45 protein-coding genes (2 of these 45 only partly in view) are annotated in these 57,671 nt (G+C 70.0%); 15 read left to right on the forward strand and 30 right to left on the reverse strand.

The window, feature by feature from the left end:
- A protein-coding gene (locus K8940_RS15920) for a TonB-dependent receptor plug domain-containing protein (RefSeq protein WP_223391024.1) crosses the window boundary here: on the reverse strand, nt 1–1,224 show its 5' end (the start). The gene continues 1,386 nt to the left of window position 1, outside the view; 1,224 of the gene's 2,610 nt are visible here — the first part of the coding sequence; the start codon lies at nt 1,222–1,224; the stop codon falls past the left edge of the window.
- Between the two features lie 193 nt (nt 1,225–1,417).
- Between K8940_RS15920 and K8940_RS15925 the strand changes: the two genes are divergently transcribed.
- Nucleotides 1,418–2,107, forward strand: coding sequence for a TetR/AcrR family transcriptional regulator (locus K8940_RS15925; protein WP_223391026.1), 690 nt, complete (start codon nt 1,418–1,420; stop codon nt 2,105–2,107).
- Here K8940_RS15925 and K8940_RS15930 read toward each other — a convergent pair.
- The 3 genes from K8940_RS15930 to K8940_RS15940 form a co-directional block, all read right to left on the reverse strand.
- A complete protein-coding gene (locus tag K8940_RS15930) occupies nt 2,104–3,039 on the reverse strand; it encodes an AMP-binding protein (RefSeq protein ID WP_223391027.1) in 936 nt (311 codons plus the stop codon). The genes K8940_RS15925 and K8940_RS15930 overlap by 4 nt on opposite strands.
- Nucleotides 3,036–3,569 (reverse strand): AMP-binding protein, encoded by a 534-nt coding sequence (locus K8940_RS15935; protein ID WP_223391028.1) that lies wholly within the window; start codon nt 3,567–3,569, stop codon nt 3,036–3,038. Before K8940_RS15935 ends, K8940_RS15930 begins: the two co-directional genes overlap by 4 nt.
- Nucleotides 3,570–3,708: 139 nt before the next feature.
- Nucleotides 3,709–4,617, reverse strand: a complete 909-nt coding sequence (locus K8940_RS15940; protein ID WP_223391030.1) for a YybH family protein — start codon at nt 4,615–4,617, stop codon at nt 3,709–3,711.
- 135 nt (nt 4,618–4,752) lie between these two features.
- Here K8940_RS15940 and K8940_RS15945 point away from each other — a divergent pair, with 135 nt between their 5' ends.
- From K8940_RS15945 to K8940_RS15955, 3 genes are all read left to right on the forward strand, one after another.
- Entirely contained in the window at nt 4,753–5,856 is a 1,104-nt protein-coding gene (locus K8940_RS15945; protein WP_223391031.1) for a sensor histidine kinase, read from the forward strand.
- Nucleotides 5,844–6,548, forward strand: a complete 705-nt coding sequence (locus K8940_RS15950) for a LytR/AlgR family response regulator transcription factor (RefSeq protein ID WP_223391032.1) — start codon at nt 5,844–5,846, stop codon at nt 6,546–6,548. Before K8940_RS15945 ends, K8940_RS15950 begins: the two co-directional genes overlap by 13 nt.
- 72 nt (nt 6,549–6,620) lie before the next feature.
- The gene (locus tag K8940_RS15955) at nt 6,621–7,160 is read left to right on the forward strand and encodes a DUF6265 family protein (protein ID WP_223391033.1); all 540 of its coding nucleotides are present in this window, start codon (nt 6,621–6,623) and stop codon (nt 7,158–7,160) included.
- Here K8940_RS15955 and K8940_RS15960 read toward each other — a convergent pair whose 3' ends face one another.
- The 14 genes from K8940_RS15960 to K8940_RS16025 form a co-directional block, all read right to left on the reverse strand.
- The gene (locus K8940_RS15960) at nt 7,161–7,874 is read right to left on the reverse strand and encodes a TetR/AcrR family transcriptional regulator (protein ID WP_223391035.1); all 714 of its coding nucleotides are present in this window, start codon (nt 7,872–7,874) and stop codon (nt 7,161–7,163) included. It abuts the gene before it with no gap.
- Nucleotides 7,871–9,565 carry a carboxylesterase/lipase family protein gene (locus tag K8940_RS15965; protein ID WP_223391036.1) on the reverse strand — a complete coding sequence of 565 codons (1,695 nt, stop codon included), beginning with the start codon at nt 9,563–9,565 and terminating at the stop codon, nt 7,871–7,873. Before K8940_RS15965 ends, K8940_RS15960 begins: the two co-directional genes overlap by 4 nt.
- A complete protein-coding gene (locus tag K8940_RS15970; protein ID WP_223391037.1) occupies nt 9,562–11,802 on the reverse strand; it encodes a TonB-dependent receptor in 2,241 nt (746 codons plus the stop codon). Before K8940_RS15970 ends, K8940_RS15965 begins: the two co-directional genes overlap by 4 nt.
- Before the next feature lie 217 nt (nt 11,803–12,019).
- A complete protein-coding gene (locus tag K8940_RS15975; RefSeq protein ID WP_223391039.1) occupies nt 12,020–14,776 on the reverse strand; it encodes a TonB-dependent receptor plug domain-containing protein in 2,757 nt (918 codons plus the stop codon).
- Between the two features lie 261 nt (nt 14,777–15,037).
- Entirely contained in the window at nt 15,038–17,026 is a 1,989-nt protein-coding gene (locus K8940_RS15980) for a D-(-)-3-hydroxybutyrate oligomer hydrolase (protein ID WP_223391041.1), read from the reverse strand.
- Complete coding sequence (locus K8940_RS15985; RefSeq protein WP_223391043.1) at nt 17,023–17,337, reverse strand: hypothetical protein; 315 nt, start codon at nt 17,335–17,337, stop codon at nt 17,023–17,025. The genes K8940_RS15980 and K8940_RS15985 overlap by 4 nt, the downstream gene beginning before the upstream one ends.
- Nucleotides 17,334–18,692, reverse strand: coding sequence for an acyclic terpene utilization AtuA family protein (locus K8940_RS15990; RefSeq protein WP_223391045.1), 1,359 nt, complete (start codon nt 18,690–18,692; stop codon nt 17,334–17,336). The genes K8940_RS15985 and K8940_RS15990 overlap by 4 nt, the downstream gene beginning before the upstream one ends.
- Nucleotides 18,689–19,990, reverse strand: a complete 1,302-nt coding sequence (locus K8940_RS15995; RefSeq protein ID WP_223391047.1) for a CitMHS family transporter — start codon at nt 19,988–19,990, stop codon at nt 18,689–18,691. Before K8940_RS15995 ends, K8940_RS15990 begins: the two co-directional genes overlap by 4 nt.
- Nucleotides 19,991–20,090: 100 nt before the next feature.
- Nucleotides 20,091–21,002: a LysR family transcriptional regulator gene (locus tag K8940_RS16000; protein ID WP_223391048.1), complete on the reverse strand. Its 912-nt coding sequence runs from the start codon at nt 21,000–21,002 to the stop codon at nt 20,091–20,093.
- A 73-nt stretch (nt 21,003–21,075) separates the two neighbouring features.
- A complete protein-coding gene (locus K8940_RS16005) occupies nt 21,076–22,638 on the reverse strand; it encodes a tannase/feruloyl esterase family alpha/beta hydrolase (RefSeq protein WP_223391049.1) in 1,563 nt (520 codons plus the stop codon).
- Nucleotides 22,639–22,661: 23 nt separating this feature from the next.
- On the reverse strand, nt 22,662–24,239 hold the full coding sequence (locus tag K8940_RS16010) for a carboxylesterase/lipase family protein (protein ID WP_223391050.1): 1,578 nt from the start codon (nt 24,237–24,239) through the stop codon (nt 22,662–22,664).
- A gap of 10 nt (nt 24,240–24,249) precedes the next feature.
- Nucleotides 24,250–25,449, reverse strand: coding sequence for an alpha/beta hydrolase (locus K8940_RS16015; protein ID WP_223391051.1), 1,200 nt, complete (start codon nt 25,447–25,449; stop codon nt 24,250–24,252).
- 106 nt (nt 25,450–25,555) lie between these two features.
- The gene (locus K8940_RS16020) at nt 25,556–27,820 is read right to left on the reverse strand and encodes a beta-glucosidase (protein ID WP_223391052.1); all 2,265 of its coding nucleotides are present in this window, start codon (nt 27,818–27,820) and stop codon (nt 25,556–25,558) included.
- 31 nt (nt 27,821–27,851) lie between these two features.
- Complete coding sequence (locus tag K8940_RS16025; RefSeq protein WP_223391053.1) at nt 27,852–29,456, reverse strand: carboxylesterase/lipase family protein; 1,605 nt, start codon at nt 29,454–29,456, stop codon at nt 27,852–27,854.
- 232 nt (nt 29,457–29,688) lie between these two features.
- Here K8940_RS16025 and K8940_RS16030 point away from each other — a divergent pair, with 232 nt between their 5' ends.
- Complete coding sequence (locus K8940_RS16030; protein WP_223391054.1) at nt 29,689–30,702, forward strand: LacI family DNA-binding transcriptional regulator; 1,014 nt, start codon at nt 29,689–29,691, stop codon at nt 30,700–30,702.
- Here K8940_RS16030 and K8940_RS16035 read toward each other — a convergent pair.
- Together K8940_RS16035 and K8940_RS16040 are read right to left on the reverse strand one after the other, a co-directional pair.
- Nucleotides 30,699–31,715, reverse strand: coding sequence for a LacI family DNA-binding transcriptional regulator (locus tag K8940_RS16035; protein ID WP_223391055.1), 1,017 nt, complete (start codon nt 31,713–31,715; stop codon nt 30,699–30,701). The genes K8940_RS16030 and K8940_RS16035 overlap by 4 nt on opposite strands.
- Nucleotides 31,716–31,823: 108 nt before the next feature.
- On the reverse strand, nt 31,824–34,706 hold the full coding sequence (locus tag K8940_RS16040; protein ID WP_223391056.1) for a TonB-dependent receptor plug domain-containing protein: 2,883 nt from the start codon (nt 34,704–34,706) through the stop codon (nt 31,824–31,826).
- A 426-nt stretch (nt 34,707–35,132) separates the two neighbouring features.
- On the opposite strand from K8940_RS16040, the gene K8940_RS16045 reads away from it, so the two are divergent.
- Complete coding sequence (locus K8940_RS16045; RefSeq protein WP_223391057.1) at nt 35,133–36,695, forward strand: tannase/feruloyl esterase family alpha/beta hydrolase; 1,563 nt, start codon at nt 35,133–35,135, stop codon at nt 36,693–36,695.
- A 15-nt stretch (nt 36,696–36,710) separates the two neighbouring features.
- Here K8940_RS16045 and K8940_RS16050 read toward each other — a convergent pair whose 3' ends face one another.
- The 4 genes from K8940_RS16050 to K8940_RS16065 are packed head-to-tail and all read right to left on the reverse strand — an operon-like array spanning nt 36,711 to nt 41,010.
- Entirely contained in the window at nt 36,711–38,201 is a 1,491-nt protein-coding gene (locus tag K8940_RS16050) for an AMP-binding protein (RefSeq protein ID WP_223391059.1), read from the reverse strand.
- Between the two features lie 43 nt (nt 38,202–38,244).
- A complete protein-coding gene (locus K8940_RS16055; RefSeq protein WP_223391060.1) occupies nt 38,245–39,075 on the reverse strand; it encodes a p-hydroxycinnamoyl CoA hydratase/lyase in 831 nt (276 codons plus the stop codon).
- A 45-nt stretch (nt 39,076–39,120) separates the two neighbouring features.
- The gene (locus K8940_RS16060; RefSeq protein WP_223391061.1) at nt 39,121–40,524 is read right to left on the reverse strand and encodes an aldehyde dehydrogenase; all 1,404 of its coding nucleotides are present in this window, start codon (nt 40,522–40,524) and stop codon (nt 39,121–39,123) included.
- Nucleotides 40,525–40,542: 18 nt separating this feature from the next.
- A complete protein-coding gene (locus tag K8940_RS16065; protein WP_223391062.1) occupies nt 40,543–41,010 on the reverse strand; it encodes a MarR family winged helix-turn-helix transcriptional regulator in 468 nt (155 codons plus the stop codon).
- Nucleotides 41,011–41,142: 132 nt separating this feature from the next.
- On the opposite strand from K8940_RS16065, the gene mhpT reads away from it, so the two are divergent.
- Both mhpT and K8940_RS16075 read left to right on the forward strand, forming a co-directional pair.
- A complete protein-coding gene (gene mhpT / locus K8940_RS16070) occupies nt 41,143–42,408 on the forward strand; it encodes a 3-(3-hydroxy-phenyl)propionate transporter MhpT (protein ID WP_223391063.1) in 1,266 nt (421 codons plus the stop codon).
- 16 nt (nt 42,409–42,424) lie between these two features.
- On the forward strand, nt 42,425–43,474 hold the full coding sequence (locus K8940_RS16075; protein WP_223391064.1) for an aromatic ring-hydroxylating oxygenase subunit alpha: 1,050 nt from the start codon (nt 42,425–42,427) through the stop codon (nt 43,472–43,474).
- On the opposite strand, the gene K8940_RS16080 is transcribed toward K8940_RS16075, so the two are convergent.
- Nucleotides 43,471–44,307, reverse strand: a complete 837-nt coding sequence (locus K8940_RS16080) for a helix-turn-helix domain-containing protein (RefSeq protein ID WP_223391065.1) — start codon at nt 44,305–44,307, stop codon at nt 43,471–43,473. The two genes, K8940_RS16075 and K8940_RS16080, sit on opposite strands and share 4 nt — an antisense overlap.
- 188 nt (nt 44,308–44,495) lie before the next feature.
- Between K8940_RS16080 and pobA the strand changes: the two genes are divergently transcribed.
- The 7 genes from pobA to pcaD are packed head-to-tail and all read left to right on the forward strand — an operon-like array spanning nt 44,496 to nt 50,820.
- On the forward strand, nt 44,496–45,671 hold the full coding sequence (gene pobA, locus K8940_RS16085; RefSeq protein WP_223391067.1) for a 4-hydroxybenzoate 3-monooxygenase: 1,176 nt from the start codon (nt 44,496–44,498) through the stop codon (nt 45,669–45,671).
- A 6-nt stretch (nt 45,672–45,677) separates the two neighbouring features.
- A complete protein-coding gene (locus K8940_RS16090) occupies nt 45,678–46,403 on the forward strand; it encodes a CoA transferase subunit A (protein ID WP_223395878.1) in 726 nt (241 codons plus the stop codon).
- A complete protein-coding gene (locus K8940_RS16095; RefSeq protein WP_223391068.1) occupies nt 46,403–47,053 on the forward strand; it encodes a CoA transferase subunit B in 651 nt (216 codons plus the stop codon). The genes K8940_RS16090 and K8940_RS16095 overlap by 1 nt, the downstream gene beginning before the upstream one ends.
- A complete protein-coding gene (gene pcaH, locus K8940_RS16100) occupies nt 47,050–47,763 on the forward strand; it encodes a protocatechuate 3,4-dioxygenase subunit beta (protein ID WP_411675560.1) in 714 nt (237 codons plus the stop codon). The genes K8940_RS16095 and pcaH overlap by 4 nt, the downstream gene beginning before the upstream one ends.
- Nucleotides 47,753–48,439 (forward strand): protocatechuate 3,4-dioxygenase subunit alpha, encoded by a 687-nt coding sequence (pcaG, locus tag K8940_RS16105; protein WP_223391070.1) that lies wholly within the window; start codon nt 47,753–47,755, stop codon nt 48,437–48,439. Before pcaH ends, pcaG begins: the two co-directional genes overlap by 11 nt.
- A gap of 21 nt (nt 48,440–48,460) precedes the next feature.
- Complete coding sequence (gene pcaB / locus K8940_RS16110; RefSeq protein WP_223391072.1) at nt 48,461–49,624, forward strand: 3-carboxy-cis,cis-muconate cycloisomerase; 1,164 nt, start codon at nt 48,461–48,463, stop codon at nt 49,622–49,624.
- The gene (gene pcaD / locus K8940_RS16115) at nt 49,624–50,820 is read left to right on the forward strand and encodes a 3-oxoadipate enol-lactonase (protein ID WP_223391073.1); all 1,197 of its coding nucleotides are present in this window, start codon (nt 49,624–49,626) and stop codon (nt 50,818–50,820) included. The genes pcaB and pcaD overlap by 1 nt, the downstream gene beginning before the upstream one ends.
- A 27-nt stretch (nt 50,821–50,847) precedes the next feature.
- Here the strand turns inward: pcaD and K8940_RS16120 are convergent, their stop codons facing one another.
- The 5 genes from K8940_RS16120 to bcsA all read right to left on the reverse strand — a co-directional run.
- Nucleotides 50,848–51,210: a hypothetical protein gene (locus tag K8940_RS16120; protein WP_223391075.1), complete on the reverse strand. Its 363-nt coding sequence runs from the start codon at nt 51,208–51,210 to the stop codon at nt 50,848–50,850.
- Nucleotides 51,211–51,516: 306 nt separating this feature from the next.
- Nucleotides 51,517–52,569, reverse strand: a complete 1,053-nt coding sequence (locus K8940_RS16125; protein ID WP_223391077.1) for a glycosyl hydrolase family 8 — start codon at nt 52,567–52,569, stop codon at nt 51,517–51,519.
- Nucleotides 52,559–53,062 (reverse strand): cellulose biosynthesis protein BcsD, encoded by a 504-nt coding sequence (bcsD, locus tag K8940_RS16130; RefSeq protein ID WP_223391079.1) that lies wholly within the window; start codon nt 53,060–53,062, stop codon nt 52,559–52,561. Before bcsD ends, K8940_RS16125 begins: the two co-directional genes overlap by 11 nt.
- Before the next feature lie 9 nt (nt 53,063–53,071).
- Nucleotides 53,072–56,893 (reverse strand): cellulose synthase subunit BcsC-related outer membrane protein, encoded by a 3,822-nt coding sequence (locus tag K8940_RS16135; RefSeq protein ID WP_223391081.1) that lies wholly within the window; start codon nt 56,891–56,893, stop codon nt 53,072–53,074.
- A protein-coding gene (gene bcsA / locus K8940_RS16140) for a UDP-forming cellulose synthase catalytic subunit (RefSeq protein WP_223391084.1) crosses the window boundary here: on the reverse strand, nt 56,890–57,671 show its final stretch. The gene runs 3,652 nt beyond the window's last position; the window shows 782 of its 4,434 coding nt (coding positions 3,653–4,434); its start codon lies beyond the right edge, outside the window; it ends in the stop codon at nt 56,890–56,892. Before bcsA ends, K8940_RS16135 begins: the two co-directional genes overlap by 4 nt.

Consider the following 57,671-nt stretch of genomic DNA (forward strand, 5'->3'; position numbering starts at 1 on the left):
CAGGGCCACGGGGTTGATCATCGGCTGGAAGGCGACGTGCTCGGCCCAGTCATAGGTGCCGTAGGCGCTGAGGTTGAAGTCGCGCGGCAGCCGCACGTCGACGCCGGCGGACGCGTTGCCGGCCTTCACGCGGTAGGTCTGCTCGAAGTGGTCGGCGCCGACCAGGTTGTCGGGGCGGAAGTAGACGACCGCGGCCGTCGCGGCGGTCCCGGGCGGCGCCTTGAAGAACGGATTGGCGGCGGTCAGCACCACGGTCTGGGCCGGGATCGCCGCCTGGACCGTGTCCTTGCGGTCCGAGTACAGCAGGTCGCCCCACAGGGTGACGCGCTCGCCGACCTCCTGCCGGCCGGTCACGAAGGCGCTGTGCAGGCGCGAGGCCGGGACCAGGTCCACCGGGCCGCCGGTGTCGCAGTAGTTGGTGCTGTTCGGCGCCAGGCCCGGCGCGCCATAGACCGTGGTCCCGACGACCACGTTCGGGGCGGGACAGCTGGTCCCCCGCGCGTCGACACCGCCATAGGACCGGAAGTCCACGACGCGATAGTCGCGATCGGCGCCCGTGACGTTGCCGTTCTCCGCGTACTGGTAGGCGGCTAGGATCGAGCCCGTCCCCCACTCGCGGCCGGCCAGGCCGCTGACGCTGAACGTGTGATAGTCGTCGGCCACGCCGTAGCGCGTCGACAGCTCGACGCCGGAATAGCGCTTGCGGGTGATGAAGTTGACGACCCCGGCGATGGCGTCCGAGCCGTAGATCGACGAGGCGCCGTCCGCGACGATCTCCACCCGCTCGATCGCCAGGTCCGGCAGGAAGGGGAAATCCGGATTGGTCTCGTTGGCGCCGCCCGCGACCACGCGGTGGCCGTTCAGCAGCGGCAGGGTCGCCGTCGCCGGCAGGCTGCGCATGCCCGGCGCGAACGAACCGGCCCCGGCGTTATTGGCCCTCGGCGCGGTGTTGAAGCTGTTCAGTTGCGGCACGCTGGCCAGCAGGTCGGGCGTGGTGGTCGCGCCGATGACCTTGATGTCGTCGCGCGAGACGCTGATCAGGTTCGAGCCGATCGGCGGGACGCCCCGGATGCTGGAGCCGGTCACGACGATGGCTTCCAGCGTGTTTTCTTCGCTCGCCGGCGGCGGGCTGGCCGTCTGCGCCGAGACCTGCCCGGCGAGCAGGATAGCCAGCAGCGACGTGCCCGACAGCGCGATCTGGCGCGCGGTTTTCCAGGTTTGCATTCAACCCTCCCCTTTATTTTTTAGCTTGCCCAAGGCGTAGCCCAAGGCGGGGAGGTTCGTCAATTTCATTTATTTAGCACTAAATGAAATTTCTACAGACCCTTGCTTGACCCTTCGGGGCCGCCGCCTCATCGTCGTTTTTGAATCGGTTGGAGAGCGTCTTCACCGGACGGATCCAAGAAGGCCGGGACTCATGGCAGCAGCGCCGAAAGCCGAAGGACGTCGCACGCGCGCCGAGCAGCGGGCCTCGACCGTGAAGACGATCCTGGACACCGCCGAGGACCTGTTCGCCCAGCTCGGCTACTTCGGGGTGACCATCAAGGACGTGGCCGACCGGATGGGCATCCACCCGGCGCTGATCCACTACTATTTCGATGGCAAGAAGGCGCTGTTCGACGCCGTCTTCGAGCGCCGCGTGGAATACGCCGTGACGACGCGCACGGCCGGCCTGGACGCCTACGAGGCGCAGGTCGGCGACCACCCCACCGTCGAGGGCGCGCTGCGCGCCTATTACGACCAGGCGTTCGACGTCTACATCAACGGCGACGAGGGCTGGCGCAACTTCGGCCGCATCTTCGCCCAGGTGAACAACGCCCCCGGCTACGGCGCCGAGAAGATGGACACCTATTTCGACCCGATGGTGCTGCGCCTGATCGGCCTGCTGCAGAAGGCCCTGCCCGACGCCGCGCCCGAGGACCTGTTCTGGAGCTTCCAGTTCACCTCGGGGGCCTATTCGCTGATCTTGTCGCGGACCGGCCGCATCGACCGCCTGTCGGGCGACCTGTGCAAGTCCGACGACTTCGAGGCCGTCCGCGAGCGCTTCGTGACCTTCATGGCCGGCGGCTTCGACGCGCTCCACCGCCGCCACGAGGCCAAAGCCTAGGCGACCTTCGCCGCAGCCATCAGCCGCGCCTCGCGCAGCGCCGCCCGTCGCACCTTGCCGGCCTCGTCGCGCAGGGGCTCGGCCGTGAATTCGATGCTTCTGGGCAGCTTGTAGCGGGTCAAGCGGTCGGCGGCGAAGTCGAGCAGTTCGCCTGCCTCCAGCCCGCTGTCCTCGACCGCCTGGACGATGGCGTGGACGCGCGCGCCCCAGTCCTCGTCCGGCAGCCCGATCACCGCGCTGCCGCGCACCGCCGGGTGGGCGTCGAGCACGGCCTCGACCTCGGCCGGATAGATGTTGGCGCCGCCTGAGATGATCAGGTCGTTGCGACGGTCTGACAGGTAGAGATAGCCGTCGGCGTCGACGGACCCCAGGTCGCCGGGCGCTTCCCACTCGCCACGGCGACGGGCCTCGCTGCCCAGGTAGTGATAGGTCGAGCCCGCCCCGCCCTGAGGTCGGAAGAACACCTCGCCGACCTCGCCGACCGGCAGCTCGCGCCCCTCCGCGTCGAGGATCTTCAACGCGTAGCCCTCGCGAACCCGCCCGACCGAGCCGCGATGGGTCAGCCAGTCGGTCCCGGAGATCATCGTCGAGCCGGTCCCCTCGGTGGTGCCGTAATATTCCCAGACCCGCTCGCTCCCGAGCCAGTCGATCCAGGCCTCCTTGAGCCACGGCGCGCACGGCGCGGCCATGTGCAGCATCATCCGCAGGCTGGGCAGGGAGAAGCCCGACAGAACGTCGGGGCCCAGGCGCCAGATGCGGTTCATCATGGTCGGCACCATGGTCACCCAGTTGACGCCATGCGCCTGGATCAGCCGCAGCGCGCGCAGCGGATCGAACTTGCCCATCTCGACGATCGTCGCGCCGACGAACAGGCCCATGTGGATGCAGTGGAACGGGGCGTTGTGATAGAGCGGCCCCGGGTTGAGGATCACGTCGCCGGGCCGCTGGCCCAGGAACCCTCCTCCGGATTCCAGGCGGCCGGCATGGCGTCTACGATCACCTTGGGGCGGCCGGTGGAGCCGCCGCTGGTCATCGCCTTCCAGTGAGGCGAGACCACCTCGGGCAGAGCTTCGGCCGAATAGCCCTCGGGCGATGCGCCCTCCCCTAGCGCCGGAACGCCGGGTCCGGGCGGGACGCCGACGAACAGCCTGGGACGGACGATGTCGAGGATCGCCTCCATCTCGGGGCGCGCCAGCTTGGCGGCGACGATGTTGGGGATCGCGCCCAGCTTCCAGATCGCGAAGACGGTCTCGTAGAACGCCTGGCCATTGGGCAGCGCCACCGTGACGAAGTCACCCTGGGCGACGCCATGCGCCGCAAGCATGCGCGCCCGCCGGTTCGTGCTTACGTCCAGCGCCTCGTACGAGACCGGCCGCTCGTCCACGATCAGCGCGGCCCTGCCCGGCGACCGGCGCGCATGGTGAGTCAGTATGGTGCTGAGCGCGACGCGACCGATCGACATAAAGACCTCCCTGGCGGCCCTCCCCCACGGCGTCGTCTTCGGGACGCTTCGAACGGGTGGCGGTTGAATACCAATTTCATTAATTTAGTAGTGAATAAATTAAAAGCGGATTTTCGACCACGTTCGCCGGACCGCCCGATCAGGCGCGGTAGTCGTGCGCGCCGCCTTCCAGCCGCATGCGCAGCGCGCCGTCCGCCTCGCGCCGCCACAGCCGCAGGCCGCCGCCGCTGACGACGCCGCCGTCCTGGCCGGCGCGCCAGTCGACCCGGAATCGCGAATATTCCAGGACATGGCCGGGCAGGACCTCGAAGCCGTCGTTGTAGACCTTGACCTGGAACGTCGCGCCCGAGCCGTTGGCGACATAGGCCCGCAGATAGGGCGCGATCCGCGCCATGGTGCTCAAGGGGCGCTCGGCGAAGGGCATGATCACCGCGTCGTCTGCATAGACCGACAGGCGCGCCTCGGCGTCGTGCGTCGCCACGCCCCTGGCGATGCGGGCGTTCAGCGCCGCCAGCTCGGCGGCGACGGTGGGATCGCCGCCAGGCGGCGACACGCCCGCGTCCTCGGCCACGAGTTCGGCGACGTGATCCTGGTCCGGCCGGGCGCGACGCGCGGCGTAGCCCATCACGTCGGCCAGCAGGCGCGGCTTTCCCGCCCCTCGCCAGACGTGGATGTAGTTGCCTTCGATCCGCTCGGCCGCGCCGTCCGCCCAGAGCCGCTGCTCCACCCAGGTTCCGTACGTCACCGAGGTCTCGCCCAGATCCACGCGGCCCATCGGCGAAAAGACCAGATCCCGCGCTCGCCGGCTTTGCAGCATCCGCTGGCGATAGGCCAGGATCGCCGCGCGGCCGCGCAGCGCGGGCTGGGCGTCCACACAGCTGCGCGCGGCCGGCAGATAGAACCCGGCGATTGCGGCCGCGTCGCCGGTCACGAAGGCGGCGGCCAGGGCGGTCTCCGCGGTGGCGACCGGATCGGCGGCGTCGCCCAGGCCCCGCATCGGCAAGGCGGCCGCCAGCAGCAGGGCCTGGCGTCGGGACAGGTCGGACATGGCGGCGCTCCTCGATCCGTCCGGGTGGCCGCCCGAATGGCGCCGGCGAAACCGCGATGATCCAAGTCCGGCCCGTCGAACGGGACCGCCGGATCGGCGAACGGGCCCGCGACGTCGCGACGCCGTGCTAGACTGGTGGCCCGGACGATCGGAACGGCGACGGAGGGCTCGCTGAAGACCATGCTGGCGCGCCGCCTGCTGACCTTTGTCGCCTCGGCCTGGACGCTGGTGGCGCTGTTCAACGCCACGCAATGGCGGCTAATCGACCTGTCGTACGGCAAGGACCAGCCCTGGACGCAGTACCTGGCGCCGGCTTTCATGGCCAACGCCCTGTGGGCCCTGCTGACCCTGGCGATCATCGGCCTGGCGCTGAAGCTGCCGCCGAAGGGGCCGCATCGGGCGCGGAACCTGGCCCTGCACGCGCTGCTGGGCTCGACGGTGGCGGTGACCCACTCCCTGATCTACGTGGCGCTGCTGAGCCTGACGAGCGGCAAGTCGCTGGAGGACGCCACCGCCCTGCTGGCCCAGAAGCTGGCGACCACCTTCCAGATCAACCTGCTGATCTATGTGGTCGTGGCCGGCGGGGTGTTCGGCTATCAGGCGCTGAGCGACCTGCGCCGCCGCGAGCTTGAGCAGGCCCGCCTCGAGACCCAGCTGGCCCAAACCTCCGCCGCGGCGCTGAAGGCCCAGTTGCAGCCGCACTTCCTGTTCAACGCCCTTAACGCGATCTCGGCCCTGATCCGCTCCAATCCCCTGGAGGCCGAGCGCATGCTGGCCCGGCTGGGCGACCTTCTGCGCCTGTCGCTGGACGGCGCCGCCCCCCAGGAGCGCTCCCTGGCCGAGGAGCTGGCGTTCGTCGACGCGTACCTGGCCGTCGAGCAGTACCGCCTGGGGTCGCGCCTGACCGTCCGCACCGATCTGGCCGCCGGCGTCGAGGCCGCGCGGCTGCCGACCCTGATCCTGCAGCCGCTGGTCGAGAACGCCGTCCGCCACGGCGTCGCGCCCTCGCGGCGAGCCTGCACGCTGCAGATCCGCGCCGCCCTGGCCGACCAGCACCTGGACCTCTCGGTCGAGGACGACGGCGTCGGCGCGGCGACCGTCGTCGAGGGCGTCGGTCTGGGCAACGCGCGCCAGAGGCTATCGCACCTCTATGGCGACCAGGCCTGCCTGACCGTCACTTCCAGGCCCGGCCAGGGCTTCACCGTCCGACTGACGGCGCCGCAGCCATGCGCATCCTGATCGCCGACGACGAGCCGCTGTCGCGGCTGCGGATCCGGGCGCTGCTGGAGACCGCCCCCGACGTGCTCGTCGCCGGCGAGGCGCAGGATGGGATCGCGGCCGAGGCGCTGATCCGCGACCTGCGCCCCGACGCCGTCTTCCTGGATATCCAGATGCCCGGCGCCAGCGGACTGGACGTCATCGACGGCCTGGCGCCGGCCGAGCGACCGCTGACGGTCTTCCTGACCGCCTTCGACCAGTTCGCGGTGCGGGCCTTCGAGGCCGAGGCGGTCGACTATCTGCTGAAGCCCTTCGACGATGTGCGCTTCGCCGGCATGCTGGAGCGTCTGCGCAAGCGCCTGGCCGCGCGCCCTGGCGCGCAGCTGTCGGCCCGCTCGCGCGGCCGGCTGACCCGCATCGACCTGGCGGCGATCGACTGGCTGGCCGCCGCCGGCGACTATGTCGAGGTTCATGCCGAGGGACGAACCCACCTGCTGGACGAGACCCTGGCGGGCCTGTCGACCAGGCTGCCGGCCGGTGCCTTCGCCCGGATCCACCGTTCGACCCTGGTCCGGCTGGACAGGGTCCGGGCCCTTGAATCGGCGGGCCATGGCGACGGCGTCGTGGTGTTGTCCTCCGGCGAGCGACTGCGCCTGAGCCGTCGCTATCGCGCGGCGTTCCTGGCCGCTCTGTCCAGCTCGACGTCCGCCTGATCCCGCCCGCCGGCCGGCGATTGACGCCCCCGGCCCCGTCGGCGAGCGGTTTGATCCTCGAAGGAGGATCGCATGCTGACCCGACGCGCCTGCATCGCCGCCACGGGGCTTGGGCTTGGCCTGGCGCCCGGCGTCGCGCCGGCCGCCCCGGCTCCGCGCGCCATGATCCGCCTGCTGACGCCGGGCGCCCGCCCCGCCCCCTGCCCGCTGGACGCCCTGGCCTGGATGGAAGGATCGTGGCTGGGCCGCATGCCCTTTGGTCCCGTCGAGATCGCCCACCTGCCGATCGCCTTCGGCCACATGCCCGGCTTCGTGCGCGCGACCAACGCCGACGGCGTCGTCTTCTACGAGATCCTGACCTACGTGCAGGCGGGCGACAGCGTCACCCTGCGGGTCAAGCACTTCACCTCGCAACTGCACGGCTGGGAAGACCGCGACGCCTTCGTGGCCCGCGCCCTGGTCGAGCGCGCCGGCGACACCTTCTTCTTCGACGGCACGACCATCCGTCGCACCGGCCCCGACAGCTACACGACGTTCCACCTCAACCGCGACGGCGACAAGGAGCTGGAGACCCTGAGCGTTCCCTTCACCCGGATCGGGCCAGGACGGTAGTCAGGCCCCGCCGTCTCGCCGAGGCGCCTGCTGGCAGATAGCGTGGAAGCCTGCGGCCATGAACGTCGCCATGTGCCGGCGGATCGACTCGAAGTCGTTGGACGAGCACAGGCCGTGGGACAGTTCGTCCAGCCGCCCGGTGCGCGCCATGTTGTGGGTCATGGCCCCCGAGACGAAGTGGTAGCCCCAGAAGATCGTCGCCTCGTCGCAGTCGGGCATCGCCTTCTTCAGCAGGTCGATCAGAGCCAGGACGACCGGGTTGAAATACTTGGTCATCTTCTCGGCGCCCCAGCCGGCGGCGCTGTTGGCCTGGGCGCTGATCTTGCCGAAGGCCAGCCACTGGTCGGTGTCGTGGAGCTGGACGTTCAGGTCGGTGTCTATCCAGGCGTGCAGCGCGCCCTCGACCGTGACCTTGTCGCCGACCGCCTCGGCGTAGCGGCGCATCGCCTCCAGGCGATTGCGGGCCGAGATCGGCGCCTTCCGGGCCCAGACCGCCTCGTAGAGGCTCTCCTTGCCGGCGAAGTGGTAGTGGATCAGCGTCGAGCTGACCCCGATGCGGGCGGCGACGTCCTTCAGCGTGACGCCGTGATAGCCGAACTCGGCGAACAGCTGCTCGGCGGCGTCCAGGATCCGCTCGACCGTCTGCTCGCGCACCCGCGCCTTGTGGTTGCCCGCGCGGGGGGTCTTCGGTTCTCGGATCTGATCGGTGCTCATGGACCCTCTGGTTGCCGCTTCGCGTCCTGGGCGTCAACGCGGCCGTCCGCTGGCGGAGCCGGGAACGCCGAGAAGCCGATGTCGAGGCGCCAGGCGCGGCCCCGCGCCCGCCGCTCGGCGACCAGGGCGTCGGCCCAGTCGAAAGCGGCGGGATGCAAGTCGCGCGCGGCCAGCGGCCGGCGGTCGATGTCGAGGTAGCCGCGCTCCCGGGCTGTGAAGCGCGGCCACGCCGTCTCGCCCGGCGCGGTGGGCGCGCCAGTTCGAACGAACGAGACCCAGTAAGCCATCATGGCGTCCGACAGCGCCGTCTCCTCGGCGATCAGCGGCGGGCGCGGCCAGTTCGGCCCCAGCTGCGCGCCCTCCCCGACCTGGCCGAAGACATAGGGCAGTTCGCTGGCGTGGAAGGCCGTCAGGTCGCGCGCCGCTTGGGCCGGCGTGCCGTGGCGGAAGTAGTAGAGATAGGCCGGCTGCCCGGCGCCCGCCTGCTGGCGAACCAGGTACTGGGCCGCGAAGCCGTAGACGCCGTCGCGGATCGAAGCCATGACGTCGGCCTTAGGCTCCGCGCCCGGATAGACGGTGAGATAGGCTTCCGCCTTGTCGCCGAACCGGCGCTTCACGTCGGCGACATAGGCGGCGGAGGTCGCCGGCGCGGGCGGCATCAGGAACGGCAGCGAGCGGATCTCGCCCTCGTTGACGCCGGCTAGGATCGGCGCCTTTGCCTGCTCGCCGCGCGCGAACGCATCCACGAGTTGGCGCGGCAACACGACGCCGTCGATCACCGGCTCGGGCTGCCAGCCCGTCGCCACGCCGGCCATGAACAGGGCCACGAGGTTGGCCGCCCGCAGCTGTTCGGCGGTGTTGGCGCCCGCCGCCGCGCCCAGCGCCGCGCCGCCGGCCTCGGCCGAGGACAGGCCCAGAGTCTCGTTATGCAGGGCGCGATAGGCTGGCATGTAGCCGCTCTGGACGATGGCCTTCTGGAACAGACCCTTCGCCTGGGGGCTGGCCAGCAGGGCGATGACGCTGAGGCCGCCGGCGGACTCGCCGGCGATCGTCACCTGCCCCGGATCGCCGCCGAACGCTCCGATGTTGTCGCGCACCCACCGCAGCGCCTCGATCTGGTCCAACAGGCCGTAATTACCCGACAGGTGTTGCGGCGACTCCGCGCTGAGCGCCGGGTGGGCGAAGTAGCCCAGGAGACCCAGGCGGTAGTTGATCGAGACCAGCACGATCCCCTGGCTCGCCAGCTTCGCCCCGTCGTAGAGCGGCTCTGAACCGCTGCCGCCCACCAGCGCCCCGCCATGGATCCAGACCATGACCGGCAGCTTTCCGCCGCGCCCTTGAGCGCGAGCCGGGGTCCAGACGTTCAGGCTCAGGCAGTCCTCGCTCATCGGGGCCATGCCGCCGGAATAGAGGCCGGTCGGCGACTGCGGGGGCTGCAGGCAGGCATTTCCGAACGCCGAGGCGTCGCGATCGCCCGTCCAGGCCGCCGCCCGGACGGGCGACCGCCAGCGCAGCGGCCCCACCGGCGGCCGAGCGTAGGGAATGCCCTTGTACGCCGCCACGCCCTGCGCCTGGACGCCTTGCAGGACGCCCTGGCGGATCGTGACCCGGGGCCGCGCCTCGTCGGCCCGGACCGGCGCGGACGCCAGCAGCGCGGCGATCAGGCTGAGGCAGGCCCAAAGCCGCCTCACAGGTTGTAGCCCAGGCGGATGCCGAAGGTGCGCGGCCGCAGGATGGCGTAGCGGCTGGAGACGAAGGCCTCGGGGTGGATGTAGACCGTCGCCCCGCTGTTGCCGAGGTTCTCGCCGTAGAGGGTGGCGGTGACCCGTCCGAACCGCGCGCCCGTCTGCAGGTTCACATAGGTGTAGCGGTCGGTGTAGCCGTAGAGCGGGCTCACCACCCCCGCCTTGCCCGGCGTGTTCGGGAAGCCGTTCGGGAACGACCCGACGTGCTGGATCTGGAAGCTGGTGAAGCCCTGGGTTTGGCCGTTCAGCGCGTAGCTGAACGTCCCGAAGAACGAGCCCTGCACGTGAGGCGAAGCCAGCCGCGCGCCGTCCACCGCCCCGGAGATGGTGGCCTCCTGGGTGGTCAGCTCGGTGACCTTGGCCTGGTTCAGCGAGCCGTTGACGCCCAGCAGTACGCCCTTGGCCGGAGTGAAGGTGACCTCGGCCTCCAGCCCCTTGCTGGCGGCGCGGCCGACATTGGTGGCGAACTGGATCGAGTCCGACTGGCGGTTGGCCTGCACCTGGATGTTCTTCCAGTCGATGTAGTAGGCCGCCAGGGCCGCGCTCATCCGGCCGTCCAGGAAGCGGCCCTTCACGCCGACCTCGTAGTTGGTCAGGTTGTCGGAGCCCGCGCCCGCCGGGATGACCAGGTCGCTGGGATTGACGGTGCTGACGCTGCCGGCGCGGGCGTTGTAGACGGGCGTGCGATAGCCGGTGGAGACCGTGGCGTAGGTCGTCAGGTCGCGTGAGGGCTTGTAGGTCAGGCTGGCCTTCCACGAGGCCTTCTTGGCCGATGGGTACTTGGTCGTCGCCGCCCCGTTCGGAACCAGGGCCAAGGGCCCCGAGAGGCCCAGCAAGGCATAGGTGAAATAGGCCGAGTTGAAGCCGGGGTGGGTGTCGACCGTGCCGCCGTACTTGCCGTAGCGGACCCCGCCGGTGGCCGAGAGCTTGTCGGTCAGGCGGTAGGTCAACTCGCCGAAACCGGCCAGCTCGTAGGTGCGCGTGTTGCTGCCGAACTTGGCGAAGACCGCGCCCGGCAGGCCGGTGATGTGGCGGGCCGCCAGGAAGGCTGGGGTCGTGCGGTCCTCACCGTCCAGGTCCAGCTCGCGGTGCAGATAGAAGCCGCCCGCCACCCAGTCGAACCGACCGCCCGGATCGGAGGCCAGGCGCGTCTCCTGGACGAAGGTCTTCGTGGTCGCGGTGTCGAACAGATAGAACGGCACCGTCAGGTTGAAGGTCCCGCCCAGGTCGACGTTGAACAGCGCGTCGGCGTTCGAGAAGGTCGACGAACTGGTCAGTCGCGCCCCGTCGAACTGGTACTCCAGCGTGCCGTTCAGGATGGTGGTCTGGGTCGTGTACTGGTCGGGGACGGTGCTGTAGCGCTTGCGCTCGCCCAGCGACGGCGTGGTCAGCGACGAGTCCTTGGGATCGCTGTCCTCGTAGGAGGCCAGCAGGCGAACGCTGAGCCGCTCGTTCGGCCGCATCAGCAGGATGGCCCGGCCGCCGAAGTCCTTCAGCTTGTTGGCGTTCTTCACCCCGGTGCCGAGGTTGTCGACGTAGCCGTCCTCGTCCCGGTAGAAGCCGACCAGGCGCAGGGCCATGGCGTCCTTGACCAGCGGGATGTTGACCATGCCGTTGTAGCGCTGGCGCACGCCCTTGCCGTCGGGCGTGTAGCCCAGGTCGACCAGGGCCGAGGAGTCGTAGCCGGTCAGGTCCGGGCTCTTGGTCAGCACCCGCAGGGCGCCCGACAGCGAGCCGGAGCCGAACAGCGTGCCCTGCGGCCCGCGCAGGAACTCCACCCGCTCGACGTCGTAGAGGTTGGGATCCAGCGTCACGGTGTTGCCGATCGTGGTCAGCGGCAGCTCGTCGACATAGATGGTCGTGGTCGTCTGCAGGCCCGCGCCCCAGCCGTTGGTCGAGATGCCCCGCACCGTGAAGCGGACGTTGTTGTCGCTGGCCTTATTCAGCACCACGCCGGGCGTCTCGCGGGCGATGCCGTCGTAGTTGACGATGCCCTTCTTGGTCAGCTCCGCCTGCGAGAAGGCGGTGACGCTGAGCGGCACGTCCTGCAGGCGCTCGCTGCGGCGGGTGGCGGTGACGACCACCTCCTCGACCTGTTCGGCCGGTTTGGAAGCGGTCTGCGCGATGGCGGGCGCGGCGATCGTCAGCGCCAGCGCCGACGCCGTATAGGCGATGCGTTTCATGGTTCCCTCCCTGTCGCCGGCCACGCCTTTCTCGGCGTTGTTCCGCGAACAGCGTTCATCCTGACGCCACGCTGATGCGCCTGTCAATATTGACTTACTCGTCAGTCAATATTGGAGGTCGCCGCGCGCTTGTCCGGACAACGAAAAAACCCCCGGCCACGAGAGCCGGGGGAGGCGCAGGAGCGGGAACCCCGCCGAGGATCGGGGCTGTGAGCCCCTAGAACCGGGCGTCGAGGCGGATGTAGGACTGCCGGCCGAACGGGTCGGCGACCGAGCTGAGATAGCCGGTGTACTTGGCGCTGGGCGCGGCGCGGTCGAAGACGTTGATGGCGCCGACGGTCACCCGATAGCGCTCGTCCTGGCCGAAGGCGTAGGCGTACTGCAGGTCCAGCACCGTCCAGGACTTCACCCGCGCCGCCGTCGTGGCGGTGATGGCGATGGCGTAGTCATCCATCACGCCCGAGACGTAGCGAACGGTGGCGCTGGCGAAGTGCGGCCCCATCGACCAGTCGACCGAGGACAGGTTCCGGTACTTGGGCGCGGCCGCCGCGGTCGAGGGCGAGGTGGTGGTGTTGTTGCGCCGACCGACCCCGTCATAGACCAGCGAGCCGGTGTCGATGTCGTACTTCAGGAGATAGCTGAGGTTGTCGCGCAGGGTGAAGATGCTGTCGCCCACGTCGAACGACCAGCTGGCCGCGATGTCCAGGCCCGAGGTCTGGGTGCCGCTCTTGGCGTTGTAGCTGGTGACGTAGATCGTCTGGGCTACGCCGCTCTGGTCGCGCACCACCTGCGGCCCGTTGGGCGCGGCGTTGATCACGGCCTGACCGTTCTGCACGGCGATCTGGTTGTCGTACTTGAAGGTCCACCAGTCCAGCGACAGCGAGGCGCGGCGCACCGGCAGCCAGGTGACGCCCAGATTATGCACCTTGGAGGTCTGAGGCTTGAGGTCGGCGTTGCCGATCGTCGTCACCGTCCGGAAATTGGTGGTGCCCAGCACCGGGTCGGTGATGTTGACGACGTTGTTGCTGATCGGACCGTTGGTCGCGTTCTCCAGGCCTGGGGCCTGGAAGGCCGTGCTGGCCGAGGCCCGCAGCGACAGGCTGTCGTTCGGCCGCCAGATCAGCGAGGCCTTGGGGTTGGTGGTCTTGAACCCGCCGTAGTCCTCGTGGCGCACGGCCAGGTCCAGGTTCATGCCGTCGACAATCGGCAGGTTCCACTCGGTGAAGACGCTCTTGATCGTCCGGTCGGCGTCGCGGTCCACCGACGGCCCGCCGAACGCGGCGTAGCCGCTGCGCAGCAGGTCCGAATAGTGGATCGACTCCCCTTCCCGCCGCCATTGCAGGCCGACGGCGCCGGAGATGTCGCCGGCCGGCAGGCGCAGCTTGCCGAGAGTCCCGTCGATCACCAGGTCGGCGATCTCCATGTCGCGGACCGTGCGGGTGAACACCTCGGACTGGATGTTGAACAGCACCGCCGGGTTGTTGGTCGTGTTGTCCTTGGCGAAGGGGCTCAGATAGTAGCAGTTGCCCTGGCCGGCGACCGCGCCGACGCCCGCGCCGTTCCAGCGGTAGTTGCAGTTCTGGCCGCCGTAGCCGTTCAGTGCGGCCTGGAACAGGTTCATGTCGGTGTCGTGGTCGCGGAAGACGTTGCTGGACCATGACGAGGTCAGGGTGGCCGCGTAGTTCCAGTCGCCGAACACCGGGCCCTTGGCGCCCACCACGTTGTGGAACTGGTTAGCCTCGTTGCGCTGGACGTTGTAGTTCAGCCCCGCCAGCCCCTGCGAGCCGATGGGCCGTCCCACGTAGTACACGGCCACGCCGAACGGGTTGTACGGGTTCGAGGCCGGCACGATCGGCGGCGTCGCGCCGTTGTGGTTCTGGGCGTAGGACGGCACGCCGTAGCGCTGCGAGTCCTGGTGGTAGATCGCCGACTCCAGGAACAGGGTGTGCTGGTCGGTGAGGTCGTATTCGCCCTCGACGTGGATCAGGCCGCTCTGGCTGGCGCCGCGGATCGGGTTCTGGGCCTGGAAGCTGAAGGCGCACGAGCCGATCGCGTAGCCGGGGCCGCTGGCCGACGGCGTGAAGATGCTCTTGGTCTCGGCCGAGCCGCAGTTGGGATCGACCACCGCCAGCGTGCCGGCCGCATTCTTGTAGGTGTCATATAGGGTCGAATAGTTGACCCCGTTGATGACCACGTCGCCGCCGCCGGCCGTGCGCGGACGAGCCGTCAGGGTGAAGGCGCCCGGATTGGCCCCCGCCCCCGACGAGGCGTTGAAGATGTTGGTCACCGCCCGGTCGGAATTCTGCAGCCGCTCGATGTCGGTGTAAGAGGCCGAGGCCACCAGCCGTGAGCGGTCGCCCTTGGCGCCCCACATCGCCTGGACCTGCCAGGCCGGCGAGTCCTCGATGTAGGTGTACTGGGCGCTGGTCTTGAAGCCCTCGAAACGGCCGTCGGTGATGATGTTGAACACACCGGCCACGGCGTCCGCGCCATAGGTGGCCGAGGCGCCGTCCAGCACCGTCTCGACGCGGGCGACGGCGATCGGCGGGGTCAGGCTGTTGAGATTGACGTAGCCGTCCGACTTCACGACCCGGCGGCCGTTCATCAGCACCAGGGTCGCGCCCGAACCCAGGCCGCGCAGGTTGGCCGAGCGGGTGTCCTTGCTGTCCTGGCCGCCCTTGGCCAGGTCCTGGACGCCGCCCATGCTGCCGATGTTCTGCGGGACGTAGCGCAGCAGGTCGCCGATCGAGACGACGCCGGTCTTGGTCAGGGCCTTCTGATCGACCGACACCACGGGCGAGGCGACGTCCTCCTGCTTGATGTTGCGCAGGAAGCTGCCGGTGACGACGACGGCGTCGACCTGGGTGGTCTCTGCCGCCTGGTCCTGAGCGCAGGCGCCGCCCGCCAGCAGGGCGGCGGCCGACACGCCGCCGAGGCCGGCCAGCAAGCCGCGACGCCGATTGGAACTACGCATGATGTTTCCCTCCCCTTTTTTGTTTTTGGCGCAGAGCGCCGATCGGTCGCGCGTGGGGACGCGACCGGTTGGTCTAGAAGCGGTTTTCGGGCTTGAGCGGCGAAGCGGCCGCTAGGTCAGAATGTGATCCACTCTGATGTTTCCTCCTGTCGCCGGTCGCGCGCGCCAGCGTATGGAACCGTTGTTACGCGATAAGCCGGACCCTTGGGAAATGGCATTTCCTGATCGATTGATCAGTCGTCGTTATCAATATTCGCGGGCTCAATCCGGCAGCGCGACGACGCCCAGCTGGACCCGAATCCGGTCGGCGGCGCGCGGGACGATCGCGATCGGCGGGATGTTGTCGGGGGTCAGGGCCGGCGCAGCACCGGGGGCGCCGCCGCGCGGGCGCGTGCGGACGATCTGGCTGTCCGGCATCGGCGCGCCGGTGGTCAGCACATCCCAGACCAGGTCCATGGCCCGCAGATTGTAATAGGCCAGCGGCACGAAGCGCGTGTCGAAGCCGGGCATGGCGAAGCCGAAGTGCTCGGCGTTCTCCACCTCCATGTAGCGCAGCCTGCTGGCCCCGCCCTCCCTCAGGCTGTTGGCCGCCAGATAGGGCCGCGAGCTGAAGGCCGGCGGCACGCGATTGTCGGCCCGGCCGTGGACGATGATCGCCGGCTTGCCGTGCAGGTTCCCGTCGGCCAGGAACGCGGCGATCCCGGCCTGGACCCGGCGGGCGTCGGCCGAGGCGCCGACCGCCAGCTCACGCAGGCAGCGCGCGCCGTCCAGATTATAGTCCGTCCGGCCCGTACTGGGCGAGATCGACAGGTCGTTGCGGCGTGGGCCGCGCGGGTCGTTGTCGTTGATCAGGTCGATGCTGCCGGTGGGCGCGCCGCCGGAAGCCTTGGCGAAAATCTCGGCCAGTTCGGCGGGCGGAACCGCGCGGGGCCTGCCCTCCCCGTCGACCGAGGCGTAGCTGTAGCCGCAGATGCGCCGCTCGACGCCGAAACGGCCGTGGTCGCTGGCGTACTTGGCGGCCGTGGCGTCGGGGCCGATCAGATAGCCGGCCGCGTTCAGCACCGCCGTCTCGGGATCGAAACCGTAGGCCAGCAGCCTGTCCTGCGCCTCGCGCGCCTGGCCGGCCAGGTCGCCGGCGCCCAGCAGCCCGGCCTGTTTCAGCGAGGCGCAGCGGTCGGCCGCGCGGATGACGCGCTCGGCCCACGGCGCGTCGGGCATGGCCAGCACCGCGCACGGCTCGTAGAGGTTGGCGAAGGTGAAGTAGTCCAGCAGGGTTCGCGCGCCGTTGGCCCGGACCTTGTCGCCGCGCAGCACCCGGACCCCGGGATCGCCGCGCACCTGGACCTGGGGCTCGCCAGCCACCAGGCCGTCGATCAGGCCTTCGTGGTCCTTCTCGCCGGCGTAGAGCGTGGCCCCGCCGCCGTTGGAATTGCCCGAGACGATCACCAGGGTGTTGTCGGACGTCCAGCCGCCGCCGTCGCGGGCGTTCAGTTGCCAGAAGGCGTAGCGGATCGCGCGCAGCACGTCCTCGCCCCATTGGCTTTCCGGATTGAGCCGCGAATGCGCGGCCTTGAAGGCGATGCGGTGCGGCCAGCGGGCCAGGAAGGCGGCGCGGGCCTTGGGCGGCAGCGGCGCGGTGAAGTGCGACAGCGCTCCGGCCTCGCTGGCCTTGGCGGTCGTGCCGTCGATCAGGGTGACGGTGTCGCTCTCCAGGTCGTGCGCGCCCGTGCCGTGACCCTTGTCGCTGTAGACCACCGCGCAGCCATGCTGCAGGCCCCAGAAGCCGGTCGTGGAGATGTCGTGATAGAGGCCGAACGACCCCGCCTGCGGCACGGCCAGGATGCACCGTCGGGCGCGCGACAGCTTGGCGGGGACCTGTAGCAGGACGGCGCTCTTCGCCCCCTCCGGACCGTGCGTATAGGCCAGGTACTCCTCGCCGGCCACGCGGCCGCCGTCTGGATAGGGCTGCCCCGTCGCCACGTCGATCGTGGGGCCAAACAGGCGTCCCCAGCCCGAGGCCGGGTCGGGCCGGATCGCCATGGTGGCGCGACGCAGCTCGGCGGCGGTCGGATGCTGCGGATCGGCGTAGGGAGCGGGCTTGGCGGCCAGGCCAACCAGATCGTCGGTGACGCCGTCGAAGGTCAGGTGACGCAGCACCGTGACGCCCTTGGGGGTCTTGGCCGCGACCGCCGGAGCGGCCAGGGTCGTCGCCAGGGCCGCGCCCAGGCAAAGCGCCTCGCGGAGGGTCATGCCGGCGTCTCCTCGAGATCCAGCTCCAGAAGCAGGCCGCTGAGGCACTTGCCGTGGGCGTCCAGCGCCAGGGATCGCGTCACCCCGCCGCCCAGGGCGCCGTTCAGCACGAAGTTCAGCGCCATCAGGTCCGGCAGGTCGTAGCGGCGCACCTCGCCGCGCACGATGTCGCGCAGGTGCGCCTTGACCCGCTCGGGCGTCAGGGCGCGCCGCACCCGGTCATAGGCGTCGGGGCCGTAGGCGATGACCGAGATGTTGGAGACATCGCCCTTGTCGCCGCTGCGGGCGTGCGCCAGGTCGCGCAGTTTCATAGGGCCACCTCGAAGATCACGCTGGGCTGGACCAGTTCGCGCTCGATCAGGGTCGAGACCACGCCGATGACCGGGGTCACCAGCCGCGTCGCGCCGCCGCCGCCCGCCGGGCCGTTGGTGTAGAGGGCCTCGACCTCGCGGCCGACGCGTTCGGCTTCACTCCGGGTTCGGGTGCGGGCCACGACCCGGGCGCGGACTTCCATCGGCGCGAAGGCCGACACCAGGCTCTCGGGGGCCACGGCGTCGACGCCGATCAGCTCGAACCGCGTCTCCTCGGGCGACAGGCCGGTCAGGCGGAAGCGTTCGGCGATGATGTCCAGGGCCAGGCGTCCGCGCGCCACCGCGCTGGAGCCGGCGTACGAAATGGCTCCCTCGCCGATGAAACCCTCCTTGCGGCCCAGCGAGACCTTCAGCTGGGCGGGACGCGACCGGCCGCCGCCGCCGCGCACGGCGACGCGGTCGGGTCCGACCTGTTCGAACCGCACGGTCGAGAAGTCGGCGGTGACGTCGGGCGTCAGGTACTGGGTGGGATCGTGCAGTTCGTACAGCAGTTGCTCGGTGCAGGTGGCGACGTCGACGCGACCGCCGGAGCCCTCGACCTTGGTGATCACCGCCGCGCCGTCCGCCGACACCTCGGCCAGCGGGAAGCCCAGCCGCGCCAGGTCAGGCACCATCTTGACGTCGGGATCGGCGAAATAGCCGCCGGTAACCTGGCCGGCGCATTCCAGCAGGTGCCCCACCACCGTGCCCCGGCCCAGGCGTTCCCAGTCGTCCAGCGCCCAGCCGAACTCGTGGACCAGCGGGGCCAGGAATAGGGACGGGTCGGCCACGCGGCCGGTCACCACCACCTGGGCGCCTCCGGCCAGGGCCTGGACGATCGGCTCGCAGCCCAGATAGGCGTTGGCCGAGATCAGGTCGTCGCCCAGGCTGGCGACGTCACCGCCGACCTCGAGCAACGGCCGGGTCGAGCCGGCCATGACGTCCAGCACATCGTCGCCGACCACGGCGGCGATCTTCAGCCCGGGCAGCCGCAGGTCGGCGGCCAGCTCGGCGATGCGGGCGGCGGCGGCGACCGGGTTGGCCGCGCCCATGTTCGAGACGATGCGCACGCCCTTCTCGACGCACAGCGGCAGGACGGCGCGCATCCGCGCCTCCAGCAGCGGATCGTAGCCGCCGCCCGGATCACCCAGGCGGGCGCGCTGGGCCAGGGCGATGGTGCGCTCGGCCAGGCACTCGAACACCAGGTAGTCGAGCCGCCCTTCGCGGACGAGTTCGACTGCGGGCTCGATGCGGTCACCGGCGAAACCGGCGCCAGCGCCGATGCGGACGACACGAGGTTCAGGAGAGGAGGTCAAAGCGGAAACAGCCCCAGCAGCAGGCAAGCGACCGCCATGACCAGCGACGCGCCATAGAGGAACGGAAAGGCGAACTTCTGGTGGGCGGACAGCTCGACCCCGGCCAGGCCCGCCACCAGGAAGGTCGCCGGCGTCAGCGGGCTGACCGGGAAGCCGGCCGTCATCTGTCCGACCAGGGCGGCCTGGGCCACCTGGACCGGCGCGCCGCCCAGGCGGGCGTGGGTCTCGGCGATCACCGGCAGGACGCCGAAATAGAAGGAGTCCGGATCGAAGACCATGCTCAGCGGCATGGCCAGCAGCGACAGGACGAACGGGATGTGCCGGCCGCTGTCGGGATGGACGTTGGCCACCGCCGCGTCGGCCATGGCCTTCAGGAAGCCCGCGCCGCCCATGACGCCGGTGAAGGCGCCGGCGGCGATCAGCACCGACGCCATCAAGAGCGCCGAGCGGGCGTGAGCGTCGATCCGGGCGCGCTGGTCGGCGACCTTGGGATAGTTGATCAGCAGGGCCGCGGCGAAGGCGACCATGAACACCACGGCCGGCGGCGCGACGCCGGCGACCAGCACGCTCATGGCGCCTAGGGTCAGGGCCAGGTTCAGCCAGAACAGCCGGGGCCGCGCCAGGCCCGGCTCGGCGCCGTGCTCGGGAATGTCCAGGGCCGGCGCGCCATCGGCGGTCGCCTCGATCAGACCCAGGCGCTTTTCCTCGCGCTTGCCCAGCCACCAGCTGGCCACGAAGACGAAGGCCAGGCCCGCCAGTTGCACGCCGATCATCGGCTTGAAAATGTCCAGCACCGGGATGTGCAGGGCCGAGGCGGCGCGCACCGTCGGGCCGGTCCAGGGCAGAAAGTTCACGCCGGCCGCCAACGAGGCCACACAGGCCAGGATCCGGCGGTCCATGCCCAGGGTGTCGTACAGCGGTCGCATGGCCGGGATCGCGACCAGGAAACAGACCGCGCCAGAACCGTCGAGGTGGATGATCAGGGCCAGCAGCGCCGTGCCCACGGTGATCCGGCTGGGACGACGGCCCACGGCCTTGAGGATGCGACGGACGATGGGGTCCAGAAGGCCCGCGTCGGTCATCACGCCGAAGAACAGGATGGCGAAGACGAACATCGCCGCCACCGGCGCGATCTTGCCGATGCCCGCGACCATCAGAGCCGGCGCCTGCGCGCCCTGGCCGATCGCGATCGCAGCCGCCAGCGGTATGAGGATCAACGCCGCGACGGGCGAGGCGCGGTTGGACAGGATCGCCGCGGTCAGTGCGAGGATCGCCACGACGCCGATGAGAGCGAGCATGAGGGGCGTTTCTTCCTGGACGCTGTGTTCAGCTTGTCAGGCGTATATGCCGATCCCCAGAGCCCGCGCACAAAACGGAAGTTTGGATCGATTAATAGCCTTACTCGATAAATCCGCACGAAACGGATCTTCCAGCCAAGCAGACACTATCGATGAACGTTTGCACGACGGGCCGGACAGGGGATTGGCGTCGCCGCATCAGCACGATCGTACGCGTGAAGGCCGGGTCCTGGATCGGTCGCGCCCGGACATTGGCCTGGCTGCGGATCTCGACGGCGGTCGACGGCAGGATGGCCAGGCCCAGCCCGGCCCGGACCAGGGCCACGGCGGTGGTCATGTAGCGGACCTGGCAGGCCGGCGTCGCCGTGCGCCCCGCCGCGATGAAGGCGCCATCAACCAGGTCGCGCACGCTGCTGCCCCGGTTCATCAGGATCAGCGGATAGGCCGCGAGGGTCTCGACCGAGATCGTCGGCGCCTCGGCGACCGGATGCCCCTCGGGATGGACCAGCATCATGGCGTCGTCGAACAGCTTGATCTGCTCCAGGTCGCCGTCGTTCTGGTCGGCCATGCCGATGCCGAAGTCGACGCGGTCCTCGCGCACCAGGGTGGCGATGGCGCTGTTCAGCGCGTCCTCGACCTCGAAGGTGACGTTGGGATGCTCAAGCTGGAAGCGGGCGATCAGGTCAGGCAGCAGAGTCGCCGCGCACGACGGCAGGCACGCCAGCCGCACCAGGCCCTTGGCCTTGGAGACGAAGTCGCGGGCATTGACCACCGCCCCCTCGAACTCGGTGATAGTGCGCAGGAAGATCGGCAGCAGTTCGCGGCCGACATGGGTCAGCTCGACCGACCGGGTGTTGCGGTCGAACAGGCGCAGGCCCAGCGCTTCCTCGAACTGGCGGACGCGGTTGGTCAGAGCCGGCTGCGACAGCGCCAGGACCTCGGCCGCGCGCGTGAAGCTGTTCGTCGAGGCCACGGTGACGAAGGCGCGGATCTGGCCCAGCGTGATGTGCATGACGTGACGCGCCCTCCCCTGGCGCTTCGAACCTTAAACCGGCGCGCGCGCCGCCCGGCAAGCCGGCCGGGGCTCAGTCCGCGCAGGCGAAGCTGTCGGCGCGGCTTGGATCGCCCTTGCCGTCGTAGCGCGGCCAGCGTGGAAACTCGCACAGCGGCCGCGTCCGCCCGCCCCCGTCCGGCGAGGCGTCGACCACCGTCTGCGCCCCGGGCGCTCGCCCGGTCTCGACCCATTGGTCCAGCGCCTCCAGCGAGTTCCACGACACCGGGAACGGCCCGTCGCCATGGCCGAAGCCCGGCGCGATGTAGAACCGCAGGAAGCCCGGCAAGGCCGCGCCGTACCGCGTGCTCAGGCGCTGGTAGTAGGCGATCGAGTTGCTGGGCGGGATGGCCATGTCGACCGTGCCGTGCATCAGCAGCAGTTTGCCGCCCCGCGCCCTGAAGCGATCGAGATCCGCGCTGCTGGCGTCGGTGATTTCGGCCGAACGCGCCACCGCCGCGCGGTGCTGCGTGGGTTCGAAGGTCAGGGAGTCGAAGGCCGGATCGCGAGCCATCATGTAGCGCACGCCCTGGTCGGCCATCAGGAAGCCGAACGCGTCCTGGCCCGTCGGCGGCTTGCCGGGAACCGGCCGGAACCCCAGGCCGAAGAAGCTGCCCTTTCCGAACGCACCGTCCAGGATCGGCCAGCCGCCGAACGTGTCGGCGCCGCTGATCTCCATGCCGAACCGGGTCGGTCGCGAGATGGCGATGGCCGCCTCGACCTGGGCGGTCGACAGGCATCCGTCCGCATCCGCACCGCCAGGGCATAGCAGGGCGCGGACGTCGAAGACGGCGCGACAGGCGGCGACGTTGGACACCACCCCGTCCGCCAACCCGTCCAGGCCGTCGCACCTGGCCACGACCGCGTCGCCGATCAGCCGCGTCTTCGCAGGACTAAGCCAGGCGCCGGGCGCGTAGAGGTGCTTCGCCAGGTTCAGGCCCGACAGCTGCAGGGCCGTGAAATTGTAGGCCGGGTGGATCGCCACCACGCCGTCGTAGTCGGCCGGGAACCGCTGGGCGGCGATCAGGCCTTCGTGGCCGCCTTGCGAATTGCCATAGAAATAGAGCCGGCGTGGCCCGGTCCCGTAGAAGCGGGCCATGACCGCGACCGCGACGTCGCGGGTCTTCTTGATCTGGGCGTGGCCGAAATTGATCCAGGCCTCCTCGTTCAGCGCGAAGGCGGCGTCGCCCACCGCCCCGCGCGGATCACCGCCGCCGCCCACGTGGCCGGAATCGGAGCCGAAGGTGGCGTAGCCCCGCGCGACCGGCTCCCTGTCCTTGGGCAGGAAGGCGGGATCGCGGCCGGAAACCAGGAAGCCGTCATAGCCGCCGCCGCCGACCTGCACCGCCTTGCCGTTCCAGGCGGCGGGCAGGTTGATCTGGAAGTTGATGGGCGGCGCGGCCGGATCGACCGGCGCGATCGCGCCCTTGACCACGCAGACGCCCGCCGGATCGGCCAAGGCGGCGGTCACCCGCGCCCCGCGGGTCGGCAGGCCGATCCGCGGGGCCTCGACGGCGAAACCCGCCAGGTCGCCGCACGCCGCCTTGGGCGCGGCCGGCGCGGCGGCCATGGTCAGGGCCATCAGTGCTTGGATCATGTCCCCCGCTCCCCGTTCCTGGCCTAGAAGATGCCCATGCGGCCGCCCTGGGCCGCCAGGTCGTGATAGAGCGACAGCGTCGCCGGCGGCAGCGCCGCGCGGGCGGCGGTGTGATCGCCGATCTCCAGGATGCGCCCCTCGGCGGCGTCGAAGCGCGGCCAGGCCGGCAGGCCCGGACCGTTCGGATCTCCGCCCTTCACGAAGTTGGCCCAGTAGGCGGCCATCTGGTCGGACAGGGCCCGGTCGGCGTCGGTGAACGGCCGGTCCGGCGACTTGTCCAGCGTCTGATAGACGTAGGGGATCTCCGAAGAGTGGAAGGCGCCGTAGCGCGGCGCGTCGGGGCCGGGCTCCACGTGGGTGAACTGGTAGACGAAGGTCGGCCGGCCGCCGGCCTTCTGCCGCTGGGCGGCCCACAGCACGGTCGAGGCCAGGCCCCGCTCGCGCGCCCAGCGACGGCTGACCAGTCCCGCCTCGGCGTCGTCGGCGGCCGGATAGAGCGCAGCCGCCCGATCGCTCAAGGGCCCGAACGCGCCAGCCAGCTGGCCCTTCAGTTCGGCGGCGGTGACGCGGCCATAGGCCGGGTTCATGCCGCTGGCCTCGTCGGCGGTCAGACCGGTCAGCATCGGCACGATCGAGGCCGCCTTGGCCGGATCGTTGGGATCGGCGCGGATGAACACCCCGTCGATGATCGGGGCGAAGCGCAGGCCCGGAACTCCGCCCTCGCCGCGCACGGCCAGTACAGCCTCGGCGGGCATGGCCCGCAGATCCGCCAGCGCCTTCGCGCCGGCCTGGCTGGCGAAGCGGGCGCCGTCGGCCTCGGCCGCAGCGCGCGGGGTCGTTCCCAACCCCATGCCCGAACCGCTCTGGGCGATGGCGCGGGCGAACAGGCCCTTGGCCGAAGGCGCGGCGATCAGCTCGTGCACCGAGGCCGCGCCCGCCGACTGGCCGGCGATGGTCACGCGGGCAGGATCGCCGCCGAATGCGGCGATGTTGGCCTTGATCCATCGCAGGGCTTCGGCCTGATCCATCAAGCCATAATTTCCGGACGTTCCCGCCTCGGCGGTTAGGGCCGGGTGCGCCAGGAAGCCGAACACGCCGACGCGGTAGTTGATCGTCACCATGATCACGCCGCGCTTGGCGAAGGCCGCGCCGTCATAGATCGGCACCGAGCCCGAGCCGCTGCTGAAGCCGCCGCCATGGATCCAGACCAGCACCGGCAGCTTGTCGCCCGCCGTCCTGGCCGGGGTCCAGACGTTGAGGAACAGGCAGTCCTCGGCCACCCCGTCTTGGATGACGTACTCGGTGCTCCAGGGCCCGAAGCCCTTGCCGCCCGCGGGGACCTGCATGCAGTTGGCCCCGAAACGGTCGGCCTTGCGCACGCCGGTCCAGGCCGCCGGGGCCTTGGGCGCGCGCCAGCGCAGGTCGCCCGCCGGCGGCGCGGCGAACGGCACGCCCTTGAAGGCGGCCACGCCCTTCTCTGGCGGTCCGGCCTGCAGCACGCCCTGCGCCACCTTGGCGATCCTCAGCGTCTGGGCGCCGGCGGGCGGGCCCAGGGCCAGGACACCCAGCGCGACAGCGAGGGTCGGGAGCACGCGGGCCATGCTTGCCCTCCTATTTGAACAGGCGCGGCGCGAAGTCGGTCAGGTAGCGGCGCCAGTTGATCCAGGTGTGGCCGCCGCCGCTCTCGTTGTAGACGTGGGCGATCCCGTACTTGTCCAGCGTCGCGCGGGTCGGGACGACGGTCCCGTACAGGAAGTCATCCTTGCCCATGGCGTAGTAGACCAGCTTGAACGCCTTGGCGCCCTGCTTCAGGGCCGCGTCGTTACGGGTGGCGTAGTCGGCGGCCTGCTGGGGCGACTGCAGGCCCATGCTGAAGATCCCGATGTAGTGGAACAGCTCCGGATGGGTCAGGCCGTTCTGGATGGTGTGCGCCCCGCCCATCGACAGCCCCGCCATGGCCCGGGCGTCCGCCTTGTCGATCGTGCGGTAGTGGCCGTCGACATAGGGGATCAGATCCTTGAGGAAGTCGTCGCGAAAGTCGGTGTTGATCAGCATGTCCGCGCCAGGCCGGTCGGGCGTGTGGCCGGCGGGCATGACGATGATCATCGGCTTGGCCTTCCCCGCCGCGATCAGGTTGTCGAGGATGTACTGGGCGTGGCCGACCGAGGTCCAGCTGTCGTCGCTGTCGCCCGCCCCGTGCACGAGATAGAGCACCGGATAGACGCCCTTGCCCTTCTCGTAGCCGGGCGGGGTGTAGACGTGGGCGCGACGGCGGACGTTCAGCGATCCCGACCAGTACTCGACCGTCGAGACCGCGCCGTGCGGCACGGCCTTGTCGAAGGTCTGGAAGGCGCCGGCCGGGCCCATCACCTCGAAGGTGCTGTTGACGCCGACGCGCTCTTCCGAGAACCGCGTCCCCTGCGGATCGGGCACGCGCGCGCCGTCGACATTGAAGTTGAAGCGATAGGTGTCGGCGGCGACCGGCTTGTCGGTCGTGACGCTCCACAGGCCCGTGGCGTCCTTGGTCATGGCCAGGCCGCGCGGCCCGCCGCCAAAGCCCATCGGAATGACCTCGGCGTTGTCGGTGCTGGTGACCATCGCGACCTGAGCGTCCGGCGCGCACAGGCGGAACGTGACGCGACCATCCGGCAGTTGCTCCACCGACCTGTAGGCCGCCGGGCCGGCGAAGAAGCCGCGCGGCAGGCAGCTGGCCGTCTGGCCCTGGGGCGGCGGCGTCTGGGCCAGGGCCGCGAACGGCGCCAGCAGCATGGCGGCCGCGGCCGCTCCGATCAGGTCGCGCTTGATGGTCATGTCGGCCTCCCTGCCGATCCTCTTATACATCGGGGGATGGCCTTCGACCGCGCGCGCCCCACGCGGACGCGGTCGAAGGCCCAAGCCCTCCCCCAAGGGCTTGCCCTTACGGCTTGACAGCGCCGGCCTTGACCTTGGCCGAGGCCTTGGCGTCCAGCGCCGTCGCCGAGGCGCCGACGGCGACGTCGTAGGTCCCGGCGTCGATGCGCCACTTGCGGGCCTTGACGTCGAAGTCGGCCAGCAGGCGGCGGTCGGCGGTGACGGTCACCCGCTTGGTCTCGCCCGGCGCCAGTTCGACGCGGTCCCAGCCCAGCAGGCGCAGTTCCGGCGCGCCCGAGCGAGCGGTCAGATAGACCTGCGGCACGTCGGCCCCGGCCTTGGCGCCGGTGTTGGTGACGTCGAAGCTGGCCGTGATCGTGTCGCCGCCCGTGACCTTCAGAGCCCCATACTTGAAGCTGGTGTAGGACAGGCCGTGACCGAACGCGAACAGCGGCTTGAAGCCCTTGCGCGCATACCAGCGGTAGCCGATGTCCGAACCCTCGGGGTGGCTGGCCTCGAAGCCCTTGCCCTTCTCGGCCAGGGTCTCGGGCGAGTCGCCGAAGCCTGGACCGACATAGCCGAAGCCCGCGATCTGACGGTCGTGAAGCTGGTCCTCGGACGCCGGGAAGGTGATGGGCAGGCGACCCGACGGATTGACGTCGCCGAACAGCACGTCGGCGATCGCCTCGCCGCCCTTGGCGCCGGAGTACCAAGCCTCGACCACCGCGCCCACCTTGTCGAGCCACGGCATCAGGACCGGGTTGCCCGTCTCGAGCACCACGATGGTGTTCGGATTGGCGGCGGCCACGGCGGCGACCAGCTCGTCCTGGCCCTGGGGAAGGGACAGGTCGCCGGAGTCGATGCTCTCCATGTTCCACTGGGTGACGAACACCACCGCCACTTGGGCGTCCTTGGCCAGGGCGGCGGCCTCGGACGGGTAGCGCCCGTCGGTGAACCGCACCTTGGCGCCCGGGGCCTTGGCCTTGATCGCCGTGAGGGGCGAGGACGGGTGGTAGACCTGATTGGCCCAGGCCGCCATCGGCCCCTCGCCGCCCACCGGAACGGACGCGGCATGGCCAGTTCCCGTAGTGACCTGCGAGGACCCGCCGCCCGAGAGCACGCCCTTGTCGGCATAGCCGCCGACCACCACGATCGACTTGGCCGTCTTCAGGAGCGGCAGCAGGGACTTGTCGTTCTTCAGCAGGACGATGCCTTGCTGGGCCACGGTCTTGGAGGCGGCGGCGCCAGCGTCGTAGTCGATCGCCTGGCCCTTGCGCGAGGGCGTGTCGAACACCCCGACCGCGAACATCGAGCGCAGGATGCGGCGCGACATGTCGTTGACCCGGGCCGCCGGGACCTCGCCCTTGGCCACGGCCTCCTTCAGCGGCTTGTCGAACCAGACCTGACGGTCCAGCTGCGCGCCGGACTGCTGGTCCAGGCCGTTGACAGCGGCGCTGACGCCGGGCACCGCGCCCCAGTCGGACATCACCCAGCCCGGCCAGGCCCAGTCGCCCTTCAGCACCTTGTTCAGCAGGAAGTCGTTGTCGCAGGCATAGTGGCCGTTGATCTTGTTGTAGGCGCACATCACCGAGCCGGGCTTGCCCTTCTCGATGGCGAACTGGAAGGCCAGCAGCTCGCCCTGGCGGAAGCCCTGCTCGTCGATCGTGGCGTCGACCACGTTGCGGCCGGTCTCCTGGTCGTTGAGGGCGAAGTGCTTGACCGTCGAGATGACCTTCTGATCTTGCGTACCGCGCACCGCCTCGCCGGCCAGGACGCCGGCCAGCAGCGGATCCTCGGCCAGATATTCGAAGTTGCGGCCGTTGCGCGGTTCGGCGGTCAGGTTCATGCCGCCGCCCAGCAGGACGTTGAAGCCCTTCTTGGCCGCTTCCTGGCCGACGACCGCCCCGCCCTTGTAGGCCAGGGCCGGATTCCAGGTCGCGCCGAGCGCCAGGCCCGACGGCAGGGCGGTGGCGATGTCGCCCTTGCGCACGTTCATCGGGTTGGTCACGCCCAGGCTGGCGTCGGTCTCGAACAGGGCCGGCACGCCCAGGCGCGGCACGCCGGCGATGTAGCCGGCCCCAGGGATGGCCTCCTCGGGGATCTTGGCGTTGGGGCCGAACGGGATCGGCATGATCCCGTGCAGCAGGCCGTAGCGCTCGTCGTCGGTCAGCGCCTGGTCCAGCAGCTTGGCGCGTTCGTCGGCCGAGAGCTTGGTGTTCATCCAGGGCCGGTCGCCCGGCCCAGTCGGAGTCTGGGCCTGGGCCGAGGCCGCCCCGGCCAGGGCGACGACCGCACACGCGATCGCGCCGTTCATCAGAGTCTTGCGAAGCATGACGCCCCCTCTTGTTCTTTGTCGTTGATGCTTACTGGGCCGAGCCCGAGGGCTTGGCCGAGGCGGCGGTGACGTCCATGCGGGCCTTCCAGGGCTCGGGCTTGGCGACCGCCGCGCCGTCGGCGCCGAAGTCCATCAGCACGTCGGCCTTGGCGTCATAGGCCGGCCATGGCGGCAGGCCCGGACCGTTCGGGTTCCCGGTCTTGGCGAAGTTGGCGAAATAGGCGTTGGCCGCCTTGGCGATCGCCGCGTCCTTGGCCGTCAGGGCGTCGCCGTACTTGGCCTTCACCGTGTCGAACACATAGGGGATGTCGGTCGCGTGCGGGGCTCCGGTCTTCCACTCGCCCTGCATGGAGTCGGCGACGTACGAGAACCGGTACTCGTAGGCGGGGACGCCCTGGGCCGAGATCACCTGCGCCACGAAGCGCGCGGGCTCGACCATCATCTTGTCCATGGCCACGTTGTAGGCGGCTAGGCGGACGTCGACGTCGCCCTTGGGATCATAGGCGGCCTGGGCCTGGGCCTTCAATGGGCCGAATGGGTCGAACACCTGGTCCTTGTTCTGGGCGAAGCCGAAGCCGATGTCGGCGCTGGTGGCGCCGACCATGACCGGGCCCTTCACCTGGGTCCCGGCGCGATAGGCGACCTCGGGATCGGCGACCACGATCTTGCCGTCCAGCATCGGGCCGCCGTAGGTCGGCGGGCCCGAGGCGCTGAACATCGCCGCCATGTTGAGGCCGGCGGTGACCTGCTCGGCGGAGAGGGCGCGCAGGGCCTTCAGGGCCTCGGGGCCCGTCCCCTCGACGCCGACCGACTTGGCGAAGTTGACGCCGATGGTCTCGGCCGAGGGCGAGCCCGGCAGGTCCTGGCTGAGCCGGCGCGGCCCCATCAGGCTGCCGCGACCACCGCCGGACATGATGGCGGCCTTCTGGAACAGACCCTTCGACTCGGGCGAGGTCAGCAGCATGTGCACCGAGCCGCCGCCGGCGGACTCGCCGAAGACGGTGATATTGTCCGGATCTCCGCCGAACGCGGCTGCGTTGGCCTTCACCCACTTCAGGGCGGCGATCTGGTCCATATAGCCGTAGTTGCCCAGGCGGCCGCCGTCCGCGTTGGCGGCGGTCAGCGCCGGGTGACCGAAGAAGCCGAAGCGGCCGACCCGGTAGTTGAAGCTGACGAAGACGATGCCCTGCTTGGCGAACTGATCCCCGGCGTAGACGGCCGGCGAGGAGCCGCCGTTCACGAAGCCGCCGCCGTAGATCCAGACCATGACCGGCAGCTTCTTGGCCGAGGCCTCGGCCGGCCGCCAGATGTTGGCGACCAGGCAGTCCTCGGCCGGTTCGGAGCCCAGCGGCGCGGCGTCGCTGGGGAACGGCTTCTGCATGCAGTCATGGCCGTAGTCCTTGGCCAGACGCACGCCCGTCCATGACTTGGCCGGCTGCGGCGCGCGCCAGCGCAGCTCGCCCACCGGCGGCTGGGCGAACGGCACGCCCTTGAACGACAGGACGCCATCGGCGACGGCCCCCTGGATCTTGCCCGAGTTCAGGGTGACGGTGTCGGCGGCTGGCGCGGCGCCGGCGTTCCCGGCGCCCAGCAGCAAGGCGCACGCCGTGGCGAGCCATAGCGATCTCTTCATCGTTTCCTCCCCCGCCGTATGCCGGCGATCTTCTGGATTGTTCGACGCAAGCCGGTCCTTGCCGGCCGCGAGCGAGGCCATACCAACGACATGTGATAACGTTGTCAATTCCAATCGCCTACCGCCTCCTAAATTGTTTTTAATATATACAGTTCTCATCGCGTCTCTCGTGGCGCGGCCCGCGTCGCAAACAGCGATTGACGTCCTCGCCGCGCCCCTGCACTTCGTTCTGATGCGCGCCAAGGCAGCCGACAGGGCCACGATCAAGGACGTCGCCACGCGGGCGGGCGTGTCGCTGATGACCGTCTCGCGCGTCCTCAACCGCACGGGTTACGCCAGCGACGAGGCTCGAGAGCGCGTCGAGGCCGCCGCGGCCGCTCTGGGCTACCGGCCAAACGTCTTCGCCCGCGCCCTGCCCGGCGCCCGCTCGTTCCTGGTCGCGACCCTGATCGACGACACCGCCTCGGCGGTCACGGCCGAGCTCCAGCGCTGCATGATCGAGCACTGCCGCGAGGCGGGCTACCATCTGGTCGTCGACAGCGCCCCGACCAATGCGGGCGAGGACGGCCTGCGGGCCATCGCCGCGCGCCTGGCCGCCCTGCGCCCGGACGGCGTCATCGTCTGCCCGCCCCTGTGCGACTCGCCGGAGATCCTGGCCTTGCTGGAACAGCTGGGCGCGCCGTTCGTGCGGTTCTCGCCGTCCCGCATGGGCGAGGGCCCGCGCGTCGGGGCCGACGAGATCGGCGCCGCCCGCGCGATCACCGACCATATCCTGGCGGCCGGCCACCGGCGCGTCGCCTTCGTCGGGCGCGATGACGGCCTGTCCGCTCTGCGGCTGGAAGGCTTCCACTCGGCGCTGGACGCCAAGGGGCTGGCGCCGGCGGCCATCACGTCGACCGCCGGCGACTTCGCGGCGGCGCGCCTGTGCGTCCGATCCCTCCTGGAAACGCCGCGGCGACCCACGGCCCTGGTGGCGGCCACGGACGAGATCGCCCTGGCGGCCCTGGACGCGGCGCGCGGCCTTGGCCTGACCGTTCCCGCGGACCTGTCCGTAGTCGGGTTCGGCGACATCGCCGCGGCCTCGCTGTCGTTCCCGCCGCTGACCACCATCCGCTATTCGATCACGGCCATGGCAGCCGCGACGATCGGGTTCCTGATCAACCCGCCGAAGACCGCCTACGCCCCGCTGGGCCGCACCTTCGGCTTCGAACTGGTCTCGCGCAGCACCGTCGCGCCGCCGCCCTAGCCCCCCGGACGACTGGCGGACCCACGCGCCACCAGCTCGAAATCGGCCCAGCGCCGGGTCTCTCCGGCCCCGCCAGCGATCACCAGCGCGACGGCCGCCTCGGCAAAGGCCTCCAGCGGCTGGCGGATGGTGGTCAACTCGGGCCAGACCATCCGCGCGGCGTTGCTGTCGTCGAACCCGGCCACCGACACGTCCCTCGGCGTCTCAAGACCCAGCTCGGCCGCCGCCGCGATCACCCCAAGCGCCGTCAGGTCGTTGGCCGCGAAGATCGCCGTCGGACGGTCCTCCGCGCGGGCCAGGAGGCGCAGCCCGCCGGCGCGCCCAGAGGCGAAGGTGAAGTTGCCCGGCGCCAGGCGATGGCGCGCCGGCGCCAGTCCCGCCTGGGCCATCGCCTCCCGGAAACCCTCGAGGCGAAGCGCGCTGGCGCCGTGATCAGGGTGGCCCTCGATGAAGGCGATGTCGGTGTGTCCGAGGTCCAGCAGATGCCGGGTCATGGCGAAGGCGGCCGCCTTGTCGTCCATGCGCACCCACCATCCCTGGTCGGTGCGCACGGTGGGCGCGATCCGCACCACGGGGACGTCGCGTCCCTCAAGCGCCGCCGCGTGGTCGCAGAGCGGCGGCAACACCAGAAGCCCTTCCGGCGCCAGGGCCAGGGCCGCGTCGATCGCCTTGACCAGGCTCTCGTCGTCGCGTGCGGCCTCGATCGCCAGGTTGTAGCCATGCGCGCGGCAGGCGCGCACGGCGGCGGCCTGGACGGTGGCCATATAGTCGAAGTTCTGACGGAAGGCGCCGTCGGGCGCCATGCTGATCAGCACGATCATGCGCGACCCTGCCCCGCTCAACCCCCGGGCCGAGATATTGGGCGTGTAGCCCAGCTGGTCGACGGCCGCCTGGACCCGGACGCGCAGGGCTTCCCGGACCCCGGGTTCGCGATTGAGCACGCGCGCCACGGTCTTGAACGAGACCTGTGCGGCGAGCGCCACGTCCTTGATGGTCGGCGGGCGAGCGGACATGCCCCTGGTTACGTCGGCGGGAACGATCCGTCCACGCCTCTCGCCAGGCGCGCCCGCCGCCGGCCTTTCGGGCCAGCGGCGGGGCCGTCGACGCGGTCGTTCGAGGGATCAGAACGATTTCGTGACCTGCAGCGACCAGACCCGGCCCAGCACGTTGTGGACGTTGCCGTCGAAGGCGCTGCCCGTGGTCAGCACCACCGGCGGATCCTTGTCGGCGACGTTCTGGAGGTTCAGCGAGGCGCGGACGCCCTTCAGCCACGTCGGCCCGGCCGTCTCCGGGACCATGTAGCTCAGGCCCAGATCGAAGGTCGTCCAGCTGGGCACCTTGCTCTTGCCGACCACGACGCCGCCGACGGCGAGCGGCACCGAGTTGGTGTAGTCGCCCGTATAGTTGACGAACAGGTTGGCGCTCCACGGCCCCTTGTTCCAACCAAGGTTGGCGCGGCCGCGCAGGCTGATCGGGTAGTAGAGCTCGTCCAGGCGGTCGATCTCCGCCACGTTCGGCGAGGCCTGCACCTTGTTGTGCAGGATCTTGGTCACCGACGCGCCCACGTTCCAGCGGCCGGCGGCGGTCTCGAACAAGTAGCTGGCCTGCAGGTCGACGCCGTCCTGGACCGTCGAGGCCAGGTTGGTCTTGCGCGCGTCCAGGATCACGTTGACCTGGCAGTAGGTGCCCACGACCGGCACGACATAGTCGGCGATGCGGCCCGCCAGATAATCACGCAGCACCGGATCGTAGGTCGCGGTGTTGCCGGGCACGCAGCTCGCGGGGTTGTGGATCGGCGTAATGTACTTGGCGAACGCCGCGCGGTTGGCGGCGCTGGCCAGGTACAGGTCGCGGTTCGGGCTCGAGATCTGGTTTTGGTAGTCGATCTTGTAGTAGGTGCCCGAGATCTTCAGGCCGCGCACGGACGGCGGCGAGAAATCGAAGCCCACCGACAGGGTGTCGGCGGTCTCCGGCTGCAGATCAGCGTTGTTGCCCAGATAGACCAGCGCGCTGGTGAAGCCGGGGAACAGGTTGCCGATGTTGCTGTCGCCGGAATTGTTGGCCGTCGGCACGCCCACCAGCTCGGCCGAGAACACCACCGGGCTCTTGTCCGTCAGGGTCGGCGCGCGGAACGACTTGCCGGCCGAGCCGCGGAACGACAGGGCGTCGTTGACGGCCCAGGTCAGGCCGATCTTGGGGTTGGTGGTGCCGCCGAAGTCGGAATAGTGGTCGTAGCGGGCAGCCACGTCCACCGCCAGGGACTGGACCAGCGGCAGGGCGTTGCCCGAGCCGAAGATCGGCACGTAGAGCTCGGCGAACAGCGACTTCACCTTGCGGCGCTCGTCGGAGACGTTGTCGATGCCGAAGACGTTGGTCGCGCCGCGGTTGGCCCCGTTGGTCAGGGTCTCGTGCTGGCGCGAATACTCGCCGCCGAGGGCCGCGCGCACCGTGCCGCCCGGCAGGCTGAACAGCGGGCCGTTAAACTTGATGACCGCGTCGTCCATGATGTTGCGGCTGAACTGGACGTTCGAGCCGGTGAAGCTGGCGATCTGCGACTGGCTGAGCCCTCCCGTGCTGAAGGGGTTCAGCGTGCCGGCGTTCACCTGGGCGGCGACGGCGTCGAGATTGACGTTCTTGCCGATGTTGCAGATGCCGCAGGTCCGATCCGCGCCATTGGTATAGTAGACCTCGCCCTTCCACCCGGCGACCGGCAGGTTGGCGCTCAGGCCGATGGTCTGGGTGTAGGCCTTGTCGGGATTGGTCGTCTCGGTCAGGCCGATGTAGCGATGGAAGTTGAGATCGAAGGTCTCGCCGCCGCCGGGGCAGGTCGTCGAGGCCGAACCCGGCGTGCCGGCCACGCCCGAGACGTAGTACGGCGTGCCCGCGCAGACGTTGATGCTGCTGCCGGTGTTGGGGTCGTACTGGTAGGTCGAGGTCTTCCGATGGGTGTAAAAGCCCTCGTAGTAGATCGACACCCAGTCGTTGAGCTCCTGGTTGAAGAACAGGGCCAGCTGGCGACGTTTCACGTCCGGCAGGTAGTCGTTGTAGTCCGCCGTATCGACCAGGTTGGTCGCGGTCAGCTGGCTGGCCGTGGGGTTGCGACCGGCGTTGGTCGGCAGGCCGTAATAGGTGTAGGTCGTGCCCGAGGCGCCGTTCTGGCTAACCACCAGGTTGCCCACCCCACCCGACGAGATCGCCCCGTTCAGCTGGCGATTGTCCTCGCCGCCGAAGCGCCGCAGGTCCTGCATCAGGTACGGGCTTTCCGACCGCTTGCCGCGCGTGCGGTGCATGACGTCGGCGGTCAGGATGACGTTGCCGTGGCCCAGGCGATTGTCCCACTGCCGGCCGATGGTGAACGAGCCGCCGACCTCGGTCGAGAAGCGGTGGGTGGTGGCGCGGGCGGTGGCCTCGGCGCCATCGAAGTTCTTGCGCAGCACGTAGTTGATGACGCCGCTGACGGCGTCCGCGCCGTAGATGGCCGAGGCGCCGTCGGCGATGACGTCGACCCGCTCCAGCGCCGCGATCGGCACTTGAATCGCTTCGGTATAGGCGTCGGAGGCGCCGCTGGGGGCGATCCGGCGGCCGTCGACCAGGGTCAGGGTGGCGCCGTAGCCGATACCGCGGATGTTCACCGCCGTGCCCTGGGTGGAGTTACCGCCGTAGCCGGTGGTGCCGCCCTCGCGATAGTTCTGCCCCGCGCCGCCGGCGTTCGGCGTGCTCTGGATCTGCGGGATCGATTTCAGGACCTGATGGATGTCGGTCAGGCCCGTGGCCTTGATGTCGTCGGCGGTCATGGTGACCGTCTCGCTGCCGACGGCCTTCACCCCGGCGATGTTCGTGCCGGTGGCGACGACAACGACCTCTTCGACGGTGCTGTCGTTATTTTCCTTGGCCTTTTCAGCCTGGGCGAAGGCCTGGCCCGCGGTCGCGAGACCGATCGCCAGCACCGAAGCGCCCGCTGTCAGGCGGCGTGCGACGCCGCTCCGATCTGAGAAAAACACCATTCCACTCCCCTTCCTTATGTTTCTCACCCCTCGGCCGGCGCTAACGCGCACGGCCGCCGTCGCGGGCCCCAGAGGGACCCGACGCAGTCTCGGTCGGCGTGGAAAGCTCCTGGACTTTCTCACTCCCTAGACGCCGGGGCATTCTGACGAGCCCTCGGCGGGTCATTCCGACGATGCGAAATGACAACGTTCACATCAGAAGGCGGACCTCTCGACGAGAGATCCCAATCTGAATGACAACGTTATCACAAGCTTGACGCGACAATGCACCAAGTCAAGAACAATTTGCGGGGTGTACAATCACCGAAGCCGCGCAGTCCTCCCGCACGGCGATCCATTCAGCGGCGCTATCAGACCATCAGTTTTCTCGATTGGCGCGGCCGGGCCCCGACTGGCTCACTCACCCGAGGATCGGGGAGACGGGCGTTGCATGAGTTGGGACTTCTGCTGGGCGCGGGGACGCTGGCCATCGCCGCCTTCGCCGCCGCCCCGGCCGCCGCCACGCCGTGCGAGGGCTTCGCGCCGCCGCGACCGAGCCGCACCGTGCTGGAGACGATCGCCGCCGAGCCAGACGATCCCGTCGCCTGCCGCATCGTCGGCCGCCCCGAGCCCCACGCGGGTTCGCGGATCGGCTTCGAGGTGTGGACGCCCCGCGCCGCCTGGAACGGCCGCCTTCTGATGCTGGGCAACGGCGGCTACGCCTCCGCCCTGCCCCGAGGCCAGATGCAGGCCTACGCCGCCGCCGGCTATGTGGTCGTCGCCACCGACACGGGCCATGCCGGCGACGGCCCCGACTTCGCGCGTGAGCGTCCGCAGGCCATCGCCGACTGGGCCGAGCACGCGGTCCACGAGTCCATCGCCCAGGCCAAGGCGATCACCGCCGCCTACTATGGCCGCCCCGCCGCCCATGCCTATTTCCAGGGCTGCTCGACCGGCGGTCACCAGGCGCTGATGGAGGTCCAGCGCCATCCCGACGACTTCGACGGCGTCGTGGCCGGCGCGCCTGGCGCCAACCGCACCCGACTCAACATCGGCTTCCTCTGGCAGTTCGTTCAGAACCACACCCGCGACGCCGAACCGCGCCTGATCCTGCCGGCCAGCAAGCTGCCGATGATCCGCGACTCGGCCCTCGCCGCCTGTCGCGGGCGCAACGGCGATCCGGACATCGGGGGCCTGCCCTCGGACCCGTATCTGAACGCGCCCCTGACCTGCGGCTTCGACCCGGCCGCGCTGGCGTGCGCGGACCAGGACCGCCCCGACTGCTTGACACGGGACCAGGCAGCGGCGCTCGAGGCGATGTACGCCGGGGCGCGCGATCCCCGCACCGGCCAGCGGCTCTATGTCGGCTGGCCGCGCGGCAGCGAGGCCTCAGCCGGCGGCTTTGGCGGCTGGAACCTCTACTGGGCCGATCCAGCCAAGCCCAGCGAGCCGGCGCGCTCGGACTTCTGGCGTTACTGGGCCGGGTTAGGCGAGGGCTGGGACTGGCGGACCTTCGACTTCGATCGTGACGCGACCCAGGCCCTGGCGCGCCTGTCGAAGACGATCGACGCCGTCGACCCCGACCTGGAGGCCTTCCGCCGGCGCGGCGGCAAGCTGATCCAGTGGCATGGCGCGGCCGATCCCGTCGTGCCATTCGAGGATTCGATCGCCTACTACCAGCGCGCCGACGCAGACCAGGCGCGGCGGGGCCATCATGTCGAGGATTTCTATCGCCTGTTCATCGCGCCGGGCGTGGAACATTGCCAGGGCGGCCTGGGCCCCGCGCCGATCGACCTGCAGGCCCGCATCGAGGCTTGGGTCGAGCAGGACGTCCCGCCCCCACGCCTGGAGGCCCGGCGCGCCACCGGCGGCGTGAAGGGCGGCGGCTTTGGCCGTCCGCTGTGCCCGTTCCCGGAGGTCGCCATCCACGACGGGACCGGATCGCCCGACCGCGCCGAGAGCTTCCAGTGCCGCCGCCCGGTTCGTCGCCCCGCCACGCCAGGAGCCTGACGCGATCGGGCCCGCTCACGACGCCGCACGCTCGCGCAGCATCGCTTTCAACAGGCCCTTCTGAATCTTGCCCGTCCCGGTGCGCGGCAGCGCCGTGACCACGCAGGTCTCCTTCGGCAGCTTGTAGCGGGCCAGGCGCGGCTCCAGGTGCGCGATGATCTCGGCGTGGACGACCAGGGCGCCGGGCCTGGCCACGACGACCAGGCAGCCCACCTCGCCCCAGCGGGCGTCGGGCATGCCGACCACGGCGCATTCGGCGATGTGAGGGTGATCGGCCAGGGCGGCCTCGATCTCGGCCGGATAGACGTTCTCGCCGCCCGAGATGAACATGTCCTTCTTGCGGTCGATCAGCCAGTGGAAGCCATCCTCGTCGCACACGGCGATGTCGCCGGTGTGGAACCAGCCGCCCTCGTTGAAGGCCGCACGCGTCTCGGCCGGGCGACGCCAATAGGCCGAGAACACGTTCTCGCCCTTCAGCAGCAGTTCGCCGGGCTGGCCGGGTTCGCACGCCGCTCCCTCGGCGTCGACGATGCGCGAGGCCACGCCGGGCATGGCCACGCCCGCCGAACCGGCGCGGGCGGCGATCGCGTCGCGGTCGACCGGCATGCCGAACACGGTGCCAGCCTCGCTCATGCCGAAGCCGTCGACGATGGGCACGCCGTCGTCCAGCCAGGCGCGGATGTCGGCGGCCGGATGCGGCGCGCCGCCGGTGAAGATCGCCGTCAGTCCGCCCAGCCGCTCGGGCGCGAAGCTCGGTTGGGCCCGCAGCGCCGCGGCCATCTGCGGGACGCAGAAATAGTGGCTGACCGCCAGGGCCGGGTCCTCCATGCGCCGCAGCGTCCGTGCCGGGTCGAAGCCGTCCGAGACCAGGAACGCCCCGCCGTGCAGCAGCGGCGGTCGGATCGTGGTGATCAGGCCGATGATGTGGAACATCGGCGCGTCGTTCAGGAACACGCTGTCATGGGTCACCCGCCCCAGGCGGCCGAAATTGATCGCGGTCTGGTCCAGGTTCCGCTCGCTCAGCAGCACGCCTTTGGGCCGGCCCGAGGTGCCCGAGGTGTAGAGGATCAAGGACGGGCGGCCGCGATCGATGGGGTTGGTCGCCAGCGGCTGACCCTGCTCTAGCGCCTCGGCCAGTTCAGCGATGGGCGCGCCGACGACGCCTGCCCGCGCCAGCTCGGCGTCGCCGAACACCAGGCGCGGCTCGGCGTCCTCGACCAGGTCCCGGATCTCCGCCGGACTCAGCCGCCAGTTCAGCGGCACGTAGATCAGCCCCGCCCGCGCGCAGGCCAGGTGCAGCACGGCCAGGTCGACGCTGTTGCGCGCCAGGCTGGCCACGCGGTCGCCCGGTCGGCAGCCATAGTCGGTCAGCAGCCGCACGCAGCGCCCCACCGCCAGGTCCAAGGCCGCATAGGTCCAGCGCCGCCCGCTCGCCAGGTCGACGGCGGCCAGGCGGGTCGGCTGAAGGCGGGCCTGCAGGCCCAGATGGTCGACTGAAGCGCTCATTTCCTCCCCTTTTTTATGGTTGGCGCCGACGGTCGATAGGGTCCTAGCCGGGGCTGGCGGCCACGTCGTAACTCCCCAGACCCGGCTTGTAGGTCTTGTCGTCGATGAACTGCTTGATGCCTTCCTTGCGGCCGTCGTTGTCGAACGAATTGGCCGCCTCCTGCGCCCGGACCAGATAGTCCTCAGCGTTATCGTAGGTCATTTCGCCCACGCGCCGGATGGCGTCCTTGGTCGCCTTCAAGGCCACGGGGTTCTTCTTGAGCAGGACGTTGGCCACCTCGGTCACGCGGTCCTTCAGGCGCTCCAGCGGCACGGCCTCGTTGACCAGCTTCCACTCGGCGGCCTTCTTGCCGTCGATGTTCTCGCCCATCAGCGCGTGGTACATCGCGTCGCGCATCGACAGGAGCTCGACGGCCACCTTGGTCGCGCCGCCGCCCGGCAGGATGCCCCAGTTGATTTCCGACAGGCCGAACTGCGCCTCCTCGGCGGCGAAGGCCAGGTCGCAGGCGAACAGCGGGCCATAGCCGCCGCCGAAGCACCAGCCGTTGACCATGGCGATGGTCGGTTTGTTGTACCAGCGCAGGCGACGCCACCAGCCGTAGGACTCGCGCTGGGCCTGGCGCACCGCGCCCAGGCCCTTGGCTTCGGTCTCGCGGAAATACTCCTTCAGATCCATGCCGGCCGACCAGGCCGTGCCCTCGCCGGTCAGGACCAGGACGCCGACGTCGTCTCGATATTCCAGCGCGTCCAGCACCTCCATCATCCGCTGGTTCAGGCGTGGGCTCATGCAGTTGCGCTTTTCGGGCCGGTTGAACTTCACCCAGGCGATCCGATTCTCGACGGTGAAGGTGGCGGTGTTGTTGACCTCGGTCATTCTCGATCTTTCTTGGGAGCTCGGGAGCCGGCTTCGCCGGCCGGGTCAGATGGGGTAGTGGCCGGCCTGTGTCTCGACCGTGATCCAGCGCAGCTCGGTGAAGGCGTCGATCCCGGCCTTGCCGCCGAAGCGGCCGTAGCCCGAGGCCTTGACCCCGCCGAACGGCATCTGGGCCTCGTCGTGCACGGTGGGACCGTTGACGTGGCAGATGCCCGACTTGATCTGGCGGGCGACCTTCAGGCCCCGCGCGATGTCGCGGGTGAAGATCGAGGCCGACAGGCCGTATTCAGTGTCGTTGGCCAGCTCGATCGCATGGGCCTCGTCGCGGGCGCGGACGACCCCGACCACCGGGCCGAAGCTCTCGTCGCGGAACAGCTTCATGGCCGGCGTGACCTTGTCGATCACCGTGGCCGGCATCAGCACGCCATTCGCCGCCCCGCCATTGACCTGGACGGCGCCGGCGGCCAGGGCGTCGGCGACCAGGGCCTCGACATGGGCCACCGTCTTGAGGTCGACCACCGCGCCCAGCGGCGTCCTGCCCTCGCGCGGATCGCCGACGGCCAGGGTGGCGACCTTGGCGCAGAACCTCTCGATGAAGGCCTCGGCCACGGCGTCGACCACGATGATCCGCTCGGTCGACATGCAGATCTGGCCCTGGTTCATGAAGGCGCCGAAGGCGGCCGCCTTCACGGCCTCGTCCAGATCAGCGTCCTCCAGCACGATCAGCGGCGCCTTGCCGCCCAGCTCCAGCAGCACGGGCTTGAGGTTGTCAGCCGCGCGCCGGGCGATGATCCGGCCCACCGCCGTCGAGCCGGTGAAGCTGATGCGGCGCACGGCCGGATGGTCGATCAGCGCCCCGACGATCTCGCCGGCGTCGGCGGGCGCGTTGGTGACGACATTGACCACGCCCTGGGGCAGGCCGGCGGCCGCGAACGCCTCGATGATCAGGCTGTGGGTGCGCGGGCAGGTCTCGGACGCCTTGAGGATAACCGTGTTGCCGCACGCCAGAGGCGTGGCCACGGCCCGCACGCCCAGGATGATCGGCGCGTTCCAGGGCGCGACGCCCAGCACCACCCCGGCCGGCTCGCGCACGGCCATGGCCAGGCAGCCGGGCTTGTCCGAGGGGATCACCTCGCCGCTGATCTGGGTGGTCAGGGCGGCGGCCTCGCGGATCATCGAGGCCGACAGCATAATGTTGAAACGGGCCCAACCCTCGGTTGTGCCGATCTCGCGCTTCATGGCGTCAACGAAGGCGTCGGCCCGGGCCTCCAAGGCGTCGGCGGCCTTGGACAGCAAGGCGCGGCGGGCGTTGGGACCCAGGGCGCTCCAGCCCGCCAGCGCGGCCTGCGCCGTGTCGGCGACGGCGTTGGCCTGGGCTTTCGTCATCGCCGCGCAGGTGCTGGCGACGTCGCCGGTGATGGGATCGAGGCGTGTGAACGTGCCGGTCATGATCGTCCTCGAATGGCCTTAGAGGGTCGTCGCCAGGTCGCGCTCGACCGCGTCCGGCGCGGCGCGGAGCTTGGCTAGCAGCGCGCGCAGGTCATCGCGCTCCTTCGCCGTCAGGGCGCCGAAGAAGGCCTCGTCGTGCTCAAGGGTCACCTGCTCGATGCGACCGCGCAGGACCGCGCCGGCCGGCGTCAGGTGCAGGGCGTTGCTGCGGCGGTCGCGGCCGCTGCGGCGCTCGACCGCGCCGCGCGCCTCCAGTTCGTCGACCACCTTCATGGCGCGAGCCCGATTGACGCCCAGGGCTCGGCCCAGCGCCATCTGATCGCAGCCCTGGTGCAGGCCGACATAGACGACGGCCGTCGCGCGGACGGGGGTCATGTCGAAGACGGCGAGGCGTTCGTGCAGCCCCGCCATCCCGGCGACGTCGGCGTAGTGCAGCAGAAAGCCCAGTCGCGCCCCTAGCGCGCCGAAGGCTGATAGCTCGTCCAAAGCGGACCTCCCAGGTCTTGTTTTCGCGAAAACTGTATGCATCATAAACAATGTCGTCAACGTACGCCCGAGGACGACCCATCAAGCGAGCGGTCCAAGCCGCCGCGCCCCGAGGAAACCCGAAGGAACGCCATGCCCGATCCGGCCCGCGGCCCGACCGCTCGACACGCGTCCCCCCAACAGACGACGGCGAGGCGGACGACCCTCCTGACCGCCGCCCCCTGCTATCTGGTCGCCGCCCTGGAAGGCCTGGACCTGCAGGCGGCCGGGGTCGCCGCGCCGAAGCTGGCGCCGGCCATGGGCCTTTCGTCCGACCAACTGGGCTGGTTCTTCTCGGCCAGCACCTTCGGCCTGATGCTGGGCGCGGCGATCGGCGGCCGGCTTTCGGACCGCTTCGGCCGCAAGGCCGTGCTGGTGGCGTCGGTCGTCGTCTTCGGCCTGCTGTCCCTGGCCACCGCGTTCTCGCCGAACCTGGAGGTCCTGATCCTGACCCGGTTCCTGACCGGAGTCGGCCTGGGCGGCGCCCTGCCCAACCTGGTGGCCCTGGTCGTCGAGAACGCCCCGCCCGGACGCAAGAACGCCGCCGTCGGCCTGCTCTATGCCGGCCTGCCCACCGGCGGCGCCACGGCCAGCCTGATCAGCCTCTTGGGCCGGCACGACAACTGGCAGGAGATCTTCGTCGTCGGCGGCGTGGCCCCGCTGGTCGCCGCGCCGGTGCTGGCCCTGCTGCTGCCGGACTCGCGACAGCAGGCCGACGCCAAGGCGACCGAGGGCGCGCTGCGCCCCGCCGGCGTGGCCTTCACCCTGCTGGGCGAGGGACGGGCGGCGCGCACGCTGCTGCTGTGGCTGGGCTTCTTCCTGGCCCTGCTGACCTTCTACCTGCTGCTCAACTGGCTCCCCACCCTGCTGATCGGGCGAGGCCTGCCCCGTCCTGACGCGGCCCTGGTGCAGGTGGCGTTCAACGTCATGGGCGCCCTGGCCAGTATCGTCACGGGCAGACTGATGGACCGGGCCGACCTGCGGACCATGACCACGGCAACCTTTCTGCTGGCCATCGGCAGCCTGATCCTGCTCGCGGTCACGCCCGCTCACCTGACCGCCTGCCTGCTCAGCGGCGCCATCGTCGGCGCCGCCATGTCGGCGACCCAGGCCCTGCTCTACGCGGTCACGCCAGCCAACTATCCGACCGCGATCCGCGGCACCGGCGTCGGCGCCGCCGTCGCGGTGGGACGCCTGGGCTCGGCCGCCGGCCCCTTGCTGGCCGGCGCCCTGCTGGGCGTGGGCCGCACGCCGCGCGAGGTGCTGACCTTCATGGCCCCCACCATGCTGCTGTCGGCCCTGGCGATCGTGCTGCTGGCCGCCCTGATGGCCCGCGCCCAGCGCGCGCTCCAAGCCTAGACCTCGGGAGAGTCTCGTGTCCGCACACCCCACCTCGTGGATCCGGAACGCCTGGTACGTCGCCGCCACGCCCGACGAGCTGGCCGACAAGCCGCTGGGCCGCCAGATCTGCGGCGAGCCGATGGCCTTCTTCCGCGACGCGACCGGCCAGGCCCGGGCGGTCGAGGACTTCTGCCCCCATCGCGGCGCGCGCCTGTCCCTGGGTTTCCTGCGCGACGGCGACCTGGTCTGCGGCTATCACGGCCTGGCCATGGGCTGCGACGGACGCGCCGTCGGCATGCCCAGCCAGAACGTCGAGCGCTTCCCCCGCATCCGCGCCTTTCCGGTCGTCGAGCGCCACGGTTTCGTCTGGGTCTGGCCTGGCGACGCCGGGGCCGCGCAAGGGACGCAGCCCCCTCGCCTGGCCTGGGCCGAGGATCCGAACTGGGCCTATGGCGGCGGCCTCTTCCACGTCCGCAGCGACTACCGCCTGATGATCGACAACCTGATGGACCTGACCCACGAGACCTATGTCCACGCGGGCAGCATCGGCCAGAAGGAGATCGACGAGGCTCCGGTCGAGACCCATCTGGAGGGCGACGAGGTCGTGACCAGCCGGCGCATGAACGGTATCCACGCCCCGCCCTTCTGGCGCATGGCCCTGCGCGGCGCGGGCCTGGACGAGAACGCCCTGGTCGACCGCTGGCAGATCTGCCGCTTCTCGGCGCCCGGCCACGTGATGATCGAGGTCGGGGTCGCCCTGGCCGGCCACGGCGGCTACGACGCGCCGGCCGAGCTGAAGGCCTCCAGCATCGTCGTCGACTTCATGACGCCCGAGACCGAAACCTCGCACTGGTACTTCTGGGGCATGGCGCGCGGCTTCGCCTCGGACGACGAAGCGCTGACCGCCTCGATCCGCGAGGGCCAGCGCGGCATCTTCAGCGAGGACCTGGCCGTGCTGGAGGCCCAACAGGCCAACCTGCTGCGTCACCCCGACCGTGCTCTGCTGAAGCTGAACATCGACGCCGGCGGCGTCCATTCCCGCAGGATCATCGCCCGCGCCATCGGCGCTGAGAACGCCGCCTAGGCGGCGCCATCCATGACCCGCTCGGCGCGGTAGCGACGGGGCGAGCAACCCTCGGCCCTGCTGAAGAACCGCGAGAAGTAGGCGGGGTCGTCGAAGCCCAGTTGGTAAGCCACCTCGGCGATGGTCATGTTCGAATGGATCAGCGCCCGCTTGGCCTCCAGCATCGTGCGGTCGTGGACCAGCCGCAGCGGCGCGGCGCCGGCCGCCTTCAGGCACGCCACGCGCAGCCGCGACACGGTGCAACCCAGCCGCTCGGCATAGGCCTCCAGCGTCAAGCCCTCGCGGAAGTGCGTCTCGATCAGCTCGCGATAGCGCGCCACCAGCCTGGCCTGGGCGCCCTGGGCGGCGGGACCCGAGGCGCGGGCCTGGACCAGCAGGCGCAGGGCCTCGACCAGCAGGGTCAGCAGCTGGGCCTCGACGGCGGCGGCGCGTCCCGGCGCGGTCCAGACCAGCTCGCGCCCCAGGACAGCCAGGACGTCGGACACCCGGGAGTCGCGCGGCAGCGGCAGCTGGCAAGCCGCGCGGAACAGCGCCGCGAACCCCGGCTCGCGCCCGACCAGCTCGCGCAGATAGCTGTCGGCGATGGTCAGCACCGAGCCGGAGCTGTCGGCCTCATAGACGAAGCCATGGACCACGCCGGCGGGGATCAGCAGCAGGCACGGCGCCGCGAAGGCGACCGTCTCGCCTTCCACGCGCATGACGCCCGAGCCCCGGGCGATCAGGAAGACGTGGTTGAGATCGGCGTGGGCGTGCGGCCGGATGTTCCAGTCGTTCGGCCGCGAGCGATCGTCCAAATCCTCGAGATGCAGGAACTTGCCCTCGACGGTCCGCAACGGTTCTCCGAACAGAAAAAAGCTCGGAATTCTTGAGGATTGAGGCACGACGACCATCCGCGGCGCTCGGAAAGGCGCATGAGAAAAGTCCAACTTTTGTGACGCTCTGTCCATCCCCAAGGCCCGCTGGCGCGCTCAGTCTGGACGCAAGTCGCCGAGAGCGACATGGGGACGGAGACCGCGAAAACATGCGCACGCAAGTCGCCATTGTCGGCGCGGGTCCCGCGGGTTTGTTTCTGGGCCACCTGCTGCGACGCGCGGGCGTGGACGCGGTCATCCTGGAACGTCGCGACCGGGCCTATGTCGAGGGCCGGGTGCGGGCGGGCGTCCTGGAACAAGTCACCGTGGACCTGATGAACCGGCTGGACCTGGGTCAACGCCTGCGCGCCGAAGGCATAGTCCACAGCGGAACCAACATCGCCGCCGACGGCCAGCTGTTCCGCATCGACATGGCCGAGCTGACCGGCGGCTCGACCGTCACGGTCTACGGTCAGCAGGAGGTGATGAAGGACCTGTTCGACGCCGCCGAACCGCGCGGCGTGACCGTGGTCTTCGACGCCGAGGACGTAGCCCTGCACGACGTCGACAGCGCGCGACCGCACGTCACCTGGCGGCGGGGCGGCGTCGAACAGCGGCTGGACTGCGACGTCATCGCCGGCTGCGACGGCTATCATGGGGTCAGCCGGGCGGCGATCCCGGCCGACGTGCTGAAGACCTTCGAGCGGGTCTATCCGTTCGGCTGGCTGGGCGTGCTGGCCGACGTGCCGCCCTGCGACCACGAACTTATCTATTCCAACCACGAGCGCGGCTTCGCCCTGGCCTCGATGCGCTCGCCCACGCGCAGCCGCTACTACGTGCAATGCGGACTGGACGAGAGGGTCGAGGACTGGAGCGACAACCGGTTCTGGGACGAGCTGTGTCTTCGCCTGGGCGATGAGGCCGCCAGCCGCGTGACGCGCGGCGCGTCGTTCGAGAAGTCGATCGCGCCGCTGCGCAGCTTCGTCGGCGAACCCATGCGCCACGGCCGCCTGTTCCTGGCCGGAGACGCCGCCCACATCGTCCCGCCGACCGGCGCCAAGGGCATGAACCTGGCTGTCTCGGACGTGGTCATGCTGGCCGAGGCCCTTACCGACTACTTCCTCGACGGCTCGCAAGCAGGCCTCGATGGCTATTCGGCCCGCGCCCTGGCCCGGGTCTGGCAGGCCGAGCGCTTCTCGTGGTGGTTCACGGGCCTGACCCACCGCTTTCCCGATCGCGACGGCTTCGATCGCAAGATGCAGGTCGCCGAGCTGGCCTACATCCGAGGCTCGCGCGCCGCCCAGGTCACTCTCGCCGAGAACTATGTCGGCCTCCCGCTCGTCTAGGAGGCCCTGGAGACGCTCATGAAATCCAAGATCTACGAGAGCGCCGCGGCGGCGCTGGAGGGCGTCGTCTTCGACGGCATGACCCTGATGTCCGGAGGCTTCGGCCTGTCAGGCAATCCCGAGACCCTGATCCCGGCCCTGAAGGACACCGGCGTGAAAGACCTGACTGTGATCAGCAACAACTGCGGAGCCGACGGCTTCGGGCTCTGGATGCTGCTCGACAACGGCCAGATCAAGAAGATGATCTCCAGCTATGTCGGCGAGAACAAGCTGTTCGAGCAGCTCTACCTCTCGGGCCAGTTGGAGCTGGAGCTGAACCCGCAGGGCACCCTGGCCGAGCGCATCCGGGCCGGCGGCGCAGGCATCCCGGCCTTCTACACCAAGACCGGCGTAGGCACGGTCGTCGCCGAGGGCAAGCCGGTCGAGACCTTCGAGGGCGAACCCTATGTCCGGGAGACCTGGCTGCGCGCCGACGTGGCGATCGTGAAGGCCTGGAAGGCCGACCCGGAGGGCAACCTGATGTTCCGGATGACGGCCCGCAACTTCAACCCGGTGATGGCCACGGCCGGCAAGGTCACCATCGTCGAGGTCGAGGAGATCGTCGAGGCTGGCGCGCTGGACGCCAACGCGATCCACACGCCGGGCATCTATGTCGACCGCATTATCAAATCGACGATCAACGAGAAGCGCATCGAGAAGCTGACCACCCGTCCGCGCGAGGAGACCGTCTGATGGCCTGGACCCGTGACGAGATGGCGGCCCGCGCCGCCCGCGAGCTGAAGGACGGCTTCTACGTCAACCTCGGCATCGGCATCCCGACCCTGGTGGCCAACCACATTCCCGACGGCGTCCATGTCACCCTGCAGAGCGAGAACGGCATGCTGGGCATGGGCCCCTTCCCCTATGAGGGCGAGGCCGACCCGGACCTTATCAACGCCGGAAAACAGACCATCACCAAGCTGCCGACCTCCAGCTTCTTCGACAGCGCCCAGAGCTTCGCCATGATCCGGGGCGGCCATATCGACCTGACGGTGCTGGGCGCGATGGAGGTGGCCCAGAACGGCGACATCGCCAACTGGACGATCCCCGGCAAGATGGTGAAGGGCATGGGCGGGGCCATGGATCTGGTGGCCGGCGTCAAGCGCGTCATCGTGGTCATGGACCACGCCAACAAGGCCGGCCAGAGCAAGGTGCTCAAGCGCTGCGCCCTGCCCCTGACGGGCGCGGCCTGCGTCGACATGGTGATCACCGACCTCTGCGTCTTCGACCTGGATCGGAAGGGTGGCGGCCTCAAGCTCATCGAACTGGCGCCGGACGTCACCCTGGACGAGATCAAGGCCAAGACCGAGGCCGATTTCGATGCCGGAGCCTTCGCGTCATGAGCCTGATCCTGCCTTACAGCCGCGAGGACGCCGGCCAGCCGCCGTCGCTGCATGCGCCCTACGCCTCGACCGTGGCCCGCTCGCCGCGCCAACCGCTGGTCCGGATCCCGCACACGCTGACCGAGACCACCGGTCCGGCGGGCTGCTGGGAGACCCTGATGGGGTCGTCGCTGGCCGACCTGACCACCCAGCACAAGGCCATGCCGCAGGGCCAGCGGATCATCGTCTCCGGTCGCGTGCTGGACGAGAACGGCCGCCCCGTCCCCAATACCGTGATGGAGATCTGGCAGGCCAACGCCGCCGGTCGCTACATCCACAAGAAGGACCAATGGGACGCGCCGCTGGATCCCAACTTCACCGGCGCCGGCCGCGTCATCACCGACGCCGAGGGCCGCTACCAGTACGTGACGATCCGGCCGGGCGCCTATCCGTGGGGCAACCACCACAACGCCTGGCGACCGTCGCACATCCACCTGTCGCTGCTGGGTCCGGCCTTCGCCACCCGCACCGTCACCCAGATGTATTTCCCCGACGATCCGCTGATCGAGATCGACCCGATCGCCAACGCCGCGCCCCTGCCCTATCGCCAGCGGATGGTGTCGCGCTTCGATATCGAGACCACCCGACCCAACTGGGCGCTGGGCTACCTGTTCGACATCGTGCTGCGCGGCCGCGACCAGACCCCGACGGAGGACGGCCATGACCACTGAGCAGGCCCATCCCGCCCCGCGCCAGGACAACCAGGACCCGGCCCTGTTCGGTCAGACCCCGTCCCAGACCGTGGGTCCGTTCTTCCACTACGGCCTGCCCTGGAAGGGCGGCGCGGATCTGGTCGGCCAGTCCGACATGGGCGCGCGGCCCGAACTGTTCCCCGAGGAGCACTACGTCCTGAACTTGGCGCCGCCGAAGGACGCAGTCGCCGGCCAGGTGATCACCCTGGAAGGCGTGGTCTACGACGCCGACGGCAAGCCCGTTCCGGACGCCATGATCGAGATCTGGCAGGCCAACGCCGCCGGCCGCTATTTCAGCCCCGACGACGACCGGACCGAGATCCCGCTGGACGAGGGCTTCATCGGCTTCGGTCGCGCCTCGACCAGCGAGGAGGGCCTCTATCGCTTCAGGACCGTCCGCCCGGGATCCGTGCCGGGCCCGGGCAATAGCTCCCAGGCCCCGCACATCGCCGTCGGCGTCTTCGGGCGCGGCCTGATCAAGCGGCTGGTCACGCGGGTCTATTTCGAGGGCGCGCCCGAGAACGCGGCCGACCCGATCCTGGCCCTGGTCCCCGCCGAACGGCGCGACACCCTGCTGGCCCGCGAGGTCGACGGCGCCTGGCGGTTCGACATCGTCTTGCAAGGCGCGGCCGAAACCGTCTTCTTCGATATCTGAACTCAAGCTGGGAGTCGCCGCTTGCCGTCCCTGATCCGCGACCGCGCGACCTCGACGCCCGCCATGCTGGCCGTGTTCGGCGACGACGCCCTGCTGCGCGCGGCCCTGACCTTCGAGGCGATGCTAGCCCGCGCGCAAGGCCAGGTCGGGCTGATCCCTGTTTCGGCGGCCGAGGCGATCGCGACGGCCTGCGTCGAGCTGCCGGACATCGAGATCCTGGCGGACGAGGCCGCTCACGCCGGAACCCTGGCCATTCCGCTGGTCGCCATGATCCGTGAGCGGATCAACGATCCGGAGATCACCCGGCACGTCCATCGGGGCGCGACCAGCCAGGACCTGGCCGACACGGCCCTGATGCTGCAGGCCAAGGCCGGCGCGGCGCTGGTCGTCGAGGAGACTCTTCGCCTCGGCGACGCCCTGGCCGTCCTGGCCGGGCGCCACGCCGCCACGCCCATGCTGGGCCGCACCCTCCTGCAGGGCGCCCTGCCCATCACCTTCGGCCTCAAGGTCGCCGGCTGGCTGCAGGGGGTCGACGGCGCCCTGGCCCGGTTCCGGCGCGAGACCGCCGCCATTCAGCTGCAGTTGGGCGGCGCGACCGGGTCGCTGGCCGACCTGGACGGTCAGGCCCGCGCCGTGACCGAACGCCTGGCCGCCCTGCTGGACTTGCCGGCGGCCGAAACGCCCTGGCATTCGCGGCGCGAGGGCCTGGCGGGCCTGGCGTCCAGCCTCGCTATCCTGACCGGCGCGATCGGCAAGATCGCCAGCGACATCGCGCTGATGGCCCAGAACGAAGTCGCCGAGGCCTTCGAGCCGCGCGTCGCCGGGCGCGGGGGCTCTTCCGCCATGGCCCATAAGCGCAATCCGACCGGCTGTCAGATCGCCCTGACCGCCGTCACGCGCGCGCCGCACCTGGCCGCCACGATCATCGCCGCCCTGCCCCAGCAGCACGAGCGCGGACTGGGCGGCTGGCAAGCCGAAGCGCCGGTGCTGGCCGAGCTGTTCCAGCTGACCCACGGCGCCCTGGCCGCCATGGCGCCCGTGATCGAGGACCTGGAGGTCGACATCGACCGCATGGCCCGAAACCTGGCCGCCGCCGACGTCGGAACCGACACCGGCGAGTCCGAAGCCCTCGTGGCCAAAACCCTGAGTGCTCGAGCCCTCGCCGATCACCGAAAGGACCGCTGATGCCCTTCGCCATCTCGCACGGCGCCCGGATCTACTGGCGGGCCGACGGCGCGGCCGACAAGCCGGCGGTCGTGCTGCTGACCTCGATCGGCACGGATCTTTCGCTATACGACCCGGTCACGCCGCTGCTGACGCCGGACTTCCGCGTGCTGCGCATGGACACCCGAGGCCACGGCGCCTCGGATGCTCCCGCCGGCGACTACAGCCTGGACCTGCTGGCCGACGACGTGCTGGCGGTGATGGATGCGGCGGGCGTCGCCAAGGCCAGTCTGGTCGGCACCTCGCTGGGCGCCATGATCGCCATGGCCCTGGCGCCCAAGGCCCCCGAGCGGATCGAGGCCCTGGTCCTGGCCTGCACCTCGCCGGCCATGGATCCGTCGGTCTGGGACCAGCGCCTGGACCTGATCCGCAGCCAGGGCCTGGCGCCGCTGGTCGAGCCGGTGATGGAGCGCTTCTTCTCCGAGAGCTTTCGCGTCCGGCATCCCGAGATCGTCGAGACCGTTCGCGCCGGCATGCTGGCCCAGAACCCCGACGGCTATCGCGGCTGCGGGGCGGCGATCCGCGACATGGCCCTGCTGGAGCGCCTGTCCGCCATCGCCGCTCCGACCCTGGTGATCACCGGCGCCCAGGACGTGGCGACGCCCTACGAGGGCCACGGCGAGCGCATCGTCACCGCTGTGCCCGACGCTCGTCACCTGGAGATCGGCGGCGCCCACCTGCCCAGCCTGGAGGTCCCATCCGCCCTCGCCGGCGCGGTGCGGACGTTCCTGGGTGAGGTCCTGAACGGAACCAGCGTGCGCGAGGCCCAGGACACGCTGTTCGAGGCCGGCCTCGCCACCCGCCGCAAGGTGCTGGGCGACGCCTGGGTCGACAGGTCCCTGACTCGGCGCACAGCCTTCACGGCCGACTACCAGGCCATGATCACCCGCTACGCCTGGAACGAGGTCTGGGGTCGGCCCGGCCTGGATCACCGCACCCGGCGCCTGCTGGTGCTGGCCATCTGCGCGTCGTTGGCCCGCTGGGAGGAGTTCCGTCTGCACGTCCGCGCGGGCCTGGAGCAAGGCGGCTTCACCGTCGACGAGCTCAAGGAGGTGCTGATGCAGACGGCGATCTATGCTGGCGTGCCGGCGGCCAACACCGCCTTCGCCGAAGCCGCCGAGGTCATGGCCGAACTGGGCGTCACGCCGACCGCTTAAACGGCGGGCGCGGGTCCCGCCTCGCCGTCAGACCGAGCAGAACTCCAGCCAGACCTGGTGCAGATCGCTGCCGGTGTCGCTGGCCAGCGCGGCGCGGCCATTGACGACGACGTACGGCTGGAAGTCGCCGGCGGCGCCCACCTGAACCTCGCCGCAGACGGCGACACGGCCTTGGCGATGTTCGATGTGCTCGTTGCGGAAGCTGATGTTGTCCCAGACTTCCAGGTGGCGCTTCACGGTCCATTGCGCCCCGCCAAGCTCCATCTGGCGGATGCGGGGCAAGGCCAGAGGGGTCTCGATCTGGGCGGACTTGGCGCTGGGATGATAGCCGACAGCCATCATGCCCACGATGCCCAGCAGGATCAGATAGGGCGTGCTCGAGCGATGCACGGACGACGACGTCGCCTGCCCTCGCGCCACATTTCCGACCATGGAAATCTCCGCCTCTCGTCAGGCCCTGACAAGTCGAGGGCAGCTCACGTTGAATGTACTTAACACAGCTTTACCAAAAGGACCATCGGAAGCCTCCCCAAATCTAGGAAAGTCGAGGCGCCCGCACACTTTTGAAGCATTTACCGAAACCACTCTCGCGGCTAGCGCGAGCACTCAACCAAACTGTATTTCTGAAACCGCCGTTCTCCCGCGCGACCCAGCGCCGGCGCGTCGCCGGATCTGCGTTGCTCTAGAGCGGACGAATTAGGGTTTACGGGCCGTCGCGGGCCGCTCGCGTCGTTCCTGGGCCGCGATCTGGGTCAGGATCAGCAGGGACGACGAATAGTAGTCCTCGTTGTCGATCGACGCGGACGCCGAGCGGCCCGTGAGCACCAGGTCGGCGACGCTGGCCATGCCGACCGAGGCGGCGAACGGCGCCACCTCGCCCGTGCGCACGTCAATCCAGGCCGGCGCCGGTTTGCCGGCCGCGCGGAAGGACGACCACCAGCGCTTGACGGGATCCAGCGTCGCGTCGCCGCAGCGGCCCGACCAGCACAGATAGAGCGGCACCCGGACGGCGTCGAAACCGAACCGCGGCGGGCGGTCCGGGTCAGTCCACATGGCGCCGGCGCTGTCCACCCGCACCCAGTCGACGGGCAGGTCCATCGTGCCGAAACGCGCGTCGCGCAGCGCCCGCAGCGCCTGGTCGCGAACGCCTGGCCACGGCGAGCGAGGTTCGCGCGTGGCGAAGGCGTCCAGGGCCGGCATGATGGCGTAGGACGGGTTGAAGACCATGCCGTCGGCCTGGACGAAGCCCTCCATACCCGGCGCCAGCAAGGTGCGGTCGCCCTGGCGGACCAGCAGTTTGGCGAGGATCGCCTTGCGGATCTCGGCGCTGGCCTGGACATATTCCGGCCGCCGCCAGCGCTCGCCGCCGCGCAGCAGGGCCCAGGCGATAAGCAGGTCGCCGTCGAGGGCGTTGTTGGGGTCGGGCGTGTGCAGGTCGCCGGTCGGGACATAGCGCCAACGAAACAGGCGCGTGTCCGAACGGGACAGGGTGCGGTCCGTCCAGGACCAGAGCTTCTTGAAGGTGTCGGGGTCGTCGTAGGCGGTCGCCATGACCATCGCGAACCCCTGCCCCTCGGAATGGCTGACATTCCCGTTGCCGGTGTCCACGACGCGCCCTTCGGGTTGGACGAAGCGCGACTTGTACGCCGTCCAGTTCCGAGGCGACGAGGGGGCGGCGCAGGCGCTCATCGTCACCGCCTGGAAGGTCAGGGCGGCGATCAGCAGCAGGGCCGATCGCCTAGAGGCCATAGGAGAAGTCCAGCGCGTCATCGCCGCCGCTGTCGCGGTAGGTGGCCTTCATCTCCGGACGCCCGCCCTGAGTCTGCAGCCAGATCGTGTAGACGCCCTCGAGAATGGCGGCGAAGGCCCGGCGCCAGTGGCCGCTTTGGTCCTCCATGTGCAGGCCCGGATAGGCGCGGTGGCGGATCGAGATCGCGCTGTCGTCCAGCGACAGGGCCACGAACCCCCAGTCCAGCTCGGCCAGCACCTTGTTCAGCGACGCTTCCAGCTCTTCCAGCGTCTTGACCGACGGCAGGGCGACCTCGCCGGAGACGCGCAGGCCGATCTGGCGGTAGAAGCCCCAGGCCTCCTCCGCGCTGAAGTTTTCGAACAGCTCATCGGCCATCGCCACCAGAACGGTCCGCCACTGCGGGCTGAACTGACGGGCGGCCAGATAGCGCAGCTCCGCCGTGTCGGTCTTCGGCGCCTCAGGCGCTCCCCGGGACGAGAGACTCTTCAACATCGGATATTCCTATTGGCTGGCCAGGATCCGCCGCAGATAGAAGCGGAACTTGTATTCGTTGTAGATCCCGAAGGTGTCCGCCGAGAGCTCGCCGCCGGCGGCCGTACCGGCCGACAGCTTGTACTCGCCCGAGAACAGCCCGGTCAGGCCGATGCCCGTCTTGCTGGCCGAGTCGTAGCGGGCCAGGATCGTGGAGTCCGCGGACGCATAGGACTCCAGCGCCTGCTGCGCAGCCGGATTGTTCGGGAACACCGCGGCGCTGTCTTCGCTGTAGGACTGGACGCCGACGCTGAACCCGGCCTTCACCTGCCAGCGCTCACGCTCCATCGAATAGGTCACCGGCAGGGCGACGCTGACGAACTGCTGCGGGCTGAAGTAGCCGCCGTGGCCGAAGCTGAAGAAGCGCAGGTTCTTGTCATAGGCCTGCATGTTGGCGTTCAGGCCGATCTGCAGCTGGTTGCCGTTGCTGTCGATCGGGCGGAAGTAGGCGCCGGCGTTGATCTCGAAGCCGGTGTTGCTGAGAACGTTGCGGCCGGTTAGGCGCCGATAGGCCCCGTCCAAATAGGCGCCGCCCGAGCCGAAATTGGCCGATCCGCCCAGGCTGACGTTGCGACGGATGACGCCGCCCCATTCCACGCCCGTCAGGGGATCGCGATCGCCCGAATAGGCCAGGACGCTGTCGGTGACCGGGCGCTGCTCGACCGTCGCGCGGATCTGCCCCTCGCCCAGGCCCAGTCGCGCGGTGAGGCCGCCGGTGAAGGTGGTGCGCATGAAGCCCAGCGGCGTCACCCCGGCGTCCAGCGAAACCGGACCCGAGTCGTAGAACATCGACACGCCGGCGCCGGCTTGGCTGCGGCTGTCCAGGCCGGGCAGGACGATGATGTTGCCCGCCGCGGTCGCCTCGGCGACGACCAGCGGGTTGGTGCCGAGGTTGGCCGTGGCCGCTTCCCCAGGGGCTCCGGCGCTGATGATGACCGGGTTGACGGCCACGCCCAGGCGACCGATGCCGAACGGCGAGACCGACGCGGCGATCCGGGTGCTGGCCTCGAACAGACGGCTGGCGCCCTGCTCACCGCTGCGCGCGCGCAGAGTGGCCGCGCCCTCGAACTGCGGCGCGGTCGACTGGCGAAGCGCGGCGATTTCCTTGTTCACCTTCGTCGGCAGCGGCAGGGCGCTGTCGGGGACCGACGACACGGTCGCCGGGCTGCTGGCCGCCCGCGTGCTCGCCGAGGCGTAGGCGCGAGGCGGGGTGTAGGCGGGGCTGGGCGTCGGCAGCGGCGCGAGCGCGGCCGGAGCATAGGCCGGGGCCGGCGCGTAGGCGGGCGCGGGCGCGTAGGCCGGGGTGGCGTCCGCGTAGATGGCCGCCGGCGGCGCCAGGGGGTTGGAGTTGGCGGGCAGGCTCGCGCCGCCGCCGTAACCACCGAGCGTGCTCTGCGGAGAATTGATCGGGCCGCCGCCATAGCTCGCGCTGGGCGCGGGCGCGTAGGCGGCGTAGGCCGAGGGCTGGGTCGCCGCCGGGGTCGGCAGCTGCGGCAGGCCCGGAGCGCCGCCATAGGCCGAAGGCGAAACCGCCGGCGCGCCATAGGTCGGCGCGTCGACCGCCTGGGCGATCGCGCGAGCGGCGAAGGGGTTGGGGCCCAGCGCGCCGCCGATGCCGGCGGGCGAGCCGGGTTGTCCGCCCTGCCCGCGCGTCAACAGGCTCTGGGCGCGCTCGAACGCCTTGAGGGCCGCGCGTTCATGGCCGCGAGCCTGCTCCATCTGGCCTACTTGGTAGTAGAGCTCCGCGTCGTTCGGCTTGAGGGCGATCGCGCGGCGCAACAGCCCCTCGGCGCGACCATAGTCTCCCGCTCGCACGGCCACTCGCGCCGAGCCGGCCAGGGCGTCCTGGTCGTTCGGATTGATCGTCAGCAGGACGTCATAGGTCTGGGCCGCCTGCTGGGCGAGGTCGCCCGAATCATAGAGGCGCGCCAGGGCGGCCAGCAGCGACGGGTCGCGCGGCGCTACCGTGAAGCCTTGCGACAGGGTGTCGAACGCGCCGGCGTAGTCACCGGCCATGCGCAGACGGTCGGCCCGGCGACCCGCGTACAGCGCCGCGAGGGCGCGATACTCGCCCTGCGGCGCCTGCTGGGCGGCCGCGTTGAGCAGATTGATGGCGGCGGCGTCCTGCCCGGTCTGGGCCAGGACCGCCAGGAAGCCGGACGCTTCCGACGGCTTGAAGCTGGCCGGCGGCTGGCGCGAGGCCTCCAGGGCCAGGGCGGTCGCCTGGTAGGCGTCGCCCAGGTCGAGCAGGGTCTCGGCGATGCGACCACGAACGGAGAAGCTGGGCGAGGTGCGCGACATGTAGCCCCGAAGGAGGCTGACGCCGTCGACGTTGCGCCCCTGGGCGCCCCAGCGTTTGGCCTGCTCGATGGCGCTCAGGGCCTCGACCCGCGCGACCAGATCGCGGACGGCGCGGTTGCGGCTGGCCTCGGGCACGCGGCGCAGAAGGCCCACGGCCTCTTCGTTGCGGCCCTGCGATTCCGAGAACAACGCCGCGGCCTGCAAGGCCTCGGGATCGCTGGACTGGTAGAGCGGCGCCATAAGGGATTGCGCCTCGGCGCCCTGCCCCTGCTCGGACAGGAAACGGGAATAGTCGTAGCGCGACCACGGGTTAGACGGGTTCGCCGTCAGCGCCGCCGACAGGGCGGCTCCGGCGCCGAAGATGTCGCCGCGCTTTTCCAGCTCGTTGGCGCGCGCGCGTTCGATCGCGGCGCGGGTCTGGCCGGCCGTCGGCCCCGTGAGGCTGGCGGCGACCTGGCTGGCTTCGTCGTACCGGGCCTGGTCGGCCAGGACCTGGGCGAGGCCCGAGATCGCTTCGGGCCGCTGCGGCGCGCCGCTGAGCACCGATCGGAACGCGGTTTCGGCTTCGGCCGGTCGACCCAGCGCGGCCAGGGTCTGCCCCCACAGGACCTGGGCTTCGACGCGATCCGGGTTCTGGCCGGTCGCGAGCGGCCTCACCGCCTGCTCGGCCTGGGCGTAGCGGCCACCTTCATAGGCGGCGCGAGCCCGCGACAGCGTACCGAAGAACTGGGCCGACCGCAGGGCTTCGCCCCACCGCTGGTCGCCGTTCGCGCCGCGGATGGCGCGGCGCAGAAGCTCCTCGGCGTCGGCGAACCGCGCCTGCTGCAGGCGGATGATCCCCAGGCCGCCGGCGGCGTCGAGATCGCTCGATCGCTCCCGCAGCGCCTGGTTGAACAGTCGCTCGGCCCCGGCGAGGTCCTTGCGCTCCAGCGCCTCGAAGCCGGCGGCGCGCGAGGCGCCGCTGGGATCGATCGGCGTGGCCGGCTTGGCGGCCGCCTCTTGTTGCTTGCCCTGCCGCACGTCGGAGAACGGCGGCTCCGCGGGTTCGGCCGGCGCCGCGGCCGTGGCCCGCGCCTTCAGTTCCTTGCCCAGAGCGACGACGCGCGAGTCGGACTCGCCGACCGCCCCGCGCAGCTGGCGCGTCCAGCGCTCGCCCGCCGTGAAGTCGCCGTCCTCGAGCGCGTAGGTCGCCAGGCGCTGCAACACCTGCGGGTTGTTGGGGCTTTCCCTCAAGGCGCGCTGCAGGGCCTGGGCCCCGAGATCCTTGCGGCCCCGCTTACGCTGGGCGGCCGCCTGGTTCAGCAGCGCCTGGACCGCCCCGCCCTGAACGGCGGGCGGCGGCGGCGCGACGACCTTGGGCGTCGGCGCCTTGGTCGTCGGAACGAGCGGCGTGGCGGCCGGCTTTTCGGTCGGCAGACGGGGCTGGACCTGCGCCATGGCCGTGGAGGCCATCAGCGTCGAGACCAGGGAGATGCAGACGGAGGTCTTCACCGCTGGCCACCCTCGTTGTCGAACATACGCTTGCGTTCATGAGCGGCCAGGACCACCCAGAAGCCCAGACCGATCACCATCGACGCGCCGATCACCGCCAGGCCGAGGATCAGCGGGTTGCGGCTGCACCACCACATGATGGCCACCCACCAGGGCAAATGACCAGACCAGAAGCCGGGCGACACCTGGAAGCTATTGAAGCTCTTGTTGGTGGAGATGGCCAGGTCGCCCTGCATGGCGGCGTTGGCCTCCGGCTTGGCCATCGCGTTGACGATTTCCGGCAGGCGGGATGGCGAACCGGCTAGCATGGCGACGACCACGCGGCTCTTGTCGAACGGCGAGCGCCAGCTGGAGACGCCGGCGAAGTCGCTGATCGTCACCAGCGCCGCGTCGGCGGCGGCGGGATCACGCTGGTCGACATTGGAGCCGAACCGCGAGAACAGCCGCCCCAGCGGCGACGTCGAGGCCACGCGAAGCTGGCCGCCGTCGACCCGCACGGGGGCGTTCTGGAACAGTTCGGGCGCTTGAGCGGCGAGCGACAGCGGACCCACGACCAGGATGTCTCGGCCACGCAGGCTCGGCGCGTCGCCCGGACGCGCGATCGTGACCGCCACGGCCGGAGCGCCGGTGGAATCGCCGATACGGCCGATCATGGTGAACAGCGCCTCCAGCGTTTCCGGCTGGGGCTGCTGCGGGATCAGGACCACGGTCTCCGACAGGTCGGCGACGCGGCTAAACGGGAAGCCGGAGCTGGCGAAGAAGGCCAGGTCGGGCATGC

Origin of the sequence: Caulobacter segnis (genome assembly GCF_019931575.1) — a bacterium.
Taxonomy (GTDB): domain Bacteria; phylum Pseudomonadota; class Alphaproteobacteria; order Caulobacterales; family Caulobacteraceae; genus Caulobacter; species Caulobacter segnis_C.

Bases quoted from the DNA above. Each gene is read 5' to 3' on its own strand.
- K8940_RS15925 (WP_223391026.1), top strand. From the start codon at position 1,418: ATGGCAGCAGCGCCGAAAGCCGAAGGACGTCGCACGCGCGCCGAGCAG.
- K8940_RS16025 (WP_223391053.1), bottom strand. From the start codon at position 29,456: ATGAAGAGATCGCTATGGCTCGCCACGGCGTGCGCCTTGCTGCTGGGC.
- K8940_RS16010 (WP_223391050.1), bottom strand. From the start codon at position 24,239: ATGGCCCGCGTGCTCCCGACCCTCGCTGTCGCGCTGGGTGTCCTGGCC.
- K8940_RS15970 (WP_223391037.1), bottom strand. From the start codon at position 11,802: ATGAAACGCATCGCCTATACGGCGTCGGCGCTGGCGCTGACGATCGCC.
- K8940_RS16035 (WP_223391055.1), bottom strand. From the start codon at position 31,715: ATGTCCGCTCGCCCGCCGACCATCAAGGACGTGGCGCTCGCCGCACAG.
- K8940_RS15940 (WP_223391030.1), bottom strand. From the start codon at position 4,617: ATGTCCGACCTGTCCCGACGCCAGGCCCTGCTGCTGGCGGCCGCCTTG.
- mhpT (WP_223391063.1), top strand. From the start codon at position 41,143: ATGCCCGATCCGGCCCGCGGCCCGACCGCTCGACACGCGTCCCCCCAA.
- K8940_RS15995 (WP_223391047.1), bottom strand. From the start codon at position 19,990: ATGCTCGCTCTCATCGGCGTCGTGGCGATCCTCGCACTGACCGCGGCG.
- pobA (WP_223391067.1), top strand. From the start codon at position 44,496: ATGCGCACGCAAGTCGCCATTGTCGGCGCGGGTCCCGCGGGTTTGTTT.
- K8940_RS16005 (WP_223391049.1), bottom strand. From the start codon at position 22,638: ATGATCCAAGCACTGATGGCCCTGACCATGGCCGCCGCGCCGGCCGCG.
- K8940_RS16015 (WP_223391051.1), bottom strand. From the start codon at position 25,449: ATGACCATCAAGCGCGACCTGATCGGAGCGGCCGCGGCCGCCATGCTG.
- K8940_RS15935 (WP_223391028.1), bottom strand. From the start codon at position 3,569: ATGTCGATCGGTCGCGTCGCGCTCAGCACCATACTGACTCACCATGCG.
- K8940_RS16000 (WP_223391048.1), bottom strand. From the start codon at position 21,002: ATGCACATCACGCTGGGCCAGATCCGCGCCTTCGTCACCGTGGCCTCG.
- K8940_RS16095 (WP_223391068.1), top strand. From the start codon at position 46,403: ATGGCCTGGACCCGTGACGAGATGGCGGCCCGCGCCGCCCGCGAGCTG.
- K8940_RS16060 (WP_223391061.1), bottom strand. From the start codon at position 40,524: ATGACCGGCACGTTCACACGCCTCGATCCCATCACCGGCGACGTCGCC.
- pcaD (WP_223391073.1), top strand. From the start codon at position 49,624: ATGCCCTTCGCCATCTCGCACGGCGCCCGGATCTACTGGCGGGCCGAC.
- K8940_RS16020 (WP_223391052.1), bottom strand. From the start codon at position 27,820: ATGCTTCGCAAGACTCTGATGAACGGCGCGATCGCGTGTGCGGTCGTC.
- K8940_RS15975 (WP_223391039.1), bottom strand. From the start codon at position 14,776: ATGCGTAGTTCCAATCGGCGTCGCGGCTTGCTGGCCGGCCTCGGCGGC.
- bcsD (WP_223391079.1), bottom strand. From the start codon at position 53,062: ATGTTGAAGAGTCTCTCGTCCCGGGGAGCGCCTGAGGCGCCGAAGACC.
- K8940_RS15985 (WP_223391043.1), bottom strand. From the start codon at position 17,337: ATGAAACTGCGCGACCTGGCGCACGCCCGCAGCGGCGACAAGGGCGAT.
- K8940_RS16030 (WP_223391054.1), top strand. From the start codon at position 29,689: ATGCGCGCCAAGGCAGCCGACAGGGCCACGATCAAGGACGTCGCCACG.
- K8940_RS15950 (WP_223391032.1), top strand. From the start codon at position 5,844: ATGCGCATCCTGATCGCCGACGACGAGCCGCTGTCGCGGCTGCGGATC.
- K8940_RS16055 (WP_223391060.1), bottom strand. From the start codon at position 39,075: ATGACCGAGGTCAACAACACCGCCACCTTCACCGTCGAGAATCGGATC.
- pcaG (WP_223391070.1), top strand. From the start codon at position 47,753: ATGACCACTGAGCAGGCCCATCCCGCCCCGCGCCAGGACAACCAGGAC.
- K8940_RS15980 (WP_223391041.1), bottom strand. From the start codon at position 17,026: ATGACCCTCCGCGAGGCGCTTTGCCTGGGCGCGGCCCTGGCGACGACC.
- pcaH (WP_411675560.1), top strand. From the start codon at position 47,050: ATGAGCCTGATCCTGCCTTACAGCCGCGAGGACGCCGGCCAGCCGCCG.
- K8940_RS16040 (WP_223391056.1), bottom strand. From the start codon at position 34,706: ATGGTGTTTTTCTCAGATCGGAGCGGCGTCGCACGCCGCCTGACAGCG.
- K8940_RS16050 (WP_223391059.1), bottom strand. From the start codon at position 38,201: ATGAGCGCTTCAGTCGACCATCTGGGCCTGCAGGCCCGCCTTCAGCCG.
- K8940_RS15960 (WP_223391035.1), bottom strand. From the start codon at position 7,874: ATGAGCACCGATCAGATCCGAGAACCGAAGACCCCCCGCGCGGGCAAC.
- K8940_RS15955 (WP_223391033.1), top strand. From the start codon at position 6,621: ATGCTGACCCGACGCGCCTGCATCGCCGCCACGGGGCTTGGGCTTGGC.
- K8940_RS16125 (WP_223391077.1), bottom strand. From the start codon at position 52,569: ATGGCCTCTAGGCGATCGGCCCTGCTGCTGATCGCCGCCCTGACCTTC.